Here is a 57,671-nt window from a genome sequence, read left to right as displayed (position 1 = left end):
GCCTCATTGCGTGAATTGCGATGTGAGCCTTACCTACCACAAGGCGCATAATCAATTGGTTTGTCATTATTGCGGTTATACCTACCGCTTACCGCAGGTATGTCCCGAGTGTAAAGGGACGGAGTTCAAGATGCAAGGCTTCGGTACGGAAAAGGTGGAGGAGGAGATCGCCGGACAATTCCCCACGGCGAAAGTGGAGCGGCTGGATTTCGATACGGCCCGTACCCGTACGGCTTACGAGCGGATCATCGCGGATTTCGAGAAGGGGAAGACACAAATCTTGATCGGTACCCAGATGTTATCGAAGGGACTGGATTTCGGGAATGTCAGCGTAGTAGGAATCTTGAGCGCCGATAGCTTGATGAATTTCCCTGACTTCCGGGCGCACGAGCGGGCTTATCAATTGATGGTACAGGTTAGCGGACGTGCCGGCAGGCGGGACAAGCGAGGCACGGTGGTCTTGCAGACTACCCAGCCGGAGCATCCTTTGATCCGTATGGTGCAGCATTTTGCTTATAAGGAAATGGTGAGTTTGCAATTGAGCGAGCGTAGTATGTTCCGTTACCCGCCTTACTACCGTTTGATCGTCTTGATCCTTCGGAGCCGGAATGCGGAGGCTTTGCAGGAGATGTCCGCTTTATACGCCGAGAAACTTCGTGCCCGTTTGGGTGAGCGGGTGTTAGGGCCGGTTACGCCGCCTATCACCCGGGTACAGACGCTTCATATCAAGAAGATCGTCTTGAAGATCGAGATCTCTGCTGGGATCGCTCCGCTTCGTGAGATATTGGAGGGGATTCATGCGGAGATGCAGGGATATGCGCTATTTAAGCAGTTGTTGGTTCATTATGATGTGGACCCGGCTTGAGAATTGAAAATGGAGAATTGAGAATTGAAAATTAAAGGAAAGGAGCTTAGGGATGAAGGAGGAAAAGATACGGTTGTTGTTTGTGTGTTTGGGAAATATATGCCGTTCCCCTTCGGCGGAGGCGGTAATGAAGAAATTGGTGAAGAATGTGGGGCTGGAAGCTCGGATCGAGATCGATTCCGCCGGGATCACTGGCTATCATGAGGGAGACCGGGCGGATTCAAGGATGCGGGCGCATGCGGCTCGCAGGGGATATTCGTTGGATTCGATCTCCCGTCCGGTACGTCAGTGGGACTTCCATGATTTCGACTTAATTATAGGCATGGACGACCAGAATATAACGGATTTGAAGCGGATGGCTCCCGATCTGGAATCCGTCGCTAAGATACATCGAATGACTGAGTTCTCCCGGAATAAACTGTATGATCACGTCCCGGATCCTTATTATAGCGGTGCCGAAGGCTTCGAGTTGGTCTTGGATCTATTGGAAGACGCTTGCGCCGGGTTGTTGGAATACTTGAGGGAAGAAATGGAAATACGAAAATAAAAAAAGGTTCTACGCTTATATCGTAATTCGTTTAATGTTTGTATATTGCGATGTTAATAACGAGGATGGTTAACTTTAAATTAATAGGACGATGAAGAATGAATTTCAAACATGGACAATTGCGGTTGCGCTTGCGGTTCTGACAGCTTGCTGTGATAGGACTGAGCAGGTAAACTACTTGAAGGATGCCCCTGTAGTGGCGATGCGCGTGATGATCGACGGGGAAGAAATGATAGAACTAGATCCCTCCTTGTTGAAAGATACGGTGATTTTCCCTCTTAGCTATTTTTCCGAGGAACTTGAGATCATTAAATTGGATGACCGGGATGAGGCGTTGACCGGGGCGCCTTATGCCTATGTTTCGGATCATTATGTGGGTGAGGCTACCGGGCAATGGATTCAGTCCAAGACCGATGATGACGGGAATATCCAGCGGCGTATAGCCGGAGATTTACCGACCTATTATATCGTAGATAAACAGACCCTGCGTGGTGCTTACTTCGGTATAGAGAATGATTTTCTGGATGGAGAGCGATTAGAGATGCCGTTGGGACTGAACTATGGTTATTATATGATTTGTCTGGAGCCAAGTGTCTTGTCGGAGAGGATAGAGAAAGCACTCCATTCTAACCATCTCACGGAGCAAATGCGTAAACGTCTTACTGAGGTACAAGCTGGCCTTACAGAGAATGACAATAATTATCTCCTTTATGCGAAGCTGAAAAGCCGCTAGAAGTGACCTCCTTTATCTTATCCGATTACGATGCCCATCGTAAGGTTGCTAGAATGCCCATCGTAAGATGCTTATAACTGCGATTATAAGAACCTTATAATAGGCATTATGGTTCTGTGCCGATGGCTGTATGCCTATCTGCTTGATAATTATTGTTTTTTCAAGTCCGGGTAGCTGATCCGGGTATGGAACATCGTTTTCAGTTTGTCTACGAATACGCTCTTTATGGTCTCCACGTCCTTGAAGGTCAGCGGTGCGCTCTTTAGCAAGCCGTCGGCGATCTGCCCGTCGATGATCTTGTTCACCAAGGCGCTGATACTCTCTTCGGTATGTTCTTTCAAGCTGCGGGAGGCGGCTTCCACGGAATCGGCCATCATCAGTACGGCGGTCTCCTTCGAGAAGGGATTCGGGCCGGGGTAGGTGAATAGCTCGTCGTTAATCGGCTTGTCTGGGTATTGATTCTTGAAAGAGTTGTAGAAATACTTCGCCTTGCCACGCCCGTGGTGAGTACGGATGAAGCTGATAACCGCCTTGGGTAGCAGGGCTTTCTCGGCAATCTTCACGCCCTCGGTGACGTGGCTGATAATGATCTGCGCACTTTGGTCGAATGTCAGCTGGTTATGTGGATTCACGCTCGTCTGGTTCTCGGTGAAGAAGACAGGGTTACTCATCTTTCCTATGTCATGGTAAAGGGCACCAGTACGGACCAATTGCGAGTTGGCGCCGATCTTGGCGGCCGCTTCGGAGGCGAGGATGGATACCTGCAAAGAGTGTTGGAACGTACCCGGGCAAGTCTCGCTGAGCTTCTTCAAGATCGGGTTGTTGATGTTGGACAATTCCACCAAGGTGATGTCCGATACGTAGCCGAATGTCTTCTCCAGCATATATACTAATATGTAGGTGAACATGACGAGGATGAAGTTGATACCAAAGTAGAGCATCATCATCCAGTTGATTTTATTCAGGTTCGCCTCTTGAAACAACGTGAGACTCGTGTAGCAAATGGCATACGAGAGGAATATGAAGAATGCGCATCGGATCAGTTGCGAGCGTTCGCTCAGGTTTCTCAGGCTGAACGTTACGACCATGCCTGCTATGGTTTGTAGTAATAGAAACTCATGCGGGAAAGGTACCATCAATGAGCAGATCAGCACGATAATAAGGTGCGTGAAAAGTGCTGTTCGGGAGTCGAAGAAGGTACGTACCACGATCGGAACGATGGCGAATGGCAATATGTATACGTTGAATAAAGCGTACGTGACACATAGTTCCGTAAGGATGCAACTTACGAATATACAAAGGATCAAAAACAGTACGTTCCTCCGGTTATGGAATATCTTTAACCGGAAAGACCATAGGTAGAGCCAGAAACAGAACATTAGCCCGAAGACGAGCACGAATTGCCCGGCCAGTATGATACCTTGCGTCTGCGTGCCTCCGGTCTTGGCCTCGTGTACGGCCTTCAGGGAACGGAGCACGTTGTAGGTATGGTTGTCAATGATCTCGCCCCGGTCTACGATACGTTCTCCGGCTTGTACCATGCCGTTAGCGATAGATACGCTCTGTAGCATATCCTCCTTGATCTTGTCGGACATGTCGGCGGCATAGGATATGTTCTCGGTGAGGTAATTATTGATGTCACACGATTGCAGGATGGATTTGTCCAGTCGTGAGGGGCAGTTGTTGATAATGAACTCGTAGGCGGTGCGAACGGTGAAAAAGTCGCTCACGTAACGGGGCTGTGCGACGGCGTTCTCCAAGAGGTTGACACGGGAGTATTCTTCTTTCCGAAGTTCGTCCAGATCCTGCGACGAGATGATACCGTTCTTGTATAAGTTGATCAGGCTGCTCTCGATATACTGCATGTAAGCGGGGGATACTTTGCTTCGCAGGTTATTGCCGTTATTGTAGTTGGCACGCAGTTTCTCGACCTCTTGCTTCTGGATGTCGGGGTTCATGCGGTAATAAGGCTCGAACTTACGGAGTACGCTGTCTTTCTCCGCTTTTACCTCGTCGTCGGTCTTGTAGATCGGGAAATCGCTCGGAGCGGTGAGCAATCCGTACCTCCAAGGCTTGCCCTCATAGAACTGATAACGGAATTTTCCCTCCCGAGGGAAGAAGTAGGCGATAAGTAATGCGGCCACGACGAAGTAGACCACGGTCGGTATATTGTAATTCTTTTGTTTCATATGCGTTCTCATTTAGCGTCCGAAATATACGTAAAAAACTTCACTAAGCGGAAAAAAAGGCGTACTTTTGCCGTATTATTATAGAATGTAAGTATTATGACTCAAAAAAAAGTAAGGGTACGCTTTGCGCCTAGTCCTACGGGGGCGCTGCATATCGGAGGTGTCCGCACGGCTTTATACAACTATTTATTCGCTAAACAAAATGGCGGTGATATGATTCTCCGTATCGAGGATACGGATTCCCAACGCTTTGTTCCCGGAGCGGAAGACTATATCATCGAGGCCCTGAATTGGTTGGGTATCAAGTTCGACGAGGGTGTGAGCTTCGGCGGCAACTACGGCCCATATCGCCAGAGTGAGCGTCGTGAGATCTACAAGAAGTATGTCGATCAATTGCTGAACGATGGCCATGCTTATATAGCGTTCGATACGCCTGCCGAGTTGGAGGAGAAACGGAAGGAGATCGCCAATTTCCAATACGACGCCTCTACCCGTTCGCAAATGCGCAACTCATTGACGCTTTCTCCGGAAGAGGTTCAGAGCCTGATCGAGTCAGGTCATCAGTACGTAGTTCGTGCCAAGATCGAGCCGAATGAGGATATCCACGTGAACGACTTGATCCGTGGCGAGGTCATTATCAACTCTTCTATCTTGGATGATAAGGTATTATATAAATCGGCTGACCAATTGCCTACTTACCACTTGGCGAATATCGTGGACGACCATTTGATGGAGGTTACCCATGTGATCCGTGGCGAGGAGTGGTTGCCGAGTGCGCCGCTTCACGTATTATTATATCGTTTCTTCGGTTGGGAAGATGCGATGCCTAGTTTCGCCCACCTGTCCTTGCTGTTGAAACCGGAAGGTAACGGTAAGTTGAGCAAGCGTGACGGCGATCGTCTGGGTTTCCCTGTATTCCCCTTGGAATGGCACGATCCGAAGACGGGTGATGTTTCATCGGGCTATCGTGAGAGTGGCTACTTCCCCGAGGCTGTCGTAAACTTCCTCGCTTTGCTGGGCTGGAACCCGGGTAACGATCAGGAGGTGATGAGCATGGATGATTTGATCCGTTTGTTCGACCTGTCTCGTTGCAGCAAGAGCGGCGCTAAGTTCGATTATGAGAAAGGCAGATGGTTTAACCACCACTATTTGCTGGAGAAGAGTAATGCGGAGATCGCAGACCTATTCTTGCCGATCGTGGAAAGCCACGGTATCCAGACTACCCATGCTTATGTAGAGAAAGTAGTCGGTATGATGAAAGGCCGTGTCAATTTCGTGAGTGAGTTATGGGATCTTTGCTCTTTCTTCTTTATCGCCCCGACGGAGTACGATGAGAAAACCCGCAAGAAACGCTGGAAAGAGGATTCCTCTGTTCAATTGGGTGAGTTTATCGAACAACTGCGTGCCCGTGAGCCGTTCGACGTAGAAGGTACCGAGAACGAGTGCAAGGCTTGGATCGAGAGCAAGGGATATCATTTGGGGAATATCATGAACGCCGCCCGTCTGGCCTTGGTTGGCGAGGGTAAGGGCCCCGGTATCTTTGATATCACCGAGGCTTTGGGTAAAGAGGAGTCTATCCGCCGTATCCAACGGGCCATCGAGATACTAAAATAATCATGTACAGTTTAGTGATACATCTCTACGCTTTTGTAGTGGCTTTAATCTCGCCTTTTCATAAAAAGGCGAGACTGATGCGATTCGGGCAGTGGAAAACAAATTCCATACTTCGTGAGAAGATCGACCGGAACGCTAAATACATCTGGTTCCATGCCTCCTCGTTGGGTGAGTTCGAGCAAGGGCGTCCTATGATCGAGAAGATCAAGGCTGAACAGCCGGAGTATAAGGTGCTGCTGACTTTCTTTTCTCCCTCCGGTTATGAGGTACGGAAGAATTACAAAGGAGCGGACGTGATTTGCTACCTTCCTTTCGATACGCCTTTCCGGGTGAAGAAGTTTCTGAATTTGGCGAACCCGGCGATCGCCGTATTTATCAAGTACGAGTTTTGGGGAAACTATTTGCGTGAGTTGCATAAGCGGGGAATACCGGTTTATATCATTTCCGCCATATTTCGTCCCGACCAGCTATTTTTCCAATGGTTCGGAAAGCCGTACCGGAAGATGTTATCTTATTTTGATCATCTTTTCGTGCAGGACGAGCGTTCGATGAAACTTTTGAACGAGTTCGGTATCACGAATGTGACGGTGACCGGCGATACCCGTTTCGACCGGGTGTTGGATGTCCGTAAGCAAGCTCGTGAGCTTCCGTTTATCGAACGTTTCTTGGAAAGCAAGGAGGGTAGGAAGCCGATCGTGATGGTGGCCGGCAGTTCATGGCCGCAGGACGAGGCGATCTTTATCCCTTATTTCCATGAGCATCCGGAGATGAAGTTGATTATCGCCCCGCATGAGATCCACCGGGAGCATCTCCTTGCTATCGAGGCGATGCTAAAACGTCCGTCCGTCCGTCTATCGGAGGCGCACGGGGATGATCTGGCTGATAAGGATTGTTTGATCATCGACAGTTTCGGACTCTTATCTTCCATTTATCGCTACGGACAGATCGCTTATATCGGTGGTGGTTTCGGAGCGGGTATCCACAATACGTTGGAAGCCGCCGTTTATGGGGTGCCGGTCTTATTCGGCCCGAGATACCATAAGTTTAAGGAGGCGAAGGATCTGATCGCTGTAGGTGGTGGTTTCTCCATCACGGACGATACCTCTTTCCGAACGAAGATGGACGAGTTATTGACCGATCCGACTGCTTTGGAAATCTCCGGGCAAGCTGCCGGTGATTTTGTGAAAAACAGTGTAGGAGCGACGGATCAGATCTTACGGCAAATCCATATCCGTTAATAGATAAGCCGAGTTTACTATTCGAGTGATTGTATGCCCAGACTCTTTTGATATAACAATGGAATACGGATGAGATAGATGTACGGATTAGTTAATTGAACGATTTGCGTTGTCTATCTCATCCGTGTTTTATTTTAATCCTCTTCAGCGAACATCGGGTCCCAAGCGGGAAGGCGAGTCGGTGTTTGTTTCAAGATCTCTTTTACTTGATCCGTGATGTACTTTTTGTTGACTACCAGACGGAACATATACTCATTAAACCATTGGTCTGTCATGATGAGGTGGCCGGCGTTCGCTCCGGGGCCCCAACTATTCTCGACCATCCATTTCTTTGGCTTTCCATTTGCGTCGAGGTCAACTGCCATCAAGGTCATGGCGTGTGAGGAACCGCTGGCGAATGTCTGGATACGTTGTTTCTTATCCATGCCGAATGTGGTGCCCAGCAATGAACCGTAATCGTAGAAGTTTACATCCAGAATACCTCTGTCACGATCGAAGAACTTGCCCACGTCGCAAGAGAAATACATCATGGTACTGTCCTTGATGGAAGCGATAGCCATTTGTTTGATATCCTCGATCGGAAGGTTCACGTACGTCCAGTTCTTGCCATCGTAAGCGTGGCGGTCGTAATCGATCTCATACAGTTTATAATAATCGCGGCTCGGATCGTTCATCAACATAACATAATTGTTTTTCAAATCGTCCCCGATATATTCTTGGAAGAAGGACTGAGGCGTATATTCCTTCGTCTCTACCGGATTCCCTTTAGCGTCTTTGCGAGTCCACGTGAATTTCGTAGGCGGCTCTCCCAAGTTCAATACGAGCATACGGTAAATCGTACCTAGCATCTCTGTTTTCTTTTTCTCCAGGTCCGCTACGGTCGTGCCTTTGGTCATAGACTGGTCACGAAGTTGCAAGCCGTATTCTTTCAGCTTTAATCCGATCAGGTTGCTCATGCGTCCGGTACTGTTGCTGCTGTTGGTCTCCACCATGACCTCGGCGGGAACCACGCCATACTTGGTCAAGATATCGGAGACACCCGTGAACTGTCCTCCGTCTCCGATCGGGTTCTTGAATAACCATTCCACCATCTTGTCGTCCATGGGTTTCAGACGGGTATCGATGATGCCCTGTAAGAAAAGGTTCGCTTTCTCCAATTGATCCCAAAAGAAAGAATAATTCTGGGAGAATTGGAATTCACCCATGTTGTATTTATGGATCGCCTGCGCACGAAATACGTTCAATCCCGTGAAAAGCCAGCAACGGCCCGAGGAACGTTGGTTGGAGATCCCTTTGCTCTCTACCTTATTGGAGAAGTAAGTATCCAGATTGTTCTTGCTCTCCCCATTAACGGCAAGCTTGTTGATGTCGTTATTGGTGATCGCATTACGGATCGCCTTATCGGCCGGCGTTCCTTGATAAGCCTGTTTGATTTGCTGCAACATCGCTGGTGAGATGCCTCCACCGCTTTGTTGCCCGTGAGCCGATAGCGTGATGCCTAAAGCCAAGGCCGCTATCCATAAATTCTTTTGTTTCATGATATGTAAGTTGATTAATAAATTGTGTTATTTCTTTTTAGGCCATACCAGACCGTCTTGCCGGATCTTCCATACCGTACCGTCCGATGCCGGTAACGATATCTCGTACATAGAAGGTGTCGTATGTATTTCCAGTTGATTAGCGATCTCTTGCGGGCATAGCTCGTTTGCCTTCAAGTCGTTGATGTTATCGGCATAATGCCCGAAGGTTGCGGCGAACTCATTCTGACGGTAATATAAATTACGCAAGATCCATTTCGTCTCCTCCGAAGGATGTTTTACGAAAGGAGTCTCACCTTCTCCCGCTATCTTATCCGATATTTGTACATAACCCCAATATTCGGGCATATGGATATTGATTACCCCGGTAGGTGCCCATACCCAGTTGTACTCGCGAATCTTATCCTCTCCTTGGATAGGGACTTTTACGTATTTACCGTCTTTCACGCCCGTTGTCCATTCCACGCGGGAGAAGTTCACACGTATCTGCTCACCGATTTCCGGTTTTTCTTTTCCTCTGTCCATTTGGAATACGGAAGTCCAAGGAATGAATACCTCTACGCTCCATGACTGATCCGTATCTTTCGGGTTATTCAGCGTACCGTCCACGTGAACCGCAGATTCCATTCCGGCAAACTCCCAGTTATTCAATACTTGCGGATTATCCCGATAGGGGCGGGTTAAGAACAAGTCCCATTCCGTACCCAAGGCGTTCACCTCGTACTCCAGATAATTATGGGTGTCGTTTGTAGGATTCAGGAAGATCTCGAAGTCGTTGTCATGGAAGATCACGGCGTCGTGTTCCGTGATGGTCGCCCATACGTGCGGCTCCTCCATAAGGACAGCGAAATACATTCCGTTATCATCGTAAGTCATCTTGGCCCGGGTCTGGAAGTGAGGGGCCGGGCGTTTGTCTCCTTCGATATCCACGAAGTCGCTGGTCCAAGGTATCGCGTCCCATTCCCCGGGAGATAGCTTTCCGTCGATCTTGATAGGAGCGGGAGCCTTGTAGCAAACATACGTCGGTGGATTGAATGGTGGTTGCGGCATGTACGTGATGTCTGGCCTTTGCGTACTTGGTTTCTGTACGCAAGAAAGCAATAGGAGTGCCGCCAATGGCGCTGTCGTTAAAATCGTTTTTCTCATGTGCGTTTATTTTTAGATCGTTTGATAAATAGATTCTTATCTTTTGTTGAGTAATAACAATATTGCTCGAATAGCAATCGATTGTCTTGGATGATTACATAGGCAACCGTACCCAGCTCCTCAAACCGGGGAAGATAATGTTCAGGAATGTAAGCTTCCGACTTGGGTAATAAATGAGTAAGTGCTCTGCGCAAATAATAATTGGAGGGTAATGCTAGATACCCTCCGATTCCTACTATAAAAATAAACACTATCCATCTCACGCTTCGAGACAAATAGTGTTTATTGTTTTGAATTCCTTTATTTGAATTATTTTTCATGTAACCACTTTTTGCCTGAAGGGGTATACGTGTAAATTAAGCCTATTAGGCAAATAATCCCGACAACTCCAAGAAAGATTACTAACTCCATATTATTGTCCTTTTTTTCATAGATACAAATATATGGTTTATAATTCAAATAATCAAATACATGCTATTATTCTTTATACCAAGAGGAATACATATGGTAGTTCTTGGCTATCTTTTGGTTGATCTCCTTCGCTTGTTCGGGATCTACCTTCTTGACGAACTTAGCGGGAACTCCGGCGTAGATACTGCCCGGCTCGACGATCGTCTTGCTTAATACTACGGAACCTGCGGCGATGATCGCTCCCTCGCCTACTACGGCGTGATCCAATACCACGGAGCCCATTCCGATCAAGGCGCCATTGCAAATCTTCGCCCCGTGGATCGTTACGTTATGGCCGATGGATACATCATCGCCGATCTCGATCGTCGATTTCTCATATAAGGTGTGAAGGACGGAACCATCCTGTACGTTCACGCCGTTGCCGATGCGAATCGAGTTCACGTCGCCGCGAAGCACGGTGCCAAACCAGATGCTGCAACCTTCACCGATCTCTACGTCACCTATAATCGTGGCGTTGTCTGCTAAAAAAGTGTCTTTACCGATCTTCGGGGTAAAGCCACGAACGGATTTGATTAATGCCATTTTTAGTTGTTTAAATTTCTGTTGTTTTCTCTTTCAGCCAAGCTTTCTCCTCCTCGTTCAAGAACGGGCTGATCTTTTCGTAGACTATTTGGTGGTATTTGTTCAGCCAAGCGTGCTCACGGGCAGAGAGCATGGGGATGATAATCAGGCTCGTGTCGATAAAGCAAAGCGTCAGCGTATCGAATCCTAGGAATTTCCCGAATTCCGTCTCGCTGTCCTCACGTACCAAGATCATGTTCTCCGTACGGATACCGTATTCGCCGGTACGATACATGGCCGGCTCGTCGCTGATCACCATTCCGGGCTTCAAGGTCACCGGGTTCTCCTCCATGCGGATGCTTTGGGGGCCTTCGTGTACGTTTAGGCAATGGCCGATACCATGACCGGTTCCGTGCAAGTAATTGATTCCGGAATCCCATAGCGCTTTACGGGCAAGGATATCGATCTGGGAACCTCGTGTACCGGCGGGAAACTTGCTTTTCGCCAAGCTGATCGTTCCTTTCAATACACGGGTGAAATCCTTTTTCATCTGCTCCGTCGGCTCTCCAAGGGCGATCGTACGGGTGATATCCGTCGTTCCGTCCAGATATTGCGCGCCGGAATCGATCAAAAGCAATCCTTCCGGTTTCAAGGTTGCGTCCGTCTCCGGCGTAGCGGAGTAATGAACGATCGCTCCATGCTCGGCGTAGCCGCAGATCGTGCCGAAGCTATCCATGATGTATTGCGGTTGTTCCGCACGTAAGGCTGTCAGCTTCTCGGCGGCGCTGATCTCTGTAATTTGGGCTCCTTCCGCCATTTGTTTCTCCAGCCAGATATAGAATTTTGTCAAGGCGACGCCATCTTTTACCACGGCGTTTTGGAATCCCTTGATCTCGGTCTCGTTCTTGATGCTCTTCAAGTGGTTGGCGGGGGAGATCCCTTCCACGATCGTACAGTTTCCCGGGATCGCATCGTATAAGGAGACGTTCGTCTTGTTCATATCCACGAATACCCGGCTGTTTTCCGGTAGGCGGGACAGATATTTCCGGATCATGGAGTATTCGGCAAGCGTAACTCCCTCTTTCTTCAAATGCTCGGAGATCTCGGCGGTCAGCTTCTCCGGCTTGATGAAAAGCACGCTCTCGTCCTCCGATACGAAGGCGTAGCTGACTACGACCGGGTTATAGGTCACGTCCGTGCCTCGGATATTGAACGCCCATGCGATCTCGTCCAAGGCGGCGAGGATCAAGCAGTCGGCACCCTCGCTTCGTAGCCGGTTATTGATGCGGTCTAGCTTCTCGTGTACGGAGACCCCGCTTAATGCTTCCGGCATCTCGAATATCGGGTTTCCGGGGACGGCGGGGCGGTCCTTCCAGATACCCTCGATCAAGTCGGCCGAGGTATCTAGCTTGATCTCTTTCCGGCTTAGTTTATTCGCCAAGGCATTCGCTTCGGCGGCGCTATAGGTTTGCCCGTCCAGCCCCACGGCTTGTCCGGCGTGTAACTCATGTAAGAGGAATTCCGTGATCGAAGGCGTTTCCGGGAGTGCCAACTTATAGAGTTCGATACCGGTACCTTCCAGCTGGCTGGCCGCTTGCAGGAAATATCGGGAATCGGTCCATAAGCCCGCCTTGTCCGCAGTGACTACGATCGTTCCCGCCGAGCCGGTGAAGCCGGATATCCATTCTCTCGATTTCCAGCGATCGGCCGGATACTCGCTTAGGTGCGGGTCGGAACTGGGTATGATGTAAGCGTCAACCTTCTGTTGTCTCATAGCCTCCCGTAGGGCGGCGATACGTTCAGGAATGTTTGTTTTCATCGCATTTTATTTTAGTCAACATTAATATTCGCAAAGTTAATGAATTATTTTGGATTTGTCTCACCGAGGGGCTGGCTCTTCTACCTTATAATATAGGTGTGAGGTACCCAGCTTTTCCCACCGGAGTTTCCCTTCTTTTACCAGTCGCCGCAAGTCGAGGGAAGCCTTGCTTCTGGAGCATCCGCAGAGCGACATATACTTCTTCTGGTGGATAAAAGGGTTTGTTTCCAGATAGCGGAATACCTCTTGCTCGCATTCTTTGGCGGAAGGATACGAGGGATCGCTGACGGTGTACTCGTCACGAAACACCGGCATGGTTTTCAGCCGGTCTCTTAGTTCCTTGGACGATCTGAACTTCACGTCCTTGAAATGGATGGATTCTGCCCGGATCTCATTCTTTTCCATCACGGGCCGGCTTTTCAGGGAGACGCTGAATGTGCCGATCCCCTCCAGCTCCACGTTATAGCCATACATGAGGAAGTCTACCATCATGTCTTGGAAAAGCTGCAAGATCCCTTTCATATCCGCAGGCGAGAAAGAAGATCGGGACTTCGCTCTATTGATGAACTCATCCGTATGTATCGTCCCGCAAGAGACCAAACGAGGATGTAGGGGTAATGACTTCCCGGGTTTCTCGGGATTCGGATTGGGATTTCTGACTAGCTTGTAATTTGCTGACATCTGTGTCGTGTTTAAATGGTTATAGATCTTTTGTCCGATTCTTCTAGATCGCTTATCCGTTTCTATAGGCGAGCTTAGCGGTTTCTTCAAGGAGAATTCATCTTCTAACAGCCGTTGCATGATCATGCACCAACTGTTGGAAGATCGTCTACCAACTGTTAGATAATTGTCTAACGGATGATAGATAATGAATACTTCAGGTTCAAAGATACAACATATAACGGAGAAAAGGGCTAGGATTCCGGATAAAAGAGCTAAAGGTTATGATAAACGTGTATGAGTTTACTGCCTTGTGCTCCCGATATCTTGTGAACCGATCCCTTTAAATCAAGTTAAAGATAAGGAACCTAATAGATATCAAGGGATAATTTGCTAGCTTTGTAAAAACAAATAAGAAGTGCCATGGGGTATCTGCTTTATCTTTTTGTCTTTGCGACTTTGCTTCTCGGCTTGAGCGTATGTTCTTCTTCTTATTATTCAATGTTGAACTCGAATGACCCCGTTGGAGAGAAGAATGAGGGAGGTGATTTTGTGCAGGAAAACGATACGGTACATATCTCTTATTAATATATTCAGACGAATGATACAAACTCTATCTGATTTAAGGACCGTGCGTTTCAATGAGCAAGCGGACGGTGTGGTCATTTTGGACCAAACTCTGCTACCGGGCAAGGAAGCGTATCTGACCCTTACCACGGCCGAGGAGATATGGGACGCTATCTATAAATTAAAGGTACGTGGAGCGCCCGCTATCGGGGTTGCGGCCGCTTATGGTATCTATGTTTGCGCCCGTCGGGTCGATACGGCGGAGAAATCTGTTTTCGTGGGTGAGTTTCGGAGGATCAAGGAGTATTTGGCCGGTTCCCGTCCGACGGCGGTGAATCTAGTGGCGGCGCTGGACCGGATGGAGCAGGTATTGACCGCTCATCCCACTTTGTCGGTCTCGGAATGGAAAGAGTTATTATATAAGGAAGCGATCGCGATCCGGGAGGAAGACGCTGCCGCTTGCCGGCGGATCGGCGAGAACTGCCTAGAGCTACTCCGTCCCGGGATGGGAATTCTTACGCATTGCAATGCCGGACATCTGGCGGTTTCGGAATATGGCACTGCCTTGGCGCCGATTTACTTGGGGCAGGAGAGAGGCTATGATTTCAAGGTCTTCGCCGACGAGACCCGCCCTTTGTTGCAAGGTGCCCGGCTCACGGCCTATGAGCTAAGCAGGGCCGGCGTGGATGTAACGCTGATTTGCGATAATATGGCTTCCATCGTTATGCGGAAAGGCTGGGTGCAAGCCGTGGTCGTAGGTTGTGACCGTGTTGCAGCCAATGGCGACGTGGCGAATAAGATCGGCACGTCCGGAGTGGCTATCTTGGCTCGTCATTACAATATTCCCTTCTATGTATTAGGCCCTACATCCACCATCGATAGCTCGTGTCCGGACGGCGATTCCATTGTGATAGAGGAGCGTAACTCCGATGAGATCACCGAGATGTGGTATTCAAGGCGTATGGCCCCGAAAGATGTGAAAGTCTACAACCCCGCCTTCGACATTACGCCTCACGAGCTAATCACGGCGATAATTACGGAGAAAGGCATCTTTTATAAAAATAATCGCTGAAAGTTTTGCTAATCCCGAAACAATCAGTAATTTTGCCGCTCAATTTGAGGATATAAATAATTAAACAATATAACAATTTAAATTATGATCGTAGTTCCATTAAAAGAAGGCGAAAACATCGAGAAGGCACTTAAGAAATTCAAGAGAAAGTTCGAGAAAACAGGTGTAGTAAAGGAATTAAGAGGCCGTCAGGCTTTCGAGAAACCGTCTGTTACGAAGAGAAAGCAGACTATGCGTGCTATCTACGTACAGCATTTGCAACAAGTAGAAGAATAATTATAGCTTCCGGGCTTGTTTAATTGAATTCTTATTCCTATTTTCGTTGCATGAATGTTGATGCAACGAGAATATGCTGATCGATGACTTTCTAAACTATCTCCGGTATGAACGGAACTATTCCGATTATACGATTGGTGCTTATTCGAAAGATTTGGACCAATTTCAGAGGTATGTAAGAGAGCATCGAGAAGGTGTATTTGACCCCGGGGAAATCGACTCGGATTTCGTGAGAAGCTGGATCGTCAGTTTGATGGACGAGAAGCTATCGCCCGTATCGGTAAACCGGAAATTAAGTTCTTTGAAATCTTTTTTTAAGTTTCTCATGAAACGGGGAATAGTCTCCGCAAATCCGTTGAGATTGGTGAACGGTCCGAAAACGAAGAAGCCTTTACCTTATTTTATTAAGGATAGCGAGTTGGAGGCGTTGTTGGACGGGGACGGATTTGATGAGGATTTTGAAGGTGTGAGGAATCGGTTGGTCATTGAGATGCTATACGATACTGGGATGCGCCGCTCTGAGTTAATCGGCATACGAAACGTGGATGTGGATTTTGAGGCGATGCAGGTCAAGGTAACCGGAAAGCGGAACAAGCAGCGGTTGATTCCTTTTGCGGAGGGTTTAAAAAACTTAATGCTTGCATACACGGAAGTCCGTGATCGTGAGGTGGAGACGTCCAGTGAATGGTTTCTCGTCCGTAAGAACGGGAACCAATTATCAACGGGGATTGTTTACAATATAGTAAAAAAGCAATTGTCGGAGATACCTATGTTGGCGAAACGAAGTCCACACGTGTTACGACATTCATTTGCAACGAGTATGTTAAACAATGGGGCTGAGCTGAACGCTGTGAAAGATTTGTTAGGTCATAGCAGTTTGGCGTCTACCAGTGTTTACACGCATACAACCTTTGAGGAATTAAAAAAAGTGTATCATGCTCATCCAAGAGCAAAAAAAGAAGGAGGTTATTATGGACGTTAGAATTCAAGCAATTCATTTTGACGCAACTGCACAGTTGGAGGCGTTTATTCAGAAGAAAGTTTCTAAATTGGAGCAATACTTCGATGGTATTATATTGGCAGAGGTTACATTGAAGGTGGTTAAGCCTGAGACGGTGAAGAATAAGCAAGCCAGTATAATGTTGTCCGTGAAGAACGGGGAATGTTTCGCTGATAAAATAAACGATACTTTCGAAGGGGCGATAGACGATTGTGTTGAGGCTTTGGAGAAACAACTGGTTAAATTCAAAGAAAAAATCAGAGCCAAATAAAAAAAACGGTAGATAAATTTGGTATGTAAGAAATAATGTCTAAATTTGCAGCCGTTTCGCCGTGGTGACGAAACGGCTTCTTTTAGAAATATTGCCTCTTTAGCTCAGTTGGCCAGAGCACGTGATTTGTAATCTCGGGGTCGTTGGTTCGAATCCGACAAGAGGCTCAAAGGATGTATTAGAATGGGCAGTTACCAGAGTGGCCAAATGGGGCTGACTGTAACTCAGCTGGCTTTCGCCTTCGGTGGTTCGAATCCATCACTGCCCACACGGATGAAACAAAAGATAAGGTCAATTGGTTCATTCGGTCTTGCGGAAGTAGCTCAGTTGATAGAGCATTAGCCTTCCAAGCTGAGGGTCGCGGGTTTGAGCCCCGTCTTCCGCTCTTTTTATTTCGCCTGTGTAGCTCAGCGGTAGAGCACTTCCTTGGTAAGGAAGAGGTCCCGAGTTCAAGTCTCGGCACCGGCTCAATTGGAAATAGAACATGATCATTAATCAAATAAAGAACAATTAAGTTATGGCAAAAGAGAAATTTGACAGATCGAAACCACATGTGAACATTGGTACGATTGGTCACGTTGACCACGGTAAAACAACTTTGACAGCTGCTATCACAACAGTATTGGCAAAGAAAGGTCTTTCAGAGCTGCGTTCATTCGATTCTATCGACAACGCTCCTGAAGAAAAAGAAAGAGGTATTACTATTAACACTGCTCACGTAGAGTATCAGACTGCAAATCGTCACTATGCTCATGTAGACTGTCCGGGTCACGCCGACTACGTAAAGAACATGGTAACTGGTGCTGCTCAGATGGACGGTGCTATCATCGTAGTTGCTGCTACTGATGGTCCTATGCCTCAAACTCGCGAGCACATCCTTTTGGCTCGTCAGGTAAACGTTCCGAGATTGGTTGTTTTCATGAACAAGTGTGACATGGTTGACGATGAGGAAATGTTGGAATTGGTTGAGATGGAGATGAGAGAGTTGCTTTCATTCTATCAATTCGACGGTGACAACACTCCATTCATCCGTGGTTCTGCTCTTGGTGCATTGAACGGTGATGCTCAATGGGAAGATAAAGTAATGGAGTTGATGGAAGCTTGTGATACTTGGATTCCTCTGCCTCCGCGCGAAATCGACAAGCCGTTCTTGATGCCGGTTGAGGACGTATTCTCAATCACAGGTCGTGGTACTGTTGCTACAGGTCGTATCGAGACAGGTATCGTTAAGGTAGGTGAGGAAGTTCAGATCATCGGTCTTGGCGCTGCTGGTAAGAAATCTGTTGTTACAGGTGTTGAGATGTTCCGTAAATTGTTGGATCAAGGTGAGGCTGGTGACAACGTAGGTCTGTTGCTTCGCGGTATCGATAAGAATGAGATCAAACGTGGTATGGTAATCTGCCACCCGGGTCAGGTTAAAGAGCACTCTAAGTTCAAGGCTGAGGTTTATATCTTGAAGAAAGAAGAAGGTGGTCGTCACACTCCGTTCCATAACAAATATCGTCCTCAGTTCTACATCCGTACATTGGACGTAACTGGTGAGATCACTTTGCCGGAAGGAACTGAGATGGTAATGCCGGGTGATAACGTAACGATCGAGGTTGAGTTGATCTATCCGGTAGCATGTAGCGTAGGTCTTCGTTTCGCTATCCGCGAGGGTGGACGTACAGTAGGTGCAGGCCAGATCACAGAATTAGAGAACTAATTCAAGCATTAGATAATGCTATAGCCAGTCTTTTTAAGGGCTGGCTATTTCTACGGAAGTAGCTCAGTTGGTAGAGCACTGGTCTCCAAAACCAGGTGTCGGGAGTTCGAGCCTCTCCTTCCGTGCTAAAATCTATAGATTCGATGAAAAAGATAATTACTTATATTAAGGAATCTTATAACGAACTTGTTTATAAAGTTTCTTGGCCTACGAGAGCAGAGCTTTCCAATAGTGCGGTTGTTGTTATGTTTGCTTCCCTTATCATCGCCGCATTGATCTTTGTTGTTGACGGGGCCTTCGAGGCTGTTATGCGTTTCTTCTACAACCAAATTTTCTAATCAGTTAAGGTATGTCTGATATCCAAAAGAAATTTTATGTTCTGCGTGCCATTAGTGGCAAGGAGAACAAGGTGCGGGAATATCTAGAGGCTGAGTTGAAGAATACGGATTTGGGAGAGTATGTATCTCAAGTCTTGATTCCGACCGAGAAAACTTTTACGGTACGAAACGGTAAGAAGGTCATGAAAGAAAGAGCTTACTTACCGGGTTATGTGCTGGTCGAGGCGGCTTTGGTCGGTGAGGTTGCTCATCGATTGCGGAACATTCCGAATGTGATTGGTTTCTTGGGTGGTTCTGATACCCCCGTGCCATTACGCCCTGCGGAAGTGAATCGTATCTTAGGTACGGTTGACGAGTTGCAGGAACAACAAGAGGATCTGGATATCCAGTTCTATGTTGGCGAGAGTGTGAAGATTACTTTTGGACCGTTCAGCGGTTTCACGGGTATAATCGAAGAGGTCAACGCCGAGAAAAAGAAACTTAAGGTGATGGTTAAGGTCTTCGGACGAAAAACTCCCCTTGAGTTGGGTTATATGCAAGTTGAGAAAGAATAGTACTCTGGTTACGAAAAGTGCTACCTTTCTGTTATTGATGTTATATATCTAAAAAATTTTAGAAACAATGGCTAAAGAAGTTGCTGGACAAATCAAATTGCAGATTAAAGGAGGAGCAGCAAACCCTTCTCCCCCAGTAGGACCTGCTTTGGGTTCTAAGGGTATTAATATTATGGAGTTTTGCAAGCAATTTAATGCCAAGACCCAAGACAAGGCTGGTAAGATATTACCTGTTGTAATTACTTACTATGTCGATAAGTCTTTCGACTTTGTCGTTAAAACTCCTCCTGTGGCAATCCAGTTGTTGGAAGCTACTAAGAAGAAGAGCGGTTCCGCTCAACCTAACCGTGCTAAGATCGCTGAGATCACATGGGAGCAGGTGAAAGCTATCGCTGAAGACAAATTAGTCGATCTAAACTGCTTTACTGTCGAGTCAGCCATGAGAATGGTTGCAGGAACAGCTAGAAGTATGGGTATCACTGTTAAAGGGACATTCCCGGGTAATAATTAATAAACTTCAATTGAGATGAGTAAACTTACAAAAAATCAAAAGTTGGCTTTGGGCAAGATTGAAGCTGGGAAAGCATATACATTGAAAGAAGCTTCAGCTTTAGTGAAGGAAATTACTACAACTAAGTTTGACGCATCTGTAGATGTTGATGTCCGTTTAGGTGTTGACCCCCGTAAGGCCAATCAAATGGTGAGAGGCGTGGTTTCATTGCCTCACGGAACTGGTAAGCAGGTTAGGGTTCTCGCATTATGTACCCCGGACAAGGAAGCTGAAGCTACTGCCGCTGGAGCTGACTATGTTGGATTGGATGAGTATATTGATAAAATTAAAGGCGGTTGGACTGACATTGACGTTATCATCACTATGCCTTCTATCATGGGTAAGATCGGTGCTCTTGGTCGCGTATTAGGCCCTCGTGGTTTGATGCCTAACCCAAAGAGTGGTACGGTTACCAATGAGATCGGAAATGCGGTGAAGGAAGTTAAGCAAGGTAAGATCGACTTTAAGGTAGATAAGAGCGGTATCGTTCACACATCTGTTGGTAAGGTGTCATTCACTCCGGAACAGATTCGTGACAATGCAAAGGAGTTCATTTTAACTTTGATCAAGTTGAAACCTACTGCGGCTAAAGGTGCGTATATAAAGAGTATTTATCTTTCTAGTACTATGAGTGCGGGTATTAAAATTGACCCCAAATCAGTTGAAGAAAACTAAAAAACAATTGAACAATGAGAAAGGAAGATAAAGGAACTGTTATAGGTCAATTAACTGAGACATTAAAGGAATATCCTAATTTCTATTTGACGGATATCGAGGCGTTGGACGCTGAGAAAACCAGCAAATTGAGAAGAGAGTGTTTCAAGCGTGAGGTTAAGTTAGTCGTTGTAAAGAATAACTTGCTTAAGAAAGCGTTGGAGAACATTGAAGGTGACTTCTCTGATCTTAACGTAGCTTTGAAAGGCAATACGGCTGTGATGTTCTCACAAGTCGCTAATGCTCCCGCTCGCCTGATTAAGGATTTTACTAAGGATGCTAAAAAAGATGTAGTCGCTAAACCGGCTTTGAAGGCTGCTTACGTACAAGAAAGCTTCTACGTAGGTGCTGAGAATCTTGAGGCATTAGTAAATATCAAGAGCAAAAACGAACTTATCGCCGATGTTATCGCATTGTTGGAATCTCCGGCGAAGAACGTTATCTCTGCTCTTCAGTCATCAGGACAAACTATCCATGGTCTGTTGAAGACTTTGGAAGAAAGATAATTTTTCATTAAAACATTACACAGATAAATAATCATTTAAATCATACAAAAATGGCAGATTTGAAAGCTTTTGCAGAACAATTAGTAAACTTGACCGTTAAAGAAGTTAGCGAATTAGCTACTATCCTTAAAGAAGAGTACGGTATCGAACCTGCTGCTGCAGCTGTTGCTGTTGCTGGTCCTGCTGCTGGTGGTGCTGCTGCCGCTGCAGAGGAGAAGACTTCTTTCGATGTTGTATTGAAAGCAGCTGGTGCTAATAAGTTAGCTATCGTTAAGTTAGTTAAAGAATTAACTGGTCTTGGCTTGAAAGAGGCTAAGGATATGGTAGATAGCGCTCCTAGTGCAATCAAGGAAGGTATCGCTAAAGCTGATGCTGAGGCATTGAAGAAACAGTTGGAAGAGGCTGGAGCTGAAGTTGAGCTTAAATAGTATTTATAACCTGGTTTCCAGGTGATTTGGTTAAGAGTCTCCGACTACGAAGACTCTTAACCTTTTTGTGTCTATAATTTCAATAAGTTCAATAAATTCCTTACTAGATGTCTTCAACAGCTGAAAACCAAAGAGTTAATTTTGCTTCGATAAAGAATCAGTTCCCGTATCCGGACTTTCTCGAAGTTCAATTGAAGTCGTTCCAAGACTTTCTTCAACTTGACACTCCTCCTGAAAAGAGAAAGAAGGAGGGATTGTATAAGGTATTTGCCGAGAATTTTCCGATTGCGGATACCCGTAACAATTTTGTGTTGGAGTTCTTAGATTACTATATAGATCCACCTCGTTACACTATTGATGAGTGTATCGCTCGTGGGTTAACTTATAGCGTGCCTTTAAAAGCGAAGCTAAAACTGTACTGTACGGACCCGGATCATGAGGACTTCGATACGGTGATCCAAGATGTATACTTGGGCCCAATCCCTTATATGACGGACAGAGGTACTTTCGTGATCAACGGTGCCGAGCGCGTTGTCGTGTCTCAGTTGCATCGTTCTCCGGGCGTATTCTTTGGACAAAGCACGCACGCAAACGGAACGAAGTTGTACTCCGCACGTATTATCCCGTTCAAGGGGTCATGGATCGAGTTCGCTACGGACATCAACAATGTGATGTACGCTTACATCGACCGTAAAAAGAAATTGCCTGTAACTACTCTTTTGAGAGCTATTGGTTTTGAAAGCGATAGAGATATTCTTGAAATCTTCAACCTTGCGGAAGAGGTGAAGGTAACGAAAGCAAACCTGAAGAAGTTTATCGGACGTAAGCTAGCCGCTCGTGTTTTGAAGACTTGGGTGGAGGATTTCGTAGATGAGGATACCGGTGAGGTGGTTTCTATTGAACGTAACGATGTAATCATTGACCGTGAGTCTGTACTGGATAGCGATAATATTGAGGCTATCTTGGATTCAGGTACGCAAAATATTTTGTTGCATCGTGAGGACCAGAATCTATCCGACTATGCTATTATATATAATACACTCCAGAAAGACCCGAGTAACTCCGAGAAGGAAGCTGTGTTGTATATCTACAGACAGTTGAGAAATGCGGAGCCGGCTGACGAGGCTAGCGCACGAGAGGTTATCACGAATCTGTTCTTCTCTGAGAAACGTTATGATCTGGGTGAGGTAGGACGTTACAGAATCAACAAGAAGTTAGGCCTTACTACAAGCGCTGATGTTAAGGTCTTGACTAAAGAAGATATTATTGAGATCATCAAGTACCTGATCGAGTTGATCAACTCGAAGGCTATCGTGGATGATATCGATCACTTGAGCAACCGTCGTGTACGTACGGTTGGCGAGCAATTGTATAACCAGTTTGGTATTGGTTTGGCTCGTATGTCACGTACAGTTCGTGAGCGTATGAACGTTCGCGATAATGAGGTGTTCACTCCGATTGATTTGATTAATGCGAAGACGATTTCTTCTGTGGTTAACTCTTTCTTCGGAACGAATGCCTTGTCTCAGTTCATGGACCAGACGAACCCGTTGGCGGAGATCACGCACAAGCGTCGTTTATCAGCCCTAGGTCCGGGAGGTTTATCTAGAGAGCGTGCCGGATTCGAGGTTCGTGACGTTCACTATACGCATTATGGTCGTCTTTGTCCGATTGAGACCCCGGAAGGTCCGAACATCGGTTTGATCTCTTCTTTATGTGTATACGCTAAGATCAACGATCTTGGTTTCATCTCGACTCCGTATCGAAAGGTGGCAGATGGAAAGGTTGACTTCTCAGAGGAAGGCTTACAATACTACACGGCGGAGGAAGAGGAAGAGTTGACAATCGCTCAGGGTAACGCTCCATTGGATGATAACGGTAAGTTTATCCGTGATAAGGTAAAGGCTCGTTTTGAGGCTGACTTCCCGGTTGTTCCTCCTTCTGAGCTAGATTTGATGGATGTGGCTCCGCAGCAGATCGCTTCTATCGCAGCTTCTTTGATCCCCTTCTTGGAACACGATGACGCTAACCGTGCGTTGATGGGATCTAACATGATGCGTCAGGCGGTTCCTTTGTTGCGTACGGACGCTCCGATTGTTGGTACCGGTATTGAGGCGCAGGTTGCCCGTGACTCTCGTACTCAGATTATGGCTGAGCGTGAGGGCGAGGTTGTATTCGTTGATGCTACTTGTATCAAGATTAAATATGACCGCACGGAGGATGAAGAATTCGTTAGCTTCGAGGATGCGGTTAAGACATATAATATCCCGAAATGGCGTAAGACTAACCAAAGCACAACGGTCGATTTGAAACCGATCTGTCATCGCGGACAACGTGTGAAAGCCGGCGATATCCTTACAGAAGGTTATTCAACCCAGAAAGGCGAGCTTGCTTTGGGACGTAACGTGAAGGTGGCTTATATGCCTTGGAAGGGTTATAACTATGAGGATGCTATCGTGTTGAACGAGCGTATGGTTCGCGAAGACTTCTTTACGTCTGTTCATGTTGACGAGTATATCCTTGAGGTACGTGAGACAAAGCGTGGTATGGAAGAATTAACTTCCGATATCCCTAACGTCAGCGAAGAGGCTACCAAGGATTTGGATGAGAGAGGTATCGTTCGTGTAGGTGCTCGTATCGAGCCGGGTGATATCTTGATTGGTAAGATCACTCCGAAGGGAGAGTCTGATCCATCTCCGGAGGAAAAGTTGTTGCGTGCTATCTTCGGTGATAAAGCGGGTGATGTGAAGGATGCTTCCTTGAAAGCTACTCCGTCTTTGCGTGGTGTGGTTATCGAGACCGCTTTGTTCTCGAAGGCTGTCAAGAAACGTAAATCTAGATTGACTGATAAGGCGATCTTGCCGAAGTTGGACGAGGAATACGAAGAAAAGATGGCTAGCTTGAAGACTTTGTTAGTTGATAAGTTATTAGTGCTTACAAACGGCAAGGTTTCTCAAGGTGTTAAAGACTATATGAATACGGAGATTATTGCTAAGGGTGCTAAATTTACCCGCAAATCTCTGGAAGAATTGGATTATAACTCTATCCAAGTAAGTAAGTGGACGGCAGACGTTCAGAAGAATGAGTTGATCAAGTTGGTTATCTTGAATTACTTGAAGAAGTACAAGGAACTTGACGCTGAGTTGAGACGTAAGAAGTTCGACTTGACGATTGGTGATGAGTTGCCGACAGGTATCGTACAGATGGCTAAGGTTTATATCGCCAAGAAACGTAAGATTCAGGTAGGTGATAAGATGGCCGGTCGCCACGGTAACAAGGGTATCGTATCAAAGATCGTTCGTCAGGAGGATATGCCGTTCTTGGAAGACGGTACTCCGGTGGATATCTGCTTGAACCCGCTGGGTGTGCCCTCTCGTATGAACTTGGGACAAATTTTCGAGGCTGTGTTGGGTTGGGCTGGACGTGAATTGGACGTTAAGTTCGCTACTCCGATTTTCGATGGTGCGACTTTGGATGATTTGAACGAATGGACAGACAAGGCTGGTATTCCTCGCTACGGTAAGTCTTATTTGTATGATGGTGGTACTGGTGAGCGTTTTGACCAACCTGCTACGGTGGGTGTTACTTACTTTTTGAAGTTGGGTCACATGGTTGACGATAAGATGCATGCCCGTTCAATCGGTCCGTACTCTTTGATTACACAACAGCCGTTAGGTGGTAAGGCACAGTTCGGTGGTCAGCGTTTCGGAGAGATGGAGGTTTGGGCTCTGGAAGCCTTTGGTGCCGCTCATGTTCTTCAGGAAATTCTTACGATTAAGTCTGATGACGTTGTAGGACGTTCGAAGGCTTATGAGGCGATCGTGAAGGGTGATCCGATGCCACAGCCGGGTATCCCTGAATCTCTGAATGTATTATTGCACGAGTTGAGAGGACTTGGTTTGAGTTTCACTCTGGATTAATTCAATAACAATAAAGAAGTAGATGGGCTATGGCCCGTCTACTTTATCTATTGATAACTCTTTATAAATAAATAATATGGCCTTTAGAAAAGAAAACAAGATAAAGAGTAACTTTTCAAAAATAACCATCGGTCTGGCATCCCCTGAGGAGATCCTAGAGAACTCCAGCGGTGAGGTTTTGAAACCGGAAACAATTAACTATCGTACGTATAAGCCTGAGCGTGACGGTTTGTTCTGTGAGCGTATCTTTGGTCCGATCAAGGACTATGAGTGCCATTGCGGTAAATACAAGCGTATCCGTTACAAAGGCATTGTCTGCGATCGTTGTGGAGTGGAAGTTACGGAAAAGAAAGTTCGTCGTGAACGTATGGGACACATCCATTTGGTGGTTCCCGTTGCCCATATTTGGTATTTCCGTTCTTTGCCTAATAAAATCGGTTACTTGCTAGGTCTTCCTACCAAGAAACTAGATTCCATCATCTATTACGAACGCTACGTCGTGATCCAGCCAGGTTGCGTAGACACGGTCGGTGAGTTAGACCTATTATCAGAGGAGGAATATCTGGACATTTTGGATAGCCTTCCAAGAGAAAATCAATTGCTAGAGGATACGGATCCGAATAAGTTCATCGCTAAGATCGGCGCTGAGGCTGTTTATGATCTGTTGGCTCGTTTGGACTTGGATTCTCTTTCTTATGAGTTGCGTCATCGTGCGAACACGGACACATCTCAACAGAGAAAGAACGAGGCCTTGAAACGCCTTCAGGTGGTTGAATCTTTCCGTGCGTCCAAAGGTCGTAACAAGCCGGAATGGATGATCATGAAGGTGATCCCGGTGATCCCTCCCGAATTGCGTCCGTTGGTTCCGTTGGACGGTGGTCGTTTCGCTACTTCTGACTTGAATGATTTGTATCGTCGTGTTATTATCCGTAATAACCGTTTAAAACGATTGATCGATATTAAGGCTCCGGAAGTGATCTTACGTAATGAGAAACGTATGCTTCAGGAAGCCGTGGACTCTTTGTTTGATAACTCTCGTAAATCGAGCGCTGTAAAGACTGATGCCAATCGCCCATTGAAGTCCTTGTCCGACAGTTTGAAAGGTAAACAAGGTCGTTTCCGTCAGAACTTGCTAGGTAAGCGTGTTGATTATTCCGCTCGTTCGGTTATTGTCGTAGGTCCGGAATTAAAGATGCACGAGTGCGGTTTGCCGAAGAATATGGCTGCCGAGCTTTATAAGCCTTTTGTTATCCGTAAATTAATCGAGCGCGGTATCGTGAAGACGGTGAAATCTGCCAAGAAGATCGTTGACCGTAAGGAACCGGTTGTTTGGGATATTTTGGAGTACGTAATGAAAGGTCATCCGGTATTGTTGAACCGTGCCCCGACATTGCACCGTTTGGGTATCCAAGCGTTCCAGCCGAAATTGATCGAGGGTAAGGCTATCCAGTTGCACCCGTTGGCATGTACGGCATTCAACGCCGACTTTGACGGTGACCAGATGGCTGTTCATTTGCCGTTAGGTAATGAGGCTGTTTTGGAAGCTCAAATGCTGATGTTAGCTTCACACAATATCTTGAACCCCGCGAATGGTGCTCCTATTACCGTACCTTCTCAGGATATGGTGCTCGGTTTGTATTATATTACCAAGTTGCGCAAAGGTACACAAGGCGAAGGTTTGACTTTCTATGGTCCGGAAGAGGCTACGATCGCTTACAATGAGAAGAAGTTGGATATCCATGCTCCGATCCATGTTTACGTGGAGGATTTGGATGAGAACGGCAACTTGGTGAAGACGATGGTTGAGACTTCCGTTGGACGTTTGATGGTAAACGAGTTCGTTCCGAAAGAGATTGGTTATGTAAACGAGGTGTTGGGCAAGAAGTCTCTTCGCGACATCATCGGTCGGGTAATCAAGGCTTGTGGCGTGGCTCGTACTGCTCAGTTCTTGGATGATATCAAGAACTTGGGTTATTATATGGCATTTAAGGGTGGTTTGTCTTTCAACTTGGCCGATGTGCTTATTCCTGCTGAAAAAGATGCGTTGGTCCAGAAGGGATATGAGGAGGTTGAGCAGATCATGGCTAACTATAATATGGGTTTCATTACTAACAACGAGCGTTATAACCAAATCATCGATACTTGGACACACGTTAATAGTAACTTGTCTAATATCTTGATTAAGCAATTGACGGCGGATAACGATGGATTCAACTCAATCTACATGATGATGGATTCCGGTGCCCGTGGTTCTAAAGAGCAAATTCGTCAGTTGTCCGGTATGCGTGGTTTGATGGCGAAACCGCAGAAGAGTGGTGCTGAAGGTGGTCAGATTATCGAGAACCCGATCCTATCTAACTTTAAGGAAGGTTTGTCCGTGTTAGAGTACTTTATCTCTACTCACGGTGCTCGTAAAGGTTTGGCCGATACCGCTTTGAAGACTGCCGACGCAGGTTATTTGACTCGTCGTTTGGTTGACGTTTCTCACGACGTGATCGTAAACGAGGAAGACTGTGGTACATTGCGTGGCTTGGTTTGTACGGAATTGAAGAATAACGAGGAGGTGATCGCTTCCTTGTATGAGAGAATCTTAGGTCGTGTATCTGTTCACGATGTGATCCATCCGATTACGGGCGAAGTTATTGTTCGTTCTGGTGAGGAAATCCGTGAGGATGCGGCTAAGGCAATCCAAGACTCTCCAATCGAGAGCGTCGAGATTCGTTCCGTATTAACTTGTGAGTCTAAGAAGGGTGTTTGCGCTAAGTGCTACGGACGTAACTTGGCTACGAACCGTATGGTTCAGAAGGGTGAGGTTGTCGGTGTAATCGCCGCACAGTCTATCGGTGAGCCGGGTACACAGTTGACGTTGCGTACATTCCACGTCGGTGGTATTGCGTCCAACATCGCTACGGAGAATAGTATTACATCTAAATATGATGGTATTTTAGAGGTTGACGAGCTTCGTGCTGTTGAGGCAGTAGACGAGGTGAGCGGAAAGAAACATTTGGTAGTAGTAAGTCGTCTGGCTGAAATGCGTATTGTTGATCCGAACACGAAGATCGTGTTGTTGACTCATAATATACCTTATGGTTCTAAGTTGTTCTTCAACAACGGTGACTCAATAAAGAAAGGTGACGTAATTATCGAGTGGGATCCGTTCAATGCCGTAATCGTATCAGAGGTTTCCGGTAAGATTGAGTTCGAGAGCCTGGTAGAGAACGTAACTTACAAGGTTGAGAGTGATGAGACTACTGGTTTGAAGGAAAAGATCATCATTGAGTCTAAGGATAAGACGAAGGCTCCGGCCGCTCATATCGTAGACGAGAATGGTAATTACTTGAAGAACTACTCTTTGCCGTTGGGTGCTCACGTCGTGAAAGATAATGGTGATGTCGTGAAGGCTGGTGAAGTTTTGGTTAAGATACCTCGTGCTGTAGGTAAGGCTGGTGATATTACCGGTGGTCTTCCTCGTGTAACTGAGTTGTTCGAGGCTCGTAACCCGTCTAACCCTGCTGTCGTATCTGAGATTGACGGTGAGGTAGGATTCGGTAAGATCAAACGTGGTAATCGTGAGATCACTGTAACTTCTAAGTTGGGTGAGGTTAAGAAATATATGGTTCCTCTGTCTAAACAATTATTGGTTCAGGAGAACGACTATATCCGTGCGGGTATGCCGTTGTCAGACGGTGCTACCACTCCTTCGGATATCTTGGCGATCAAAGGTCCAACGGCCGTACAGGAATATATAGTGAATGAGGTTCAGGATGTATACCGTCTACAGGGTGTGAAGATCAACGATAAGCATTTCGAGGTTATCGTTCGTCAGATGATGCGTAAGGTAGAGGTGGTTGATCCGGGAGATACTCGCTTCTTGGAGCAGCAGGTGGTTGATAAGTTGGAGGTAATGGACGAGAACGATCGTATCTGGGGCAAGAAAGTGGTTACGGATCCGGGAGATTCTCAGACATTGCAAGCCGGACAGATCGTGACTGCACGGAAGTTGAGAGACGAGAATAGTATGTTGAAACGTCGTGACCTTAAGTTGGTCGAGGTACGTGACGCTATTCCGGCTACAGCGAACCAGATACTTCAAGGTATCACACGTGCCGCTTTGCAGACCAACAGCTTTATGTCTGCCGCATCTTTCCAAGAGACGACGAAGGTCTTGAACGAGGCTGCTATCAACGGAAAGGTTGACCGTTTGGAAGGTTTGAAAGAGAACGTTATCTGTGGTCACTTGATTCCTGCTGGTACTGGTCAGCGTGAGTTTGATAAGCTGATCGTAGGTGCAAAGGATGAGTTCGACCGTATCTTCGCAAATCGCAAGAACGTGGTTGATTTCAATGCCATAGACAAAGATGATGAAGAATAGGAACGTTTAATAAACTATAAAGAAAGGCCTGTAGAGTAATCTGTAGGCCTTTTTTGTTCTTCCTTATTTGCTTAATAAATGGATAAACTTTATTTTTGTGAGGTATCAAAGACCATAAGATAAATACTGATATATATAAGAAACATATAATAATCAATATCATGAAGAGAATTTTACTTTGTTTAATGGGGGCTTTATTTGCTACAGGTTACTTATTCGCTAAAAATAACGATGAGAAAATGAATGTAATGTCTTATAACATCCGTTACGATAATTCGGGGGATAAGGATAATCAATGGAAATTCAGAAAAGAGTTTGCTGTTGATTTAGTGAAATTCCATGAGGCGGATGTGTTCGGTGCGCAAGAGGTCTTGAGTAATCAGCTGAATGATTTGCTTGATCGTTTACCGGAATTTGCTTATGTAGGTGTTGGTCGCGAGGATGGCAAGACAAAAGGGGAGTACGCTCCGATTTTCTATCGTAAAGATCGCTTCTCTGTTGAGAAAAGCGGTAATTTCTGGTTAGCTGAAGATATAAATGCCGTTGGTAAGAAAGGTTGGGACGCCGCATGCGAGCGTGTAGCTACTTGGGCGATCTTGAAAGATAAGCATACGGGAAAGAAATTTTTCTTCCTGAATACGCATTTGGATCATATGGGAAAAGTGGCTCGTCATGAAGGAGCTTCTTTGGTGTTGGAGCAAGCAAAGAATTTATCCGAGGATTTGCCTATAATCGTGACGGGTGATTTCAATGCAGTGCCTTCTGATGAACCGATACGAGTATTGACTAATCCGAGTGATCCTCGTTATTTGACTCATTCCCGCACGATCGCAGGGTTTATCTACGGTCCGGAATGGACATTCCATGATTTTGGAAAGATCTCTTATGACAAGCGTGAATGGATCGATTATATCTTCGTGAAAGGGAATATCAAGGTGTTGCGTCATGGAGTATTGACTGAAACGTTGAATAATCTGTTTCCATCCGACCATTGCCCGGTAATCAGTACGCTGATACTCGAATAAGAAAAGTTTTTTGTGTATGGGGAAAGTAGACGTATTGAAGGAAACGACCCCGCTTTCATCAGAAGATTGCTTCTTGGTCATGCAGCGCCCGAAGTCGGGGTTTAATTTTCCATTACATGTACACCTGGAGTTTGAGTTGAACTATTTGGAGAATGCTACTGGCGCTATCCGGATAGTTGGCGATTCGATTGAGGAAATCGATGATCTGGACTTGGTGTTGATTGCGGGAGGGACGAAGCATGCTTACTCGAACCATAAGTGTCCGTGTAATGGGATCTTTGAGATAACGATACAATTTCATAAATCTTTATTTGATAGCTTGATCAATAGACGGCATTTCAAGACTATGAAAGATATGTTTGATAATGCCTCCAGCGGTCTTGTTTTTAGTCGGGAAATGATACTAGGTATTCAAGATAAATTAAGAATGTTGTCGAATGATAACAAGTCGGATTCTTTCCAGAACCTGCTACGTTTGATCGAGATTCTTAAAGTTCTGTCATTGGATAAAGCTGCCCGTCGGTTGAATGCCGTGAACACGGTAAAGAACTATAATAATAACGATACTGATCGTTTAGATAGTATCATGTTATATTTACACGAAAATTATCAAAAACGTATCACCTTGTCGGAAGTGGCAAAGTTAACAAATATGAGTGATGCCTCATTGATGCGTTTTTTGAAGAAGTGGACGGGAAAGACATTTATTGATAACTTGAATGAGATCCGAGTAGCCAAGGCGGTATATCGCCTGACCGATACAAGTGACAGTATTTCTGAAATATGTTATAGGTGCGGTTTTAATAATCTATCGAATTTCAACCGGATATTCAAACGGCGTAGGGGGAGTACCCCTACGGAATACAGGGAGAAATATTCCCGTTCGAGGTTTATAATTTAAAACATGATTTAAAGCATGTTTACATTGATTTGTGTCAAGTGTTGATGATATAGTATTATTTATTGCACATATAGTATTTGGTGGTCTTTGCTAAAGCCCTTACTTTTGTAAAGTTCAAGTGAAAGAGATTAGCACTTAGACAAAATGGACCTTAACTAAAACGCCAAAACCCTTTATATCAAACACAAAAGGTATTTTTACATTGGTCTAAAGAATTGAGAATTAAAAACACAACTAGAAAACGGCTGCCTGCGAAGGTAGCCGTTTTTGCATTTATAGTCTTCAACTCCTTTGTAACCCCAGAATAAATATGTATATTTGTCTTCGCAATTTTTAATCACCATAAATTTAAAAGAAGAAAGTATGGAAAACAACAAACCGGCCAATAACGAGATTCAGATCGAGTTATCTGAAGAAATGGCACAAGGAACTTACGCCAATTTGGCTATTATATCTCATTCAAGCTCTGAATTTATCCTGGATTTCATCCGGGTGGTTCCGGGAGCTCCTAAGGCACAAGTAAAAAGCCGTGTAATCTTGACTCCGGATAACGCTCAACGTTTGTTATTCGCTTTGCAAGACAATATTAAGAAATTTGGAGAACAACTTCAAGCAGGAAATAATAATAACAAAACAGCTAATTTTGAGGACTTCGCAGGTCCGACAGGAGAGGCTTAATAGATTTGTTTTCAGCTATAAAAAGAGTAATTTCCTATAGGAATAGGGGAGTACTCTTTTTTGTTGGGATAGCTCGTTGACATTGAAAAAACTTGATGCCTATTCTTAGATGCTTATAATGGGCATTATAAACACCTAAGAATGCTCATTGTAAAAAATACCCTCTAAAGATCGGATAATCCCATCAATATTTTTTTCAATACGGTTTGTGCGGAGATCTCACGGTTTGCCGCCTCGGGGATTACGATACTTTGCGGACTCTCTATCACGTCATCAGTAACGATCATATTGCGGCGAACCGGCAAGCAATGCATGAAATAAGCGTTATTCGTAAGTGCCATTTTCTCTGTGTCTACGGTCCAACTACGATCTGTGCTGATTACTTGTCCATAATTCGGATCTTTATAAGCAGACCAGTTCTTTGCGTAAATGAAATCTGCTCCTTCAAAAGCCTTCTTCTGATCGTATTCCACTTTAGCGTAGCCTACGAATCTAGGATCAAGCTCATAACCTTCCGGATGAGTGATAACAAACTCATAATCTGTTGCGTTCATCCATTCGGCAAAACTGTTCGGAACGGCTTGCGGTAGTGATTTAGGATGAGGAGCCCAAGTCATGACTACCTTCGGGCGAGCTGTCTTCTTATATTCCTCTATTGTGATCAAGTCGGCGAAACTTTGCAATGGATGGCGTGTCGCCGCTTCCATGCTAAATACCGGCCGGCCGGAATACTTGATGAACTGACTTAATATCTTCTCGTTATAATCATCTTCTTTGTTCTCAAAGCGTGCGAAAGAACGGACACCGATCACATCGCAATAACAGCCCATTACAGGTACAGCTTCCAGCAAATGCTCCGGTTTATCACCTTCCATGATAACACCTCGCTCTGTTTCCAACTTCCATGCACCTTGGTTAACGTCTAAAACGATCGTATTCATACCTAAATTCATGGCAGCCTTTTGGGTACTTAGGCGGGTACGCAGGCTGGAGTTGAAAAATATCATCAACAACGTCTTGTTTTTTCCCAGTTCACTAAACTGGAAACGATCTTTCTTGATCTCGAAAGCTTCATTAAGCGCTTGTTTCAAGTCACCTAAATCCTGTACGCAAGTGAAATGTTTCATATCTGTTACAATAATATTTTGTTAAAGGCAAATGTAGCTATAAATCATGATTTGTACTTTCCGTAACCTAAGAAAAAAAGACAGATGTACTTACTTTGCTTGGTCAGTATATATTTTTGCCCAAGTCAGTATATATTACTTTTTGAAGAAGGAATTGTGCTGACGCATCCGAAGGCGTTAAGGTAATCGCTGGCAACAGTACTTTTGAGATCCAAAGTGCGGCGTTAAGAACGTGGTTATCACGAACGTTCTTGGTAAGAGGTCGGAAAAGACGATATGTCGGGCATCGTTACGTTTCACCATCAGAATGGTTCTTTGGTCTTTATAGCTTTAGATCTGGAGCTGGATATCTTTTTCTGTTTTGGCAGAGATAGAGATAAATCGTTGTAGGTATAGAGGTAATATTTATTTAATGCACCGATATATGCCCATGGGATTCGATCAATTCATCCTCTCGTCTGTCCATCTCCTTCTATGATGTATTTATAGGTCGTTAATTCAGGAAGCGCCATTGGTCCCCGGGCATGTAGCTTTTGGGTACTGATGCCGATCTCCGCCCCGAATCCAAATTGGGCCCCATCTGTAAAGGCGGTAGATACATTTGCGTATACGCAAGCGGCATCTACTAATTGCTGGAAGTGCCGAATCGTTTCCGGATTTTCGCTGATGATGCTTTCGCTATGTTTTGAACTGTAATGGGCGATATGTGCTAGAGCCTCGTCTAAAGAGGATACGGTACGAATACTCATTTTATAATCGAGGAACTCGGTACCGAAACTGTTTTCGTTAGCGTGCTGTAAAAGTGTCTCCGGATAATGTCCCGATAGAGCGGCATAAGCCGGTTTGTCTGCATAAATGGTTACGTTGCTGTCAGGAAGCTTTCCACAGATATGCGGAAGATCGGATAGGCGTTCTCTGTGAATGAGTAAGCAATCCAAGGCATTGCATACACTGACCCTCCGTGTCTTTGCGTTATTTACGATCTTGCGTCCTTTCTCCTTGTCTCCGAAACGGTCGAAATAGGTATGGCAGATGCCTGCTCCTGTCTCGATCACCGAAACTTTCGCATGTTCCCGAACGAAGTGAATCAAGGAGCTACTTCCTCGGGGGATGATCAGATCGACCAAGCCAACCGCTTCCAGTAATTCCGCCGTAGCCTCTCGATTCGGAGGAAGTAAAGTACATACCGCCGGATTTATCCTCTGGTGCTCCAATACAGAATGGATGATACGTACCAAGGCTCTGTTGGAGGAGTCTGCGTCCGATCCACCCTTTAGCACGCAAACATTACCGCTTCGGAAACATAAGGAAAAAACATCGAAAGTTACATTCGGACGGGCCTCATAGATCACGCCGATCACTCCGAAAGGTACGGTTACCTTTCGGATAGCCATTCCATTTGGACGGGTAGTCTCACTCAAGACCTTGTTCAATGGAGAAGGTAATGTCGATACATTCTCCATATCGGCGGCTATACCCTGTAACCGTTCCTCTGTCAATTTCAGCCGGTCGTATTTCGGGTTCGCTGGGTCCATACGTTCTAGATCTTGGCGATTAGCGGCGAGTACCTCCTCCGTATGAGTCCGTAGAACCTGCGCTGTCTCCTTTAAGATCCCGATAATCGTTTGATCCGATAGCGTTATCAATTGTTTAGCCGCATCCGATGCCTGTCGCAGCATATCTTTTACATTCATACTTTTTAATCCAAATATAGATAATCATAATGTATAAGCGGTTTTAAATCCCGTTGCCCTATTTGCTTACGTGCTTCCTCGCTGTCATAAGCGGTACAGCCTACGCCGATTTGCACGCCTTCCTTATTCATTATCTTTACGATATCATCTTTTTCGAAATCGCCTTCGATGCGGGTTACGCCAACCAATAGTACGCTAGTCGCTTTTGGGGCGGTCAATGCCTCCTCGGCTCCTTTATTGATATGTATTTCCCCTTTGGCGAAACCCTCGGAGTGGGCGATCCATTTCTTTACGCTGCTGACGGGTTTCGAGGCCGGAATGAAACGGGTGCAGACTGTGTCGCTATCCACCGCCAATAACATCGGAAGGATATTATCTTTTTTGCCATTGGCGATGATGACGGCTATACCTTCGTCTGCCACTTTTTGGGCGATATGACATTTCGTCAACATACCTCCCCGTCCAAAGGATGATTTGCTAGCCTGTACGTACTCCGACAAGTCCGTTTTCCCACATTCGATTTCCCGGATCACGGAACTATCCGGCTCCGATGGATTTCCATTATAAATCCCGTCTATATTACTGAGGATCACCAAGGCATCCATTCCCATCATCGTAGCGATCAAGCCGGATAACTCATCATTATCCGTGAACATCAGCTCGGTTACGGATATCGTATCATTTTCGTTTACGATCGGGATTACCTTGTTTTCCAGCATCACTTCCATGCAATGTTTCTGGTTCAAGTAATGCGTACGGCTCCCGAAATTCTCTTTTGTAGTAAGCACTTGCCCGCAAGTCATGCCATGCTCCCGGAATAACTCGTAATACCGGTTGATCAGCTTGGCCTGTCCTACCGCCGAATACAGTTGTCGGGCCGATACGGAATCCAGCTTTTTGCCGGCCTTTATCTCGCTTCGCCCGGAAGCCACGGCACCGGAGGAGATCAAGACGATCTCCATACCTTGCCGATGCAAGTCCGCTACTTGGTCAACCAACGCAGACATGCGAGTGATATCTAGCGTCCCATCCTTGCGGGTCAGGACATTGCTTCCTATTTTTACAGCGATCCTTTTCAAGAAAGTTATGATTTATTATTTATTATCTTTATCCCGGATCTCTACCCGTCGGATCTTTCCGCTGATTGTTTTCGGCAGTTCGTCCACGAATTCGACAACACGGGGATATTTGTAAGGAGCGGTGACACGTTTCACGTGATTTTGCAATTCCTTGATCAAGGCATCACCCGCTTTCTCTTTATAATCCTTCGCCAATACGATCGTGGCCTTTACTACCTGTCCGCGGATCTCGTCGGGGACACCGGTGATAGCACATTCCACTACCGCCGGGTGAGTCATCAAGGCACTTTCCACCTCGAACGGCCCGATACGATAGCCGGAACTCTTGATCACGTCGTCCGCACGGCCAACGAACCATAAGTAACCATCCTCGTCACGCCAAGCCACATCTCCCGTGTAATACAGGCCATCGTGCCAAGCCTCCCGAGTACGTTCCGCGTCCCGGTAGTATTCCTTGAATAACCCGATAGGCTTACCATTTGTTGTGTGGATCACGATCTGTCCTTGCTCGCCATCCTCCGCACGGCTTCCGTCCGGACGCAATAAATCGACCTTATACTGTGGGTTAGGAATACCCATAGAGCCTGGTTTCGGCTCCATCCACGGGAAAGTGGCGACAGTCAACGTAGTCTCTGTCTGGCCGAAGCCTTCCATCAACTTAATGCCGGTCAGTTTATAGAAGGTGTCGAATACGGCAGGATTCAAAGCCTCGCCGGCGATCGTACAATATTGTAAGGATGATAAATCGTATTTAGTCATATCCTCTCGGATCAAGAAACGGAAGATCGTAGGAGGAGCGCAAAGCGAGGTGATCCGGTAATCTTGTATCATCTGCAACATATCCGCAGGCGTGAATTTCTCGTGGTCGTAGACGAATACGGTCGCTCCGGCGATCCATTGCCCATATAGCTTGCCCCAAACTGCTTTGCCCCAACCTGTATCTGCGATCGTCAGGTGAAGGCTGTCCTTATGCAAGTTGTGCCAGAAACTGCCAGTCACGATATGCCCCAGTGGATACGTAAAGTCATGAGCCACCATTTTTGGGTTTCCGGTCGTACCGGAGGTGAAATACATCAAAGAGATATCGTCATTACTATTCGGGTGAGAGGGGCGGACGAAAGGAGCGGCGTTTTGGATACCCTGTTGGAAATCCTCGAAACCTTCCGGTATTTCCGGCCCTACGGATACGACATTTTTTACGGTCGGTGAGTCCGGCAAAGCCTCTATAATATGTTTTGTTATCACTTCCTCTCCAGCGCAAACGATCATCTTGATATCAGCGGCATTCGCACGATAAACGATATCTTTCTTGGTCAGTAAGTGTGTAGCCGGTATCACGACAGCCCCTAATTTATGCAATGCGATGATAGAGAACCAGAACTCATAACGGCGTTTCAGTATCAGCATCACCATATCGCCGTGTCCGATTCCCAAGGATTGGAAATAAGAAGCTGTCTGGTCCGTATACCGTTTCAAGTCGGCAAACGTAAAATCGATATGCTTTCCATGATCATTTGTCCAACATAATGCTTTCTTATCCGGTTCTTCCTCTGCCCAAGCGTCTACCACATCATATCCGAAGTTGAAGTTCTCCGGAACCTTGATCTTGAAGTTTTTAATAAAATCCTCTTGCGACTCGAACGTCGTTTTATCTATAAATCTTTCTAACATGCTGTTGATCGTTTATAAAATGACGGCCAAGAAACTGACCTTTTCCCCATTCAGCGCTTTCATACCGTGAGGAAGCTCTGAGTTAAAATAAATACTATCACCTTCTTCTAAGATAAGATCTTTATTGTTGATCTGCAGTAACAGGCGTCCTTTTAATACCATATTGTATTCTTGTCCCGGATGGGAATTGAGATACATTGGCTCATCCTCTGGTTTGGGATGTACGGTTACCAAGAAGGGGTCCGCTTTACGTCCGACGAAACCGGCGGCCAATGATTGGTACTTATAGGCTTTCGTACGCTCTACGGCAACACCTTTTCCGTTACGAGTAATAAAGTACGTACTCATTTTAGGCTCGTCGCCAAACATCAACGTGGTTAATTCTACGCCATAAGCCTGTGAGATCTGATGCAATACGCTAACGGAAATATCCACCGTGCCGCTTTCCAGCAGCAAATATTGCTCAGTCGTGAGGTTGCAGACTTTTGCCATTTCTTCCGGCGTAATCTCCAGTGCGTCCCGTAGTCCGGCCAGACGCTCTGCGATTTGTTGTATCTGTTCGTTCATTTTACTGAAATTATTGTATTATGTCGCTCCAAAGATAGGAATAAAAAGCAAAAAGAAGGTGAAAGCCTTTGTTTTCTTTTCTAATTAACAGGTATGGCTTGTTTTTAATACAAATGACGCTGATAATACGGATAAGAATAGTAGATCCGTGTCATCTGCGTTTGAAAGATAAGCATCTAATACTTATTCAGCATTTTTCTTTAGCCATTCTAACCGGCGCTGATCCGGAAGGTGTTTTACCTTGAAATGCTCGAATGTCACATTAAATCCTTTTCCGTCGGGGCAAGCGGCCATAACCCCGACTTGTACGGGGATATTGTCTTGTAGCCAAGCGTTACGCATAAGGGTGTATTCCTTGTCATCGAATGAGTAGAAGATCTCCACGGCGTCCAATCTCCGGACGGCTTTTATCCATACATAGGGGATCGCTTTGTCTAAGGTGATAACGCTCCAATCGGAGGTCTTATGCGTAACGACCGCACTTAGGTTATATTTACCATCCACGAATTCTATGCCAGCTTTTATATAATTTTCATGATTGATACGAAGCATTAGGCCGGCTTGATCGAAACGTTGCTTGTAATCACCGGTTATCTTGACTTTAACCTCGAATTCACCCCCATAAGTCGCATAATAAAAAGGAGCGTCATCTACCGTGAACCCGTAATGGGAAATCCTCCAATAGTCGCTTTGGGGAGTGACCTGCATGGAAAGCGACTTGTCTTTGATCTCCCATTGTTCCGGCTCGTTGAACCATTGCATCTTATCCAATGATTGTGCCTCGCAGAATTGCAAAGAGGCGACAATAACAAAACTTAGTAATACTAATTTTCTCATTTTACTTCTCATTTCGATTCTTTCTATTCCCGTAAGAGGTAATGTCTTTAACCTTACCTTCGCAAAGGTAACGTGTTATGAAAGATTGCACAATGATTCTGGGATTTTATCTAGGACGGAAAAGTAAGGGTTAATGATATTTTGTCTATTCGTACTTGATAACCTCGACCGGACAGCTTTCAGTTGCCTCTTTAATGCCCGCCTCGAAATCATTGAAATTGACTCCTTCGTTTACACGTGAACGATCTGTAACAGTAAATACTTCCGGGCAAATACCTTCGCATGTACCGCAAGCGATACAATCCTCCTCAATCCAAACTCTTTTAATTTCCATAATTTTATTCCTTTAAGATGATTAATATGTTAATGTAACAAACAACTTTTGCAGATTGTTTTCGGGAGAGACCTTTTAGATCATTGTATAGACCGTGAAATGAGGTTATCTTTGGTTGATATATATTAACGTTTATACGCCACTGTTTTAAAATAAATTTGCTATGTTTACAGCAGAAAGTTCATTGAATAACCATTTTTAAAATCTGAAGTATTATGGATAATGCTATTTTTAGATTTCCCAAACCCATTAATGAGCCGGTAAAAGCGTATGCTCCCGGATCAAGTGAAAAAGCATCCTTAAAGAAAGCGTTGGCGCAGATTAGTTCCGAGGAATGGGATATTCCTCTGGTAATTGGTGGAAAAGAGATCCGTACGGGTAATACCGGTAAGGTCGTTATGCCTCATGACCATCATCACGTATTGGCTACTTACCATAAGGCGGGCGAGAAAGAAGTGCAAATGGCTATCGATGCCGCCATGAAAGCGCATAAGGAATGGTCTGAGCTGCCATGGGTGGAACGTGCGTCCATTATGCTTCGTGTTGCCGAGTTGTTGGCTACGAAATATCGTTATATATTGAATGCTTCGGTTATGTTGGGACAGAGTAAGAATCCGTTCCAAGCGGAGATTGACGCTCCTTGCGAATTGATCGATTTCTTGCGTTTCAGCACTTTCTATGCTAGTCAAGTATATGCCGATCAACCTTATTCCGAGACGGGTATATTGAATCGTATGGAATACCGTGCCTTGGAAGGTTTCGTGTTCTCGCTCACGCCGTTCAACTTTACGTCTATCGCTTCCAACTTGAATATGGCTCCGGCTATGATGGGCAACGTGGCGGTATGGAAACCCTCTACTACGGCGATCCATTCGAACTATTTCTTGATGAAGGTTTTCCAAGAGGCCGGCTTGCCCGATGGCGTAGTGAATTTCATCCCGGGACAGGGTAGCATGATCGGTAAGGTGATTACGGCGAGCCGTGATTTGGCGGGATTCCATTTTACAGGCTCTACTTCTACGTTCAATACCTTGTGGCGTCAGATCGGAGAGAACTTGGGGCATTATAAATCATATCCCAAGATCGTAGGCGAGACAGGTGGCAAGAACTTTATCTTCGCTCATCCTTCCGCTCCTGCGTTGGATGTGGCTACCGCTATTGTACGTGGTGCGTTCGAGTATCAAGGGCAGAAGTGCTCGGCGGGTTCTCGGGCCTATATCCCGGCTTCTCTCTGGAAAGAGGTGAAAGATTATGTAGGAGATATGCTGAAAGAGATTAAGATGGGTGACGTGCGGGATTTCACGAACTTTATCAACGCCGTGATCGATGAGGCCTCGTTCGATAACATCATGAGTTATATCGATTATGCGAAACAGTCTCCGGATGCGGAGGTCCTTTTTGGTGGTAACGGAGACAAATCTGTTGGTTATTTCGTGGAGCCAACGGTTATCCAGACTACGGATCCGATGTTCAAGAGCATGGTGGAGGAGATCTTCGGGCCGGTGATTACGATCTACGTATATGACGACGCTAAATATGAGGAGACTTTGGAACTTTGCGATCGTACTTCTCCGTACGGATTGACGGGGTCGATTTTCGCTCGTGATCGTTATGCGATCGATAAGGCATTCAATACCTTGCGCTATTCGGCCGGTAATTTCTATATCAATGATAAACCGACCGGTGCCGTGATCGCCCAGCAACCATTCGGCGGTTCCCGTGCGTCCGGAACGAATGACAAGGCGGGTGGCCCGTTGAACTTGATTCGCTGGACGAATCCTCGTTGTATCAAGGAGTGTTTGGTTCCTCCGACGAGCTACGGATATCCGTTCTTAGGAGAGAAATAATTGTTACAATTAAGAAATATCAACTGATTGTGGGGAGACGGGGCACGCTCCGTCTCTACGCTATGACGTTACCTTTATCTATATACGATATGTTAGACTTTAATAATACCGAGATCGCTTTCTCGTCGAAGTCGCGAGGAGAACTACAAAATGCTTATTGGCTTTTTAATACGATAAAATATCCTTGGTTGGTAAAATGCGCCAAAGTAGCCACGAATATAGCCTTGAAAATACATTTCCCGCTGGCTTGGGCGGTGAAGCCTACCTTATATAAACAGTTCGTTGGGGGAGAAACTTTACAAGACTGTTCCGCTGCTATCAACCACTTGATGAAATACAACGTGAAATCAACGCTTGATTATTCAGCGGAAAGCGAGCAGACCCCGGAGGGTATACAAGCGACTTTCGAGGAAACCCTACGCTCGATCGATTTTGCGAAAGGAAATACGAATCTAGCCTATGCCGTATTTAAACCTTCCACGATCACGACCGATGAGCTTTTGGCCAAGGCTTCCGAGAAACGGGAAGAGCTTACGATAGATGACGTAAGGCATTTTCGTGAGTTTCGTGAGCGTTTTATGGCACTTTGCCAGCGGGCTTACGATAACGACGTCCGTATCTTAGTGGATGCCGAGGATTATTGTTTCCAAGACGCTATCGATAAGCTTACCGATGAGGCGATGCGTAAGTTCAACAAGAAACGTGCGATCGTATTCGCCACCTTGCAAATGTATCGCCATGACCGGATGCCTTATTTGCGCCGTATCTACGATGACGCCGTGGCGAAAGATTATATCGCCGGCGTGAAATTCGTGCGTGGGGCTTATATGGAAGCGGAGCGTGTGCGTGCGGCGGCATTAGACTATCCTGATCCGATTTGCAAGGATAAGCGTGCGACGGACGAGAACTTCGATGCGGCGGTTCGTTTCACCATGGATCATTTAGATCGTTTCGAGATGTTTATGGGAACGCATAATGAGGAGAGTAATTATAAGTTGGCTAAATTAATGGACGAGAAAGGGATCGCCTGTGATGATTCCCGTGTTTTCTTTGCCCAGCTATTGGGGATGAGTGATAATATCTCCTTTAATCTTGCCTATGCGGGATATAACGTAACTAAATATGTTCCTTACGCCTCCGTAAGGGATGTACTGCCGTATTTGATCCGGCGTGCGGAAGAGAATACCTCTGTCGCTGGGCAGACCGGCCGGGAACTCCGGATGTTGGAGGCTGAGATGGAAAGGCGTAAGAATAACCGTTGAAGAAAACGTCGGTATCGGCATGGGGTGATGTCGGTATTGGCGTGTGGCGTAAGCACTACCGGTGCGGGCTTACGCCACTACTGCTTTGGCCCTGTGCCGATATCGGTATTTGCGAATGGCTGTTTAGGGAGAGCGATGTACTTATTTACTGGCCTTTAACCCTCGGATCACGGAAGAGGTAAAACCGGAAAGTTCCATCTCATTCAATCCCTTGATGGTGATACCGCCCGGGGTCGTTACCTTATCGATCTCCATCTCTGGGTTACTTTTGTTCTCGAGCAATAAATCAACGGCACCTTTCACGGTATGTACCACGATCTCTTGCGCTTGTTTGGGATAGAAACCTAGTTCCACGCCACCTTCTATCGCCGCGCGGATATAACGCAAAGCGAAAGCGATTCCGCTGGATGCCAATGCCGTTCCTGCGCCCATCAGCCGCTCTTCTACCAACATGGCGTTGCCAAGCTCGTTGAAAATATGGATGATCAAGTCCGTTTGCTCCTTGGAGGCGTTGCGGGCGGAAACGAAAGTCATGCTGCTCATCACCTCGATAGCTGTATTGGGCATGATCCGGAAGATCGTGGGGGTAGCCAGACAGTCGAAGTCCGTGTTCTTGGTCAAATAAGTATGTAACAGATCGAAAGTCACGCCAGCCGCTACAGAGACAATGATTTGTTTCTCGAAGTCGAGCACCGACTTAATCTCATCTATAATCATTTCCACGCGCCAAGGTTTAACGGCGATTATAATGATATCGGCGTTTCGTGCCGCTTCCATGTTATCATGGGTTAAGATAAAGTCCGGATCGATCTTTTTCATCTTCTCCAAGGTCTCATCCGATTGGGCAGTACAAGTGATATCAGAGGCATTGAACATGGTTCCTTTCGCTAAACCTCGTGCGATCGCTCCACCGATATTACCCGAACCAATAATAGATATTCTCATTTTGCAGATAATTAGTTATATGTTTTTTTCTGAAGAGACAAACTTAGATAAAATATCTCAAATACGTACGACTTTGTAGAGTTAGCTACGGATAAAAAACTTACATTCGCGGGTGATACGGACTTAATACTAATATAAATATAAAAATTCACATGAAAAAGACTATTTTAGTTTCAAGTATGCTATTCGCTCTGACGATGTCCGCTACGATCCAAGCGCAGGACACGGATAAGAAAGATAGCGAGGAGGGATTCGTGTTCACGACCGTGAAAGAGAACCCGATCACACCAGTCAAGAACCAAAACAGGGCCGGTACCTGTTGGTGCTATTCCTCATACGGGTTCTTGGAGTCGGAGTTGCTCCGTATGGGAAAGGGCGAGTATGACCTGTCCGAGATGTTTACGGTATATAACACCTATCTGGATCGTGCCGACGCAGCCGTACGTACACACGGGGATGTCTCGTTCTCGCAAGGCGGATCTTTCTATGACGCGCTCTATGGGATGGAAACATTCGGCTTGGTTCCGGAAGAGGTGATGCGCCCGGGCGTGATGTATTCCGATACGTTGAGTAACCATACCGAGCTTTCCGCTTTGACAGACGCTATGGTGGCCGCTATCGCCAAAGGACGGTTGCGCAAATTGCAGTCTGATGAGAATAACGCTATGTTATGGAAGAAGGCGGTCGCTGCTGTACATCAGATCTATCTAGGTACCGCTCCGGAGAAGTTTACTTATAAAGGAAAGGAATATACGCCGAAATCTTTCTTTGAGTCTACAGGCTTGAAAGCGTCTGATTATGTCTCGTTGACTTCTTATACGCATCATCCGTTCTATACCCAGTTCCCGCTTGAGATTCAGGATAACTGGCGCCACGCCATGTCGTATAACTTGCCACTGGATGAGTTTATGGAGGTTTTTGATAATGCCATTAATACGGGGTATACGATCGCTTGGGGTTCCGACGTGAGCGAATCTGGTTTTACCCGTGATGGAGTGGCCGTTATGCCTGATGATGAGAAGGTACAGGAGTTGAGCGGTTCCGATATGGCTCATTGGTTGAAATTGAAACCGGAGGAAAAGAAGCTGAACACAAAACCGCAACCTCAGAAATGGTGTACGCAAGCGGAGCGCCAGTTGGCTTACGATAATTACGAGACGACCGACGATCATGGTATGCAGATCTTCGGTATTGCCAAGGATCAAGAAGGTAACGAGTATTATATGGTGAAGAACTCTTGGGGAACCAACAGCAAATACAACGGTATTTGGTATGTATCTAAAGCGTTTGTCCGTTATAAGACCATGAATATCGTAGTTCATAAAGATGCGCTACCTAAAGCGATCAAAGCCAAGTTAGGTATCAGATAATCGATATCTGTTAAGGATGGTTTAAATAAAAACTAAACCCCGATAGTTTCCGGCGATCCGGTAAGACTATCGGGGTGATCTATATATACAAAGATGTGCTGCCTATATTATTGAACAAGTTTTAGTGTGTAGTTAAGATCTGCCGCCGCTTTTTGCAAGGCGTTGTTCATCAAGGTCAAGTTATCTCCTTCTACTTGGAAATAGATGACTGGTTCGCTATCACTAGGAATTAACATAAAATCCCCCACGATTTGTTTCGTGAGGGATCATTTTTAACTATTTACCGTGAAATATTTATTTCTTAGACGGTTCTACCCTGTCATCCGGATAGGGAGAGGCCGGGATTGTGGAAGCGCTTCCGTCTCGTCTGGCGAAATAGTGCGGTGACATGATTTCTACGCCTGCTTCATTGAATACGTCCTGTATGTTTTGATGCAGGTCGGAGTAGATATCCCCGAGTTTATCGGCATCTTTTATATAAGCGTTAATTTGATAACAGGGATAGTAATCGCTTAGTTCGGTCTCCAATACGAAAGGCTTCGGCTCCGGTAATACCCCGGTGGTCTGGCGGGCGGCATTGATCAATAATTGATGGACTTGCCGCCAAGGTACATCGTAGCCGATCGTAACCGTACTGTGGATGATTAATCCGTATTGTCGTGCGGATGCGCTATAATTCGTTGTATGTGAGGACATGATAAAGGAGTTCGGGATGGTCACTACCTCGTTCTTGGGAGTACGTAAGCGGGTAACAAACGGAGTCTTCTCGATCACGTTGCCAGTCGTCTCGTTTAGTTGGATACGGTCACCCAATTTAAAAGGCCTCATATAAGTAATGACTAATCCGGCGATGATATTTCCGATCACCGTACTGGAACCCAACGATATGATCAAACCGACAAATACGGATATGCCTTGAAATACCCCCGAGTCCGATCCCGGTAGATAAGGATAGATCATGGCGATCATAAAGGCGTATAGCAGGAAACGGATGATATTAAATGTCGGTTGTGCCCAGTCCGGGTAAAAACCTGATATTTTCAGGTTCTCGCTCTCTATCTCGTTGGCTATGTATTGGATTCCTTTTACGATGTATTTGATGCAGTAATAGATCACCAAGATAATAAACAAGTTCGGAATATAGGAGCCGACCGATTTAAAGATCATCTTTACTGGTTCCAGCAAATAGGAGAATATCTTCAAGGCTAAGTCTTCTGTTTGCGGGAAGATAGCGAAAAGGATCGGTACACTGATGGTTAATTGGATTAGTAACACGATCCATCGTATTACGTTGGTGAAAAACATCAATACACGTCCTTGGCGATGTGTGTTGAGAAATTCATAATCCCGGATGGTAATAGATCTGAGTCGGTTCTGCTTTAACCAGATAATTTTCCTGCGTAGTTTCTTAAACAGATAGTTGGTCAGCTTAAACAGGAAATATTGGATGATAATTACGAGGATGAATAATAATACCCGTTTCGCTATCTGTAAGATACTATGTTGTTCCCTTAGTTCTTGTATCTTGTTTTGGATAATCGGTTGATATTGTTCAGCGAGGGCGATACGACTGAGATTTTGCCATAAGGCATCTTGGTCGGTGATACTTAGGATAACCTTTTCTCCGTACATGATATCCGTTACATATTCGCTATCATAGATATAGATGGAATCCTTCTTCAAGGAATGCGAGGTCCCGATCTTTACCATGATATTGAGGATGTCCTCAGCCCGGTCAACCGGAGTGCGGCCTCCGCGCTTGGCGTAAAGGTAAAATAAGGTATCCCCCTCCACGACTACAGGTACGCCGGGAGTTAGTGTCCGAAGGGAATCGATACGGTTTTGTTGCTCGGCTCTTTTTAAGGAGTCGGCGGTAGTGTTACTGTTCTTCGTGCTTTCCAACTCGTCTTTCAGCAAAATCTCGTTAAGTTTCATCTCTTGCAGCTGGAGGGCTAGCTCTTGTATCTTGATGGAATCCTGCCTGTGTTGCTCGTCGAGTGAAAACGTATCGGTTGATGTAACTGGCTCCTTCGGCTCATTGCCTATTGTCGTAGACAATAGTTCTTCGGCCTTTTCCCTTAATTGGGCATTGGATATCGTTGGCAGGAAACTGATTCCTGCCAACGATCACTAATCGCAATAAAAATTGTTTCATCGAATCGTGGATTAACTATTTACCACCGGCCGGAAGATGTTCCAGCCAGTATTTAGCCATTGTCTTACGCAGGTGAAGAGTCGTTCCTTCCCCTTCGTTGATGCTATGGCTACGCATCGGGTAACTGATTTGCGTAAACATCTTTCCGTTCTTGACTAGCTTGTTCACCAGCATCTCACAACTCTGGTAATGCACGTTATCATCTCCCGTACCATGAATGAGCAGCAGATTACCTTCCAATCCCTCGGCATAGGTAATCGGTGAACCTTTGCGGTAACCTTCCGGATTGTTCTGCGGAGTATTCATGTAACGTTCTTGGTAAATCGTGTCGTATAAACGCTGGTCTGCCACAAAAGCGATCGCTATACCGGTATGGAATACTTTCGGATAACGGAACATGCAGTTCAAGGTCTGGCTGCCGCCGCCGCTCCATCCGGTAATGCCGATCCGGTTGGCATCGATAAACGGATATTGACGGGCCATATCCAGGATACCCCTGCTCTGGTCTTCGGAAGCGAAAGTACCCACTTCTCCGTAAATACATTTACGCCATTCACGTCCGCGGGGAGTATTTGCGCCCCGGTTCTCGATACTTACTATGATATAACCTTGGTTCGCCATATATTGTTGCCACAAATCTCCGTTACCCCATGCGTCTTGTACGGTGGCACTCGCCGGCTCGCCGTACACCTCTATGATAACCGGGTATTTCTTGGATGCGTCGAAACCGACAGGTTTTATCATCCATGCGTCCAAGGTTAGATGGCCGGACTTGACCTTAATAAATTCTTTCGGGTTTAATCCTAAAGCGGCGTATTGCTCCTTGGCTTGGGCATTATCTTCGAGCATGCGTACGGATTGGTGCTTCGGGAAAGAAACCATGTCGATAACGGATGGGGTAGAAGCATTACTATACGTATGTACGGCCCATTTGCCGGTAGGTGACATGTTGTAGCGGTGCTGTCCGGATTGTTCCATGGGGCTTACACGCTCCACTTCTCCATTGCCGAATGCTTTAGCCCGGTACAAGTAACGTTGGGTGAAATTGTCCGGGGAGGCGATGAAATAGATCCAGCCCTTTTGTAGATCGGTCCCGACCGGCGAGATATAATCAAAATCACCTTTGGTGATGGGTTGTATCTCTTTTCCGTCCCGGCTTATCCGGTATAAGTGTCGCCAGCCACTACGCTCGCTTTCCCATGTGAAATAGCGGTTATCCTTTAACCATTGTATGTTATCATTCGTGTCCAGCCATGCGGCATCCGTATCGGTGAAGATATTATTCAGCGAGTTATCGGATATCTTGGCGATCCATACCTTATTTGTATTCTGCGGGCGGTTTAGTTGCTGTATGAACAACTCATCGCTTCCGGGGATAAATTCCATACGAGGCAGGTAATTATTCCGGGGATCTCCGGGTATGGCGATCCAAGTGGTGTTCCCGCCGGTAGAGGCAACGTAGCCTACTTTTACGGCTGAATTGGTGGTTCCTGCCTTGGGGTATGGGAAATGGATCACCTTTGCGTAGATGGAGTCTACATTGTTAATAATGTCGAACACTCCTGTTCCTTTCGTATCGCTTTGCCAATAGGCGATATGCTTTCCGTCCGGGCTCCAGCGGAAACCATCCCGGCAACTGAACTCCTCCTCATATACCCAATCGAAGGTTCCGTTGACAATCGTATCGCTTCCGTCTTTTGTTAGCTGCGTGATTTTCCCGGAGTCTATATCTTCTACATATATGTTATTGTTGGAAACGTAGGCTACACGTGTGCCATCCGGAGAGAATTTGGCGAACATCATGGAGGATTCCGGCATTCCTTTTCCCAATTGACGTAAAGTGCCGTCCTTTAAGTTTAATACCCAATAGTCACCTCGTGTATCATAACGCCATACCCGTTGGGTATTGTTATAAATCAGGACTTTCTCATTATCCGCACTCCAGGAGATGCTACGTACGGGAATAGGTTTTCCTGTAGATTTGTCTGTCAATAGGGATGAGGGGATAATGACTTCACGGGAGTTATCTTTCGCTTGATAGGCGACAATATCTGTACCTCCGGTTTGCTTATTATTTTCCAAACGGCTATAACGTTCACCGTCTTTTAGCCAGGTCATGCTTCCGATGCCTTTCGTTTGTATAACATTACCGGCAACGATATCCTCAAGATTCAACGCTTTTTGTGCCATACTTACACCTCCAGACAGAAGGCTGATCGTGGCGATCGCTAGTAATTTATTTAGTTTCATGTTGTATTAGTTGATTACTACTATAATGTATGCAAAGAACGGAAAGTTAGTTGATATAACAAAATGGATTTGTATATTCGCGCCTCGGAAATCAAGAATAATCATATTTAATTTTATATAGAATCGGAATGAAAGCACTTTCAAGGTATGTATGGTCACTTTTAGTAATCATGGTGATGGGATTTACTTCTTGTGGGGATGACGACGAGCTTCAGTTCTCGGAAGAGCAATTGGCTTATATCAACAAAAATAAGGAATACATCTGGGAAAAGAAAGCGGAGAAAGATGAGAAGGGTGAATTAAGATATAAGCAAGTTGTTCTAGGGGGTGATACCGCCTTATACCGGATCATTCAAAAAGAAAATGAGTGGCAAACGACACCCACGATGACTTCCGTGGTCTATTTGCTTGGTTTGGAAGGGAAGTTCATAAATGGACAGGTCTTTCAAAACAAATTGGAGAAATCAAGCTTCCCTATGAACAGTATTATACCGGGCCTGAGCGGTATCTTATTGAATATCCATCTGGATGAGACCGTGGAGGCGATCATTCCGGCTTCGCTGGGTTATGGATATAAAGATGATCGAGGTATCCCCGGAGGTTCTACTTTAATCTTTGCTTTTACTTTGGATAAGGTAGAATGAATAATACCTTGATGGATAAGCCTATCTTCTATATTCGCCGCCACTGAATGTTCGTTCGGTGGCGGCGAATATACATTCAGTGGCAGCGAACGAACATTCAGTGGCGGCGAATAAAGAAGGTATCGGGTTGCGGGAGGTTTTATATAGTACAGGTAGAACATTTTATTCGGTTTGATCTGACTTTTATCTTTAGTAAGATTTGGCACGGTTACTTAATTCCACAAACGGGTTAATGGTATAAATAAGTGATGGTTTAATTAGTTTATTTCGAGTGTGTATACGATTTATTCGTACATGCTCGATAGTTTCTCCTGTTGTAGGGACGGGGTACGCCCCGTCCCTATAAGTTGTACAATATATATTTATCTTTTGAATAACCGGAATAACTCACCGATCCATAAAACCAGAGAGGAAGATCCGATAATGATTGCCCAATCTTCCAAGGGCAAAGGTATTACGCTGAACATCTCGCCTCCAAAAGTGACGATCAAGTATTGACCAATCAAAATCAGTAAAGTGACCAGCAAGAAGCTTTTACTATCCTTTAAATTGGCAAAAGCGGAACGTCCTTCCATAAATGCCTTTGCGTTAAACATATTCCAGAACTGTAGCATCACGAAGAAGCTGAAGAACCACGATAAATCGTGCGGCGTTAAACCGTCTTGCGCATGGAAATAGAACAACAAGCCCATCAAGATTACGACAAAAGCGAATCCGACACCGAAAATATTGTAAGCCATCGGGCGGGTGATAATGAAATCTCCATCCTTACCGCTCCTGCGAGGTTTATCTTTCATCACTCGCTCATTCGGTGGGAGAGAGGCCAACGCCCCGGCAGCGAATGTATCCATGATCAAGTTTACCCATAACATCTGCGTGATGGTCAAAGGTGATTCCGTACCTAATAAGGAACCTAATAATACGATCAAACAAGCGGCTACATTGATAGTCAATTGAAATAACAAGAATTTCTGGATATTCCGGTACAAGGAACGTCCCCACATCACCGCACGGGTAATGCTGCTGAATGAGTTATCGATAATCGTGATGTCGCTGGCTTCCTTGGCTACAGAAGTTCCGTCGCCCATGGAAAGTCCTACTTGTGCTGCTTTCAAAGCTGGGGCATCGTTTGTTCCGTCTCCGGTAACCGCTACCACAGCGCCTTTCTGCTGTAATAATTGTACCAAACGCTGTTTGTCCGTAGGACGGGCACGGCACATGATCTTCAAGTCTAAGACACGCTCCAAGGCCTCTTGGTCGCTAAGTGCCTCGAATGCAGGACCCGTGATAATGTTCCGGTCGGTATCGTCCGCTTTCCACGTACCGATCTGCCGTCCGATTTCTTTGGCCGTACCCGGTGTATCTCCGGTGACGATCTTCACGTCGATACCTGCGTCCAAGCAACTTTGAACAGCGGGCGGCACATCCGCACGTACCGGATCGGAGATCGCTACGATACCTAGATACGTTAAATCCGTATCATGCAAACGACCCTCCACGAAGAAGGTCTCATCCATTCCATCCTCGATTATCTGGTAAGCGAAGCCAAGCGTACGCATCGCTTGGTTCTGGTAATCCAATAATTGTTTTTCGATGCCGGCTTTACATTCCGCCACCGGTTTGTAGGTCTCTTCTGTTGCTACCCGGTTACTATGGGCCAGTACGATTTCGGGAGCGCCTTTCACGTAAAGAACCTTCTTGCCAAGTAACGGTGATTGTACGATTGTTGCCATATATTTCCGTTCCGTAGAGAAAGTCAATTGATCTAGAATCGTAGCATTCTCTCTTAATTCCAGATAATTCTGGTGTTGTCCGTTCAACCAGAGTAAAAGGGCGGCCTCCGTCGGGTTTCCTAGGGTTTTTATTTTTTCTTCCGAGAAATCGAGGAATGCCGTGGAATTCGTGGAGATACCTTCTTTGATCAGGTTGCTTAACTCATCACTCCCTAGCTTTTGGTCCTTTAGGTTGTAGAAATTCGTTTGGTAAACTTGCATTTGGTTCTGTGTCAACGTTCCGGTCTTGTCCGTACAAATTACGGTAGTCGCTCCCATGGTCTCGCAGGCATGCATTTTACGGACAAGATTATTCGTCTTCAACATACGATTCATGCTGAGGGCCAAACTTAGCGTGACACTCATCGGCAATCCTTCCGGAACGGATACCACGATCAACGTAACCGCTACCATAAAGTAGTTGAGGATGTGGGCGATGATGTCCATCGTCGGCATCCCGGGGAAGCTATCCGATAAAAGGAATTTTACGGTCAAGGCGATGAACGTCACTCCGGCGATCGTATATCCGGCTTTGCTGATCACTCCGGCTAAACCTTTCAATTGGATCTGTAAGGGAGTCTCTATATCGCTCTCGATTTGCGAGCCTTCATACACTTTGCCGTATCCGGTAGCATCACCTACTTTTTCCACTTGCATGACGCCATGTCCGTCCACGACCGTTGTTCCTCGCATGACCACATTGGATGGATAAGTCGCTTCCGTATCGAAATCTGCCTCATTTGTTGTCTTGCTGATAATCGGCTCGCCGGTTAATGTGGATTCGTTGATCTGCAGGGAGATGGCTTCAAGCAGATGTCCATCCGCGGGAACTTCCTCACCGGTCTCCAAAACAACGATATCGCCTACGACAACCTCTTTTTTCGGTATCTGGCAGATATTCCCGTCACGGATTACCTTCACTAAAATATCATCATTGACAGTATTCAAAATATCGAATGCCTTGTTCGCTTTTACCTCGAAGAAAAAGCCCACGCAACTGGCAAGCATGATTGCGAAGAAAATGCCGATCGGCTCCAAGAAGGCCGTAAAACCTTTCGCCTCAGGTCCCCAGCAATGTACACCGGCAATAATCATGGACAAGAGCCATGCTACTAATAATATACGAATAATAGGATCTTCGAATTTCTCCAAGAATTGGCTCCATAACGAAGCTTTCTCGGGCGGGGTAAGTACATTCTCGCCGTGAAGGCGCCTGCTCTCTTCTACTTCTTGTTTGGTTAATCCTTGGTACTGATGTTTTTTCTCCATAAATTTATTAATCTGATTAAGAAAATGGGATAGCAAATTACGTAAAGTTATACGACATATACAAGGGTTTAACCTTTTTGTATATATTTGTGTTGTATAACGAATTAATTTTTAATTAAAAGATGAAGAAAGTACTATTCATGTTATTGGTTATGTTCGCTTTGAGCGCCTGCCAATCAAAGGATTCATATGTGAAGGAGTTTAGCGATTTTGTAGATAAAGTGGAAATGGAGGCTGCCGATTATACCGATAAGGACTGGAAGAAGGCGGATCGGAAATTCTCGGATCTATCCACGGATCTTTACGCCAAGTTCGAGGAAGAGCTGAATGCTGATGAGAAAGCGGAGATCGTTAAATTGCAAGCGACATACGCCGGATTGAAAATGAAAGCGGGCGTGAAAGACGCTGCCAAGAAAGTGGATAAGTTCTTGGATGGTTTGAAGGAAGGAACAAAATAACCTCTAATACGAAAATAAGATGAATAGAAATTGGATGTATTCGCTATTTGCTTTATGGATCCTCTGCTCGTTCGCCTGTACGCAGCCTAAGCCTGTGGCGAATGTGGAAGTCCAGAAAGAGAATTTCGTATTCTCTATAAAAGGGACAGATACATTGTCTTTGGACAAGTATGAGTTGCCTTCTATGTCGCCCGCCTTAAAAAAGCCTGTGATGATTTTCGCTTTTGGCGGTGGGTTTAAAGGGGGAGATAAGGCGGATAAAGGATATATTCCTTATTTCGAGTTCCTCGCCCGAAACGGTTTTGTGGTCGTATCTACGGATTATCGCACTACCTTGAAGAATCTGGATCCTTCCAAAGTCTCTTCTCCGATGGACTTTATCGCGGCCTTGCAGCATGCGATCGATACGGCGGTAGAGGATTTTTATGATGCTACCGGTTTCGTGGTCAACCAAAGCTCGGATTGGAACATCGATGTGGAGCGGATCGTAGCGAGCGGTTCGAGTGCCGGAGCGATTACGGTATTGCAGGCAGAGTATGATTTATGTAACGGACATGAGTTGGCGAAAAGGCTACCGGTAGGTTTCAACTATGCCGGTGTGATCTCCTATGCCGGCGCGGTCTCTGATGTGTTTCCTCCACATTGGGAAAAAATGCCTTGTCCGATTATGCTATTCCACGGCGACGCGGATAAAACCGTTCCTTTTGAACAAGCCGCTATGGAGAACCTCGGCGGTTTATGGGGATCATCCGCTGTAGCGAAAAGTCTGGAAAATCTTCAAGCCTCCTATTATTTTTATAAGGTAGAGAATGCGGGGCACGAGATCTCCGGGCTTCCTATGTCCCGAAATCAATATGATATTATGAGTTTCTTGAGCCGTCAAGTCTTAGGTGATGAGAATTTGGCGATCACGACGGACGAACGTGTGCCCGGTGATACGATCGTACGGAAAGATTTTACCGTACGGGATTATATCTTGGATAATTTGCGTTAATTATGATAATGAAATATAAACAGCTTTAATTTGACCTTTTTAGATTAAACTATTCACCCGAAGAATTGTCTTTACTATATAGAGTGATTAATAGTGTGTTTAGTTTATTAAGGTTATGAGATTAACAAGGTTTGTTGGATTTTTAGGGATTGCCCTTCTTTGTGCGGGGCAATCCCTTTTTGCTCAAAGTAAGCAAGAGAGGAATGAGCAAAAAGAGAAAACAGTGAAGGAGATCGTGGATAGCGGTCGTATTAAGATCGATGTGAATCGTGCCGTACCGATGGGCGGGAGATCCGTCAATCTTACTTCCCCTTACTCATTGGAAATACATGGTGATTCGATATTCTCTTATCTTCCTTACTTCGGACGTGCTTACTCTGCTCCTTATGGTGGTGGAGAGGGCTTGACGTTTAAAGAGGTATCGACGGAGAAGGAGCGAACCTCGAAGAAGAAAGGCCGTTCCGAGATCAAGTTTCGTGTAAAGACCCAAGAGGATGTATACACGTTTCGGGTGGAAGTCTATCCGAATGGCTTGGCGACAATCAATGTGATGCCCGTGAATAAACAGGCCATTACCTTTTATGGGAATGTCGCCTTAGACTTGAAATAGCCGTCCTTGCCGTGTATCTCTTTCCTCGATCCGCTTATTTACCTTAGCGGTAAATTCGAAGTTTTTTAAACCCCAATCCGGTGCGATCAGTAGCTCTTTGGGGGATTGTGATACGAACCTCTCTACAACGATAGAGGGGTTCAGTCGTTCGATGAAGTCAATCACCAATTCGATATATTCATCGGCCGTATATAAATGGAAATCCGAAGGATCTTCCTTGAACTCCTTTGCCATGCGGGTATTCCGGATAAGTTGCAATTGATGCAATTTAAGTGTCGTGATCGGGAGGCGTGACAAGACATCCGCATGGTGTAATATATCATCCCGGCTTTCTCCCGGTAACCCGAGTATCAGATGCGCCCCGGTGTAAATGCCTTTTGCCGCCGTACGGCGGATAGCAGATTCCGATTCTTCATGGGTATGCCCCCTGTTTATGCGGACTAAGGTCTTATCAAGCGTACTTTCCAATCCATATTCAATCATGACGAATTTTCGCAGGGAAAGCTCCGCGAGATAATCCAATAAATCTTCCGGCATACAGTCCGGGCGAGTGCCGACAATCAATCCTTCCACTCCGGGATAGGCAAGCGCTTCCTCATATTTACGAATAAGAGAGTCTAATCGGTCGTATGTATTCGTGTAGGCTTGGAAGTAGGCCAGATACCGCATATCCGGATATTTGCGGGAAAAAAAACGTACGCCTTCCTCTAATTGCTCGGTAACGCTTTTCTCCGTATGACAGTATTCCGGACTGAATGTTTGGTTATTACAATAGGTGCAACCGCCCCATCCTTTAGACCCGTCTCGGTTCGGGCAGGTGAAGCCGGCGTTGATGGAGATCTTCTGTACTTTATGGTCAAAACGTTCCCGAAGGAACTTGCCGTATTCGTAATATCGTTTCGTCTTTTCCATAGGGCAAAGGTAAGAGAAGTCTTTTGAAAAACACGTACGTGTTTTCCAAAAAAGTCGTACATGTTTTTCTGAAAACACGTACGTGTTTTGACGAGAGCATAATCTTATTTTTTTTGATGTTTTTTTTGATGGCGTTTTGATATTTTAGTATATTTGTCTTGTTGATAAATTTAATGAGATAGTATTTGACTTTGTTCCTTGTTGATCTATTTTAATGTTGTTGATTTTATTTAAGAACAAAGCTACTAAAAACGCTTTAGAGTCATTATTGGGATAATTTATATATGTTGAACCATTTTTTAAGTGAAAGCCTATGAAAATAAAATTTTTGTTTAAGTTAGTTGCTCTAATGACAATCATTAGTGTTGTCGGTTGCAGCGATGATGTTGGTGTCGGTCCTAAGGGGAAACTCTATTTCTCCGATTCTAAATCATGGAAGGATAGTGGTACTCTTATTTATGAGAATTTTGATCCTTCTTATATTGTTCCATATTTGTATCGTGTAAATGCGGACTCTATTAGTTTGGTTCCTGTTCACAGTAGTAATACGAATGATCTGAAAACGTATCCGTTTGAGAAAGATCTTAATAAACTTATATTGTCTTTAGAAGATACGGATAAACATGCGGTTTACAAACCACAATAAAATAATGATACGTATTTATATTTTGCATGTAAAGACTGCGGATGAAAATGTGCAGACATTGAATGTCGTTGTAAAATATTGATATAGAACTTTTTGATTTATGATTGTTTAAAAACTAATGGTTCATAATAACTATTATTTCATCGTTAGAATGGCGATAATAGACCGGTAAGGGCTGTTGTCGTTATTTTTTCAAGGTGGAGTCATTCTTTGTCTTGCGGAAATTAGTGAGTGCATAACTTATATAACCGGAAAACGCAGTAGTACTTACTTGGCCAAGTAAGTATATATCCTTTGCCACTTGCAGTATATATTCTATGAGCAAGTAAGTACTGCCGTATTTTTGGGGCTATAAAAAATGTGACTATGCCTAAATTTACTTCACAGATTTTACTGTTATTTTCTAAGGTACTTCACATCTTAGAGAAGCTTCTCCTGAAAAACTTCACAGGGTTGAAAGTTGTTTGCTGAACCGGTTCACAGCGGCAAAAATACCGTTTTTCTTTTTCCATGCAAAACAACCATGAAAAAACCACTGCGGAGGAAGCCTCGCGGCTGGAGGCGCAAAGCCTCCATTGAGCGATCACATACAAGTCAGTGCTTCTCGGAACCTGACAGGTGGGAGCATGTCCCTGTTGCTCCTATGCGGTCTCCTATTGTTGTAGAAGTCTATGATCCTCGCCAACAAATCCCTTGCGGCCACCACGTCCGGGGGGCGTTTCATCCTGTAGAGCCATTCCTGCTTGATGATGCCGTTGACCCGCTCGGCGATTGCGTTGTCGGTAGGCTTGTAGTCCTCCGTCATGCTGATCGTGGCTTTAATGGCCTGTAGACGATCAATATATTGATTACAACAATATTGAACGCCGCGGTCGGAGTGGTGGATCAGTCCATCGAACCCCAGGGGTGACACGTGCGAGATACCCATGTCCAGAGCCGTCACGGTATTGGAGGCGACCAGGCTGTCGGAAAGGACCCAGCCTATGATCTCATGCGTGAACGCGTCCGTCAGGAGATGCAGGTAGGCCAC

At 45.5% G+C, this 57,671-nt stretch carries 49 protein-coding genes, 5 tRNA genes and 2 pseudogenes (1 of these 56 running past the window's edge); 35 read left to right on the top strand and 21 right to left on the bottom strand.

The annotated features are described in order from the left end of the window. The 3 genes from priA to E5342_RS07890 form a co-directional block, all read left to right on the top strand. A protein-coding gene (gene priA, locus E5342_RS07900; RefSeq protein ID WP_135959151.1) for a replication restart helicase PriA crosses the window boundary here: on the top strand, positions 1 to 865 show its final stretch. Its footprint begins 1,598 nt before the window's first position; only the last 865 of its 2,463 coding nucleotides appear in the window; its start codon lies beyond the left edge, outside the window; it ends in the stop codon at positions 863 to 865. Positions 866 to 917: 52 nt separating this feature from the next. Then, entirely contained in the window at positions 918 to 1,412 is a 495-nt protein-coding gene (locus tag E5342_RS07895) for a low molecular weight protein-tyrosine-phosphatase (protein ID WP_135959150.1), read from the top strand. 91 nt (positions 1,413 to 1,503) lie between these two features. Continuing rightward, the gene (locus E5342_RS07890; protein WP_121736498.1) at positions 1,504 to 2,145 is read left to right on the top strand and encodes a hypothetical protein; all 642 of its coding nucleotides are present in this window, start codon (positions 1,504 to 1,506) and stop codon (positions 2,143 to 2,145) included. Positions 2,146 to 2,294: 149 nt separating this feature from the next. On the opposite strand, the gene E5342_RS07885 is transcribed toward E5342_RS07890, so the two are convergent. Further along, positions 2,295 to 4,334 (bottom strand): HD family phosphohydrolase, encoded by a 2,040-nt coding sequence (locus E5342_RS07885; RefSeq protein WP_135959149.1) that lies wholly within the window; start codon positions 4,332 to 4,334, stop codon positions 2,295 to 2,297. 96 nt (positions 4,335 to 4,430) lie between these two features. Between E5342_RS07885 and gltX the strand changes: the two genes are divergently transcribed. Together gltX and E5342_RS07875 are read left to right on the top strand one after the other, a co-directional pair. Then, entirely contained in the window at positions 4,431 to 5,948 is a 1,518-nt protein-coding gene (gene gltX / locus E5342_RS07880; RefSeq protein WP_135959148.1) for a glutamate--tRNA ligase, read from the top strand. 2 nt (positions 5,949 to 5,950) lie between these two features. Beyond that, positions 5,951 to 7,186, top strand: a complete 1,236-nt coding sequence (locus E5342_RS07875; protein WP_135959147.1) for a 3-deoxy-D-manno-octulosonic acid transferase — start codon at positions 5,951 to 5,953, stop codon at positions 7,184 to 7,186. 134 nt (positions 7,187 to 7,320) lie between these two features. On the opposite strand, the gene E5342_RS07870 is transcribed toward E5342_RS07875, so the two are convergent. From E5342_RS07870 to E5342_RS07845, 6 genes and pseudogenes are all read right to left on the bottom strand, one after another. Next, positions 7,321 to 8,724: a C1 family peptidase gene (locus E5342_RS07870; protein WP_121736502.1), complete on the bottom strand. Its 1,404-nt coding sequence runs from the start codon at positions 8,722 to 8,724 to the stop codon at positions 7,321 to 7,323. A 27-nt stretch (positions 8,725 to 8,751) separates the two neighbouring features. Next, complete coding sequence (locus tag E5342_RS07865) at positions 8,752 to 9,870, bottom strand: carbohydrate-binding family 9-like protein (protein WP_121736503.1); 1,119 nt, start codon at positions 9,868 to 9,870, stop codon at positions 8,752 to 8,754. Positions 9,871 to 9,929: 59 nt separating this feature from the next. Further along, a pseudogene (locus E5342_RS07860) lies at positions 9,930 to 10,190 on the bottom strand (serine hydrolase domain-containing protein); the annotation flags it as partial. Between the two features lie 157 nt (positions 10,191 to 10,347). Further along, complete coding sequence (locus E5342_RS07855; RefSeq protein ID WP_005854163.1) at positions 10,348 to 10,863, bottom strand: gamma carbonic anhydrase family protein; 516 nt, start codon at positions 10,861 to 10,863, stop codon at positions 10,348 to 10,350. A 10-nt stretch (positions 10,864 to 10,873) separates the two neighbouring features. Beyond that, a complete protein-coding gene (locus tag E5342_RS07850; RefSeq protein ID WP_121736504.1) occupies positions 10,874 to 12,661 on the bottom strand; it encodes an aminopeptidase P family protein in 1,788 nt (595 codons plus the stop codon). A 60-nt stretch (positions 12,662 to 12,721) separates the two neighbouring features. Then, positions 12,722 to 13,342, bottom strand: coding sequence for an HU family DNA-binding protein (locus E5342_RS07845; RefSeq protein ID WP_236651482.1), 621 nt, complete (start codon positions 13,340 to 13,342; stop codon positions 12,722 to 12,724). 402 nt (positions 13,343 to 13,744) lie between these two features. Between E5342_RS07845 and E5342_RS19330 the strand changes: the two genes are divergently transcribed. The 22 genes from E5342_RS19330 (at position 13,745) to E5342_RS07740 (ending at position 32,198) form a co-directional block, all read left to right on the top strand. Next, positions 13,745 to 13,909 (top strand): hypothetical protein, encoded by a 165-nt coding sequence (locus tag E5342_RS19330; protein WP_160217493.1) that lies wholly within the window; start codon positions 13,745 to 13,747, stop codon positions 13,907 to 13,909. A 13-nt stretch (positions 13,910 to 13,922) separates the two neighbouring features. Then, entirely contained in the window at positions 13,923 to 14,960 is a 1,038-nt protein-coding gene (gene mtnA / locus E5342_RS07840) for an S-methyl-5-thioribose-1-phosphate isomerase (protein WP_121736505.1), read from the top strand. Between the two features lie 84 nt (positions 14,961 to 15,044). Then, a complete protein-coding gene (gene rpsU, locus E5342_RS07835; protein WP_005854174.1) occupies positions 15,045 to 15,236 on the top strand; it encodes a 30S ribosomal protein S21 in 192 nt (63 codons plus the stop codon). 73 nt (positions 15,237 to 15,309) lie between these two features. Next, positions 15,310 to 16,218: a tyrosine-type recombinase/integrase gene (locus E5342_RS07830; protein ID WP_121736506.1), complete on the top strand. Its 909-nt coding sequence runs from the start codon at positions 15,310 to 15,312 to the stop codon at positions 16,216 to 16,218. Beyond that, on the top strand, positions 16,208 to 16,507 hold the full coding sequence (hpf, locus tag E5342_RS07825; protein ID WP_008778704.1) for a ribosome hibernation-promoting factor, HPF/YfiA family: 300 nt from the start codon (positions 16,208 to 16,210) through the stop codon (positions 16,505 to 16,507). Before E5342_RS07830 ends, hpf begins: the two co-directional genes overlap by 11 nt. Before the next feature lie 93 nt (positions 16,508 to 16,600). Next, positions 16,601 to 16,674, top strand: a tRNA-Thr gene (locus E5342_RS07820). Between the two features lie 18 nt (positions 16,675 to 16,692). Continuing rightward, a tRNA-Tyr gene (locus E5342_RS07815) sits at positions 16,693 to 16,775 on the top strand. A 44-nt stretch (positions 16,776 to 16,819) separates the two neighbouring features. Then, positions 16,820 to 16,892, top strand: a tRNA-Gly gene (locus E5342_RS07810). Between the two features lie 11 nt (positions 16,893 to 16,903). Continuing rightward, positions 16,904 to 16,975 (top strand) — tRNA-Thr (locus tag E5342_RS07805). Positions 16,976 to 17,024: 49 nt separating this feature from the next. Further along, positions 17,025 to 18,212 carry an elongation factor Tu gene (tuf, locus tag E5342_RS07800; protein WP_135959146.1) on the top strand — a complete coding sequence of 396 codons (1,188 nt, stop codon included), beginning with the start codon at positions 17,025 to 17,027 and terminating at the stop codon, positions 18,210 to 18,212. 52 nt (positions 18,213 to 18,264) lie between these two features. Beyond that, positions 18,265 to 18,337: transfer RNA gene (locus tag E5342_RS07795), tRNA-Trp, on the top strand. Between the two features lie 18 nt (positions 18,338 to 18,355). Continuing rightward, positions 18,356 to 18,550 carry a preprotein translocase subunit SecE gene (gene secE, locus E5342_RS07790; RefSeq protein ID WP_005854211.1) on the top strand — a complete coding sequence of 65 codons (195 nt, stop codon included), beginning with the start codon at positions 18,356 to 18,358 and terminating at the stop codon, positions 18,548 to 18,550. Positions 18,551 to 18,561: 11 nt separating this feature from the next. After that, complete coding sequence (gene nusG, locus E5342_RS07785) at positions 18,562 to 19,104, top strand: transcription termination/antitermination protein NusG (protein ID WP_005854213.1); 543 nt, start codon at positions 18,562 to 18,564, stop codon at positions 19,102 to 19,104. Between the two features lie 67 nt (positions 19,105 to 19,171). Continuing rightward, positions 19,172 to 19,615 carry a 50S ribosomal protein L11 gene (rplK, locus tag E5342_RS07780; protein ID WP_057317399.1) on the top strand — a complete coding sequence of 148 codons (444 nt, stop codon included), beginning with the start codon at positions 19,172 to 19,174 and terminating at the stop codon, positions 19,613 to 19,615. A gap of 15 nt (positions 19,616 to 19,630) precedes the next feature. Further along, on the top strand, positions 19,631 to 20,329 hold the full coding sequence (gene rplA, locus E5342_RS07775) for a 50S ribosomal protein L1 (protein WP_121736508.1): 699 nt from the start codon (positions 19,631 to 19,633) through the stop codon (positions 20,327 to 20,329). Between the two features lie 14 nt (positions 20,330 to 20,343). Then, the gene (rplJ, locus tag E5342_RS07770) at positions 20,344 to 20,874 is read left to right on the top strand and encodes a 50S ribosomal protein L10 (protein ID WP_121736509.1); all 531 of its coding nucleotides are present in this window, start codon (positions 20,344 to 20,346) and stop codon (positions 20,872 to 20,874) included. A gap of 50 nt (positions 20,875 to 20,924) precedes the next feature. Beyond that, positions 20,925 to 21,302, top strand: coding sequence for a 50S ribosomal protein L7/L12 (gene rplL, locus E5342_RS07765; protein ID WP_005854220.1), 378 nt, complete (start codon positions 20,925 to 20,927; stop codon positions 21,300 to 21,302). Positions 21,303 to 21,409: 107 nt separating this feature from the next. Next, positions 21,410 to 25,222: a DNA-directed RNA polymerase subunit beta gene (gene rpoB / locus E5342_RS07760; RefSeq protein WP_121736510.1), complete on the top strand. Its 3,813-nt coding sequence runs from the start codon at positions 21,410 to 21,412 to the stop codon at positions 25,220 to 25,222. Positions 25,223 to 25,298: 76 nt separating this feature from the next. Then, on the top strand, positions 25,299 to 29,594 hold the full coding sequence (rpoC, locus tag E5342_RS07755; protein WP_135959145.1) for a DNA-directed RNA polymerase subunit beta': 4,296 nt from the start codon (positions 25,299 to 25,301) through the stop codon (positions 29,592 to 29,594). 161 nt (positions 29,595 to 29,755) lie between these two features. Then, positions 29,756 to 30,619 (top strand): endonuclease/exonuclease/phosphatase family protein, encoded by an 864-nt coding sequence (locus E5342_RS07750; RefSeq protein WP_121736512.1) that lies wholly within the window; start codon positions 29,756 to 29,758, stop codon positions 30,617 to 30,619. Between the two features lie 16 nt (positions 30,620 to 30,635). Further along, entirely contained in the window at positions 30,636 to 31,520 is an 885-nt protein-coding gene (locus E5342_RS07745) for an AraC family transcriptional regulator (RefSeq protein WP_121736513.1), read from the top strand. A 363-nt stretch (positions 31,521 to 31,883) separates the two neighbouring features. Beyond that, positions 31,884 to 32,198 carry a DUF3467 domain-containing protein gene (locus E5342_RS07740; protein ID WP_005854225.1) on the top strand — a complete coding sequence of 105 codons (315 nt, stop codon included), beginning with the start codon at positions 31,884 to 31,886 and terminating at the stop codon, positions 32,196 to 32,198. Positions 32,199 to 32,362: 164 nt separating this feature from the next. Here E5342_RS07740 and E5342_RS07735 read toward each other — a convergent pair whose 3' ends face one another. From E5342_RS07735 to E5342_RS07705, 7 genes are all read right to left on the bottom strand, one after another. Continuing rightward, complete coding sequence (locus E5342_RS07735) at positions 32,363 to 33,325, bottom strand: N-acetylornithine carbamoyltransferase (protein WP_121736514.1); 963 nt, start codon at positions 33,323 to 33,325, stop codon at positions 32,363 to 32,365. Positions 33,326 to 33,771: 446 nt separating this feature from the next. Further along, positions 33,772 to 35,019 carry a glutamate-5-semialdehyde dehydrogenase gene (locus E5342_RS07730; protein WP_135959144.1) on the bottom strand — a complete coding sequence of 416 codons (1,248 nt, stop codon included), beginning with the start codon at positions 35,017 to 35,019 and terminating at the stop codon, positions 33,772 to 33,774. Positions 35,020 to 35,024: 5 nt separating this feature from the next. After that, complete coding sequence (gene proB, locus E5342_RS07725; RefSeq protein ID WP_135959143.1) at positions 35,025 to 36,098, bottom strand: glutamate 5-kinase; 1,074 nt, start codon at positions 36,096 to 36,098, stop codon at positions 35,025 to 35,027. A gap of 15 nt (positions 36,099 to 36,113) precedes the next feature. Further along, positions 36,114 to 37,769 carry an AMP-binding protein gene (locus E5342_RS07720; RefSeq protein WP_135959142.1) on the bottom strand — a complete coding sequence of 552 codons (1,656 nt, stop codon included), beginning with the start codon at positions 37,767 to 37,769 and terminating at the stop codon, positions 36,114 to 36,116. 12 nt (positions 37,770 to 37,781) lie between these two features. After that, entirely contained in the window at positions 37,782 to 38,336 is a 555-nt protein-coding gene (locus E5342_RS07715) for a helix-turn-helix domain-containing protein (RefSeq protein WP_121736516.1), read from the bottom strand. A 183-nt stretch (positions 38,337 to 38,519) separates the two neighbouring features. After that, the gene (locus tag E5342_RS07710; protein ID WP_121736517.1) at positions 38,520 to 39,173 is read right to left on the bottom strand and encodes a DUF1349 domain-containing protein; all 654 of its coding nucleotides are present in this window, start codon (positions 39,171 to 39,173) and stop codon (positions 38,520 to 38,522) included. Positions 39,174 to 39,318: 145 nt separating this feature from the next. Then, the gene (locus tag E5342_RS07705) at positions 39,319 to 39,507 is read right to left on the bottom strand and encodes a ferredoxin (protein ID WP_135959141.1); all 189 of its coding nucleotides are present in this window, start codon (positions 39,505 to 39,507) and stop codon (positions 39,319 to 39,321) included. A 215-nt stretch (positions 39,508 to 39,722) separates the two neighbouring features. On the opposite strand from E5342_RS07705, the gene pruA reads away from it, so the two are divergent. Continuing rightward, entirely contained in the window at positions 39,723 to 41,354 is a 1,632-nt protein-coding gene (gene pruA / locus E5342_RS07700; protein WP_121736519.1) for an L-glutamate gamma-semialdehyde dehydrogenase, read from the top strand. A gap of 89 nt (positions 41,355 to 41,443) precedes the next feature. Continuing rightward, entirely contained in the window at positions 41,444 to 42,616 is a 1,173-nt protein-coding gene (locus E5342_RS07695; protein WP_121736526.1) for a proline dehydrogenase family protein, read from the top strand. A 141-nt stretch (positions 42,617 to 42,757) separates the two neighbouring features. Here E5342_RS07695 and proC read toward each other — a convergent pair whose 3' ends face one another. After that, positions 42,758 to 43,561 (bottom strand): pyrroline-5-carboxylate reductase, encoded by an 804-nt coding sequence (proC, locus tag E5342_RS07690; RefSeq protein ID WP_135959140.1) that lies wholly within the window; start codon positions 43,559 to 43,561, stop codon positions 42,758 to 42,760. A gap of 152 nt (positions 43,562 to 43,713) precedes the next feature. Between proC and E5342_RS07685 the strand changes: the two genes are divergently transcribed. Beyond that, a complete protein-coding gene (locus tag E5342_RS07685; RefSeq protein ID WP_121736521.1) occupies positions 43,714 to 44,931 on the top strand; it encodes an aminopeptidase C in 1,218 nt (405 codons plus the stop codon). A 107-nt stretch (positions 44,932 to 45,038) separates the two neighbouring features. Here E5342_RS07685 and E5342_RS20135 read toward each other — a convergent pair. From E5342_RS20135 to E5342_RS07670, 3 genes and pseudogenes are all read right to left on the bottom strand, one after another. After that, positions 45,039 to 45,170 (bottom strand): annotated as a pseudogene (locus E5342_RS20135) (copper resistance protein NlpE); the annotation flags it as partial. 55 nt (positions 45,171 to 45,225) lie between these two features. After that, the gene (locus E5342_RS07675) at positions 45,226 to 47,055 is read right to left on the bottom strand and encodes a mechanosensitive ion channel family protein (protein ID WP_432707216.1); all 1,830 of its coding nucleotides are present in this window, start codon (positions 47,053 to 47,055) and stop codon (positions 45,226 to 45,228) included. Between the two features lie 46 nt (positions 47,056 to 47,101). Then, positions 47,102 to 49,336 (bottom strand): S9 family peptidase, encoded by a 2,235-nt coding sequence (locus E5342_RS07670; RefSeq protein WP_121736783.1) that lies wholly within the window; start codon positions 49,334 to 49,336, stop codon positions 47,102 to 47,104. A gap of 128 nt (positions 49,337 to 49,464) precedes the next feature. Here E5342_RS07670 and E5342_RS07665 point away from each other — a divergent pair, with 128 nt between their 5' ends. Continuing rightward, positions 49,465 to 49,980: an FKBP-type peptidyl-prolyl cis-trans isomerase gene (locus E5342_RS07665; RefSeq protein WP_121736782.1), complete on the top strand. Its 516-nt coding sequence runs from the start codon at positions 49,465 to 49,467 to the stop codon at positions 49,978 to 49,980. A gap of 362 nt (positions 49,981 to 50,342) precedes the next feature. Here E5342_RS07665 and E5342_RS07660 read toward each other — a convergent pair whose 3' ends face one another. Further along, positions 50,343 to 53,021 carry a calcium-translocating P-type ATPase, PMCA-type gene (locus tag E5342_RS07660; protein ID WP_135959139.1) on the bottom strand — a complete coding sequence of 893 codons (2,679 nt, stop codon included), beginning with the start codon at positions 53,019 to 53,021 and terminating at the stop codon, positions 50,343 to 50,345. A 122-nt stretch (positions 53,022 to 53,143) separates the two neighbouring features. Between E5342_RS07660 and E5342_RS07655 the strand changes: the two genes are divergently transcribed. From E5342_RS07655 to E5342_RS07645, 3 genes are all read left to right on the top strand, one after another. Continuing rightward, positions 53,144 to 53,479: a DUF6565 domain-containing protein gene (locus tag E5342_RS07655; protein ID WP_121736780.1), complete on the top strand. Its 336-nt coding sequence runs from the start codon at positions 53,144 to 53,146 to the stop codon at positions 53,477 to 53,479. A gap of 19 nt (positions 53,480 to 53,498) precedes the next feature. After that, complete coding sequence (locus E5342_RS07650; RefSeq protein ID WP_135959138.1) at positions 53,499 to 54,473, top strand: alpha/beta hydrolase family protein; 975 nt, start codon at positions 53,499 to 53,501, stop codon at positions 54,471 to 54,473. A 115-nt stretch (positions 54,474 to 54,588) separates the two neighbouring features. Beyond that, positions 54,589 to 55,083: a DUF4251 domain-containing protein gene (locus tag E5342_RS07645; protein WP_135959137.1), complete on the top strand. Its 495-nt coding sequence runs from the start codon at positions 54,589 to 54,591 to the stop codon at positions 55,081 to 55,083. On the opposite strand, the gene E5342_RS07640 is transcribed toward E5342_RS07645, so the two are convergent. Then, a complete protein-coding gene (locus tag E5342_RS07640; protein ID WP_135959136.1) occupies positions 55,069 to 55,995 on the bottom strand; it encodes a TIGR01212 family radical SAM protein in 927 nt (308 codons plus the stop codon). The two genes, E5342_RS07645 and E5342_RS07640, sit on opposite strands and share 15 nt — an antisense overlap. A 313-nt stretch (positions 55,996 to 56,308) precedes the next feature. Here E5342_RS07640 and E5342_RS07635 point away from each other — a divergent pair, with 313 nt between their 5' ends. Then, positions 56,309 to 56,641 carry an LptM family lipoprotein gene (locus tag E5342_RS07635; protein WP_135959135.1) on the top strand — a complete coding sequence of 111 codons (333 nt, stop codon included), beginning with the start codon at positions 56,309 to 56,311 and terminating at the stop codon, positions 56,639 to 56,641. A 583-nt stretch (positions 56,642 to 57,224) separates the two neighbouring features. On the opposite strand, the gene E5342_RS07630 is transcribed toward E5342_RS07635, so the two are convergent. Further along, the coding region (locus tag E5342_RS07630; protein ID WP_168354466.1) for an integrase core domain-containing protein at positions 57,225 to 57,671 on the bottom strand (447 nt) is incomplete at its 5' end.

Origin of the sequence: Parabacteroides distasonis, from assembly GCF_004793765.1 — a bacterium.
Lineage (GTDB): Bacteria > Bacteroidota > Bacteroidia > Bacteroidales > Tannerellaceae > Parabacteroides > Parabacteroides distasonis_A.
The sequence above is the reverse complement of the archived record's forward strand: the minus strand, read 5'-3'. Positions and strand labels throughout refer to the sequence as shown.

Excerpts from the sequence above, each read along its gene's own strand:
- E5342_RS07875 (WP_135959147.1), top strand. The coding sequence starts at position 5,951 with ATGTACAGTTTAGTGATACATCTCTACGCTTTTGTAGTGGCTTTAATC.
- E5342_RS07650 (WP_135959138.1), top strand. The coding sequence starts at position 53,499 with ATGAATAGAAATTGGATGTATTCGCTATTTGCTTTATGGATCCTCTGC.
- rplK (WP_057317399.1), top strand. The coding sequence starts at position 19,172 with ATGGCTAAAGAAGTTGCTGGACAAATCAAATTGCAGATTAAAGGAGGA.
- E5342_RS07750 (WP_121736512.1), top strand. The coding sequence starts at position 29,756 with ATGAAGAGAATTTTACTTTGTTTAATGGGGGCTTTATTTGCTACAGGT.
- rpsU (WP_005854174.1), top strand. The coding sequence starts at position 15,045 with ATGATCGTAGTTCCATTAAAAGAAGGCGAAAACATCGAGAAGGCACTT.
- E5342_RS07715 (WP_121736516.1), bottom strand. The coding sequence starts at position 38,336 with ATGAACGAACAGATACAACAAATCGCAGAGCGTCTGGCCGGACTACGG.
- rpoC (WP_135959145.1), top strand. The coding sequence starts at position 25,299 with ATGGCCTTTAGAAAAGAAAACAAGATAAAGAGTAACTTTTCAAAAATA.
- proC (WP_135959140.1), bottom strand. The coding sequence starts at position 43,561 with ATGAGAATATCTATTATTGGTTCGGGTAATATCGGTGGAGCGATCGCA.
- rpoB (WP_121736510.1), top strand. The coding sequence starts at position 21,410 with ATGTCTTCAACAGCTGAAAACCAAAGAGTTAATTTTGCTTCGATAAAG.
- E5342_RS07645 (WP_135959137.1), top strand. The coding sequence starts at position 54,589 with ATGAGATTAACAAGGTTTGTTGGATTTTTAGGGATTGCCCTTCTTTGT.
- E5342_RS07710 (WP_121736517.1), bottom strand. The coding sequence starts at position 39,173 with ATGAGAAAATTAGTATTACTAAGTTTTGTTATTGTCGCCTCTTTGCAA.
- E5342_RS07730 (WP_135959144.1), bottom strand. The coding sequence starts at position 35,019 with ATGAATGTAAAAGATATGCTGCGACAGGCATCGGATGCGGCTAAACAA.
- E5342_RS07720 (WP_135959142.1), bottom strand. The coding sequence starts at position 37,769 with ATGTTAGAAAGATTTATAGATAAAACGACGTTCGAGTCGCAAGAGGAT.
- nusG (WP_005854213.1), top strand. The coding sequence starts at position 18,562 with ATGTCTGATATCCAAAAGAAATTTTATGTTCTGCGTGCCATTAGTGGC.
- E5342_RS07885 (WP_135959149.1), bottom strand. The coding sequence starts at position 4,334 with ATGAAACAAAAGAATTACAATATACCGACCGTGGTCTACTTCGTCGTG.
- mtnA (WP_121736505.1), top strand. The coding sequence starts at position 13,923 with ATGATACAAACTCTATCTGATTTAAGGACCGTGCGTTTCAATGAGCAA.
- gltX (WP_135959148.1), top strand. The coding sequence starts at position 4,431 with ATGACTCAAAAAAAAGTAAGGGTACGCTTTGCGCCTAGTCCTACGGGG.
- E5342_RS07890 (WP_121736498.1), top strand. The coding sequence starts at position 1,504 with ATGAAGAATGAATTTCAAACATGGACAATTGCGGTTGCGCTTGCGGTT.
- E5342_RS07855 (WP_005854163.1), bottom strand. The coding sequence starts at position 10,863 with ATGGCATTAATCAAATCCGTTCGTGGCTTTACCCCGAAGATCGGTAAA.
- E5342_RS07870 (WP_121736502.1), bottom strand. The coding sequence starts at position 8,724 with ATGAAACAAAAGAATTTATGGATAGCGGCCTTGGCTTTAGGCATCACG.
- E5342_RS07705 (WP_135959141.1), bottom strand. The coding sequence starts at position 39,507 with ATGGAAATTAAAAGAGTTTGGATTGAGGAGGATTGTATCGCTTGCGGT.
- E5342_RS07740 (WP_005854225.1), top strand. The coding sequence starts at position 31,884 with ATGGAAAACAACAAACCGGCCAATAACGAGATTCAGATCGAGTTATCT.
- E5342_RS07830 (WP_121736506.1), top strand. The coding sequence starts at position 15,310 with ATGCTGATCGATGACTTTCTAAACTATCTCCGGTATGAACGGAACTAT.
- E5342_RS07635 (WP_135959135.1), top strand. The coding sequence starts at position 56,309 with ATGAAAATAAAATTTTTGTTTAAGTTAGTTGCTCTAATGACAATCATT.
- pruA (WP_121736519.1), top strand. The coding sequence starts at position 39,723 with ATGGATAATGCTATTTTTAGATTTCCCAAACCCATTAATGAGCCGGTA.
- E5342_RS07850 (WP_121736504.1), bottom strand. The coding sequence starts at position 12,661 with ATGAAAACAAACATTCCTGAACGTATCGCCGCCCTACGGGAGGCTATG.
- E5342_RS07640 (WP_135959136.1), bottom strand. The coding sequence starts at position 55,995 with ATGGAAAAGACGAAACGATATTACGAATACGGCAAGTTCCTTCGGGAA.
- rplJ (WP_121736509.1), top strand. The coding sequence starts at position 20,344 with ATGAGAAAGGAAGATAAAGGAACTGTTATAGGTCAATTAACTGAGACA.
- secE (WP_005854211.1), top strand. The coding sequence starts at position 18,356 with ATGAAAAAGATAATTACTTATATTAAGGAATCTTATAACGAACTTGTT.
- E5342_RS07845 (WP_236651482.1), bottom strand. The coding sequence starts at position 13,342 with ATGTCAGCAAATTACAAGCTAGTCAGAAATCCCAATCCGAATCCCGAG.
- hpf (WP_008778704.1), top strand. The coding sequence starts at position 16,208 with ATGGACGTTAGAATTCAAGCAATTCATTTTGACGCAACTGCACAGTTG.
- E5342_RS19330 (WP_160217493.1), top strand. The coding sequence starts at position 13,745 with ATGGGGTATCTGCTTTATCTTTTTGTCTTTGCGACTTTGCTTCTCGGC.
- E5342_RS07655 (WP_121736780.1), top strand. The coding sequence starts at position 53,144 with ATGAAGAAAGTACTATTCATGTTATTGGTTATGTTCGCTTTGAGCGCC.
- E5342_RS07895 (WP_135959150.1), top strand. The coding sequence starts at position 918 with ATGAAGGAGGAAAAGATACGGTTGTTGTTTGTGTGTTTGGGAAATATA.
- E5342_RS07670 (WP_121736783.1), bottom strand. The coding sequence starts at position 49,336 with ATGAAACTAAATAAATTACTAGCGATCGCCACGATCAGCCTTCTGTCT.
- E5342_RS07695 (WP_121736526.1), top strand. The coding sequence starts at position 41,444 with ATGTTAGACTTTAATAATACCGAGATCGCTTTCTCGTCGAAGTCGCGA.
- E5342_RS07685 (WP_121736521.1), top strand. The coding sequence starts at position 43,714 with ATGAAAAAGACTATTTTAGTTTCAAGTATGCTATTCGCTCTGACGATG.
- E5342_RS07865 (WP_121736503.1), bottom strand. The coding sequence starts at position 9,870 with ATGAGAAAAACGATTTTAACGACAGCGCCATTGGCGGCACTCCTATTG.
- tuf (WP_135959146.1), top strand. The coding sequence starts at position 17,025 with ATGGCAAAAGAGAAATTTGACAGATCGAAACCACATGTGAACATTGGT.
- rplL (WP_005854220.1), top strand. The coding sequence starts at position 20,925 with ATGGCAGATTTGAAAGCTTTTGCAGAACAATTAGTAAACTTGACCGTT.
- E5342_RS07660 (WP_135959139.1), bottom strand. The coding sequence starts at position 53,021 with ATGGAGAAAAAACATCAGTACCAAGGATTAACCAAACAAGAAGTAGAA.
- rplA (WP_121736508.1), top strand. The coding sequence starts at position 19,631 with ATGAGTAAACTTACAAAAAATCAAAAGTTGGCTTTGGGCAAGATTGAA.
- E5342_RS07745 (WP_121736513.1), top strand. The coding sequence starts at position 30,636 with ATGGGGAAAGTAGACGTATTGAAGGAAACGACCCCGCTTTCATCAGAA.
- E5342_RS07735 (WP_121736514.1), bottom strand. The coding sequence starts at position 33,325 with ATGAAACATTTCACTTGCGTACAGGATTTAGGTGACTTGAAACAAGCG.
- E5342_RS07665 (WP_121736782.1), top strand. The coding sequence starts at position 49,465 with ATGAAAGCACTTTCAAGGTATGTATGGTCACTTTTAGTAATCATGGTG.